50 protein-coding genes, 1 pseudogene and 1 riboswitch (1 of these 52 running past the window's edge) are annotated in these 57,671 nt (G+C 39.6%); of the genes and pseudogenes, 44 read left to right on the top strand and 7 right to left on the bottom strand.

Going from position 1 to position 57,671, the window contains the following annotated elements:
- Positions 1–28: 28 nt before the first annotated feature.
- Positions 29–1,231 (bottom strand): glucose-1-phosphate adenylyltransferase, encoded by a 1,203-nt coding sequence (locus PBAT_RS21945; protein WP_068652816.1) that lies wholly within the window; start codon positions 1,229–1,231, stop codon positions 29–31.
- 237 nt (positions 1,232–1,468) lie between these two features.
- On the opposite strand from PBAT_RS21945, the gene glgB reads away from it, so the two are divergent.
- Positions 1,469–3,397, top strand: a complete 1,929-nt coding sequence (gene glgB, locus PBAT_RS21940) for a 1,4-alpha-glucan branching protein GlgB (RefSeq protein WP_068652815.1) — start codon at positions 1,469–1,471, stop codon at positions 3,395–3,397.
- 13 nt (positions 3,398–3,410) lie between these two features.
- Complete coding sequence (glgA, locus tag PBAT_RS21935; protein WP_068652814.1) at positions 3,411–4,838, top strand: glycogen synthase GlgA; 1,428 nt, start codon at positions 3,411–3,413, stop codon at positions 4,836–4,838.
- Between the two features lie 116 nt (positions 4,839–4,954).
- Here the strand turns inward: glgA and PBAT_RS21930 are convergent, their stop codons facing one another.
- Positions 4,955–6,127: a M20 family metallopeptidase gene (locus tag PBAT_RS21930; RefSeq protein ID WP_068652813.1), complete on the bottom strand. Its 1,173-nt coding sequence runs from the start codon at positions 6,125–6,127 to the stop codon at positions 4,955–4,957.
- Between the two features lie 228 nt (positions 6,128–6,355).
- Between PBAT_RS21930 and PBAT_RS21925 the strand changes: the two genes are divergently transcribed.
- From PBAT_RS21925 to PBAT_RS21915, 3 genes are all read left to right on the top strand, one after another.
- Positions 6,356–7,810, top strand: a complete 1,455-nt coding sequence (locus PBAT_RS21925) for an ABC transporter substrate-binding protein/permease (protein WP_068652812.1) — start codon at positions 6,356–6,358, stop codon at positions 7,808–7,810.
- Positions 7,797–8,519: an amino acid ABC transporter ATP-binding protein gene (locus PBAT_RS21920; RefSeq protein ID WP_068652811.1), complete on the top strand. Its 723-nt coding sequence runs from the start codon at positions 7,797–7,799 to the stop codon at positions 8,517–8,519. The genes PBAT_RS21925 and PBAT_RS21920 overlap by 14 nt, the downstream gene beginning before the upstream one ends.
- A 143-nt stretch (positions 8,520–8,662) precedes the next feature.
- A riboswitch (cyclic di-AMP (ydaO/yuaA leader) is annotated at positions 8,663–8,839 on the top strand.
- Between the two features lie 9 nt (positions 8,840–8,848).
- Complete coding sequence (locus PBAT_RS21915) at positions 8,849–9,499, top strand: 3D domain-containing protein (protein ID WP_068652810.1); 651 nt, start codon at positions 8,849–8,851, stop codon at positions 9,497–9,499.
- Between the two features lie 78 nt (positions 9,500–9,577).
- Here PBAT_RS21915 and PBAT_RS21910 read toward each other — a convergent pair whose 3' ends face one another.
- Together PBAT_RS21910 and PBAT_RS21905 are read right to left on the bottom strand one after the other, a co-directional pair.
- Positions 9,578–11,029, bottom strand: coding sequence for a sodium:solute symporter family protein (locus tag PBAT_RS21910; RefSeq protein WP_068652809.1), 1,452 nt, complete (start codon positions 11,027–11,029; stop codon positions 9,578–9,580).
- Positions 11,026–11,226 carry a DUF3311 domain-containing protein gene (locus PBAT_RS21905; RefSeq protein ID WP_068652808.1) on the bottom strand — a complete coding sequence of 67 codons (201 nt, stop codon included), beginning with the start codon at positions 11,224–11,226 and terminating at the stop codon, positions 11,026–11,028. The genes PBAT_RS21910 and PBAT_RS21905 overlap by 4 nt, the downstream gene beginning before the upstream one ends.
- Positions 11,227–11,502: 276 nt before the next feature.
- On the opposite strand from PBAT_RS21905, the gene PBAT_RS21900 reads away from it, so the two are divergent.
- The 13 genes and pseudogenes from PBAT_RS21900 to PBAT_RS21835 all read left to right on the top strand — a co-directional run bounded on the left by PBAT_RS21900 (position 11,503) and on the right by PBAT_RS21835 (position 28,586).
- Positions 11,503–12,633, top strand: a complete 1,131-nt coding sequence (locus tag PBAT_RS21900) for a glucosaminidase domain-containing protein (protein WP_068652807.1) — start codon at positions 11,503–11,505, stop codon at positions 12,631–12,633.
- A 243-nt stretch (positions 12,634–12,876) separates the two neighbouring features.
- Positions 12,877–14,841, top strand: coding sequence for a serine hydrolase (locus PBAT_RS21895; protein WP_068652806.1), 1,965 nt, complete (start codon positions 12,877–12,879; stop codon positions 14,839–14,841).
- Between the two features lie 59 nt (positions 14,842–14,900).
- Positions 14,901–15,575: a response regulator transcription factor gene (locus PBAT_RS21890; RefSeq protein ID WP_068652805.1), complete on the top strand. Its 675-nt coding sequence runs from the start codon at positions 14,901–14,903 to the stop codon at positions 15,573–15,575.
- A complete protein-coding gene (locus tag PBAT_RS21885) occupies positions 15,572–16,924 on the top strand; it encodes a sensor histidine kinase (protein ID WP_068652804.1) in 1,353 nt (450 codons plus the stop codon). The genes PBAT_RS21890 and PBAT_RS21885 overlap by 4 nt, the downstream gene beginning before the upstream one ends.
- A 170-nt stretch (positions 16,925–17,094) precedes the next feature.
- Positions 17,095–17,691 (top strand): methyltransferase domain-containing protein, encoded by a 597-nt coding sequence (locus PBAT_RS21880; RefSeq protein ID WP_246168258.1) that lies wholly within the window; start codon positions 17,095–17,097, stop codon positions 17,689–17,691.
- A 613-nt stretch (positions 17,692–18,304) separates the two neighbouring features.
- Positions 18,305–18,538 carry an SMI1/KNR4 family protein gene (locus PBAT_RS21875; protein WP_068652803.1) on the top strand — a complete coding sequence of 78 codons (234 nt, stop codon included), beginning with the start codon at positions 18,305–18,307 and terminating at the stop codon, positions 18,536–18,538.
- 410 nt (positions 18,539–18,948) lie between these two features.
- Positions 18,949–21,039, top strand: coding sequence for a hypothetical protein (locus PBAT_RS21870; protein ID WP_068652802.1), 2,091 nt, complete (start codon positions 18,949–18,951; stop codon positions 21,037–21,039).
- 913 nt (positions 21,040–21,952) lie between these two features.
- Positions 21,953–22,336: a hypothetical protein gene (locus PBAT_RS21865; protein WP_068652801.1), complete on the top strand. Its 384-nt coding sequence runs from the start codon at positions 21,953–21,955 to the stop codon at positions 22,334–22,336.
- Positions 22,333–22,710 carry a hypothetical protein gene (locus PBAT_RS21860; RefSeq protein WP_068652800.1) on the top strand — a complete coding sequence of 126 codons (378 nt, stop codon included), beginning with the start codon at positions 22,333–22,335 and terminating at the stop codon, positions 22,708–22,710. Before PBAT_RS21865 ends, PBAT_RS21860 begins: the two co-directional genes overlap by 4 nt.
- A gap of 642 nt (positions 22,711–23,352) precedes the next feature.
- A pseudogene (locus tag PBAT_RS26095) lies at positions 23,353–24,183 on the top strand (abortive infection system antitoxin AbiGi family protein).
- A 2-nt stretch (positions 24,184–24,185) separates the two neighbouring features.
- Positions 24,186–25,373, top strand: coding sequence for an abortive infection system toxin AbiGii family protein (locus PBAT_RS21850; RefSeq protein WP_068652799.1), 1,188 nt, complete (start codon positions 24,186–24,188; stop codon positions 25,371–25,373).
- A 464-nt stretch (positions 25,374–25,837) separates the two neighbouring features.
- Entirely contained in the window at positions 25,838–26,833 is a 996-nt protein-coding gene (locus tag PBAT_RS21845; protein ID WP_068652798.1) for a hypothetical protein, read from the top strand.
- 1,183 nt (positions 26,834–28,016) lie between these two features.
- Positions 28,017–28,586 carry an SF0329 family protein gene (locus PBAT_RS21835; protein WP_068652797.1) on the top strand — a complete coding sequence of 190 codons (570 nt, stop codon included), beginning with the start codon at positions 28,017–28,019 and terminating at the stop codon, positions 28,584–28,586.
- A gap of 92 nt (positions 28,587–28,678) precedes the next feature.
- Here the strand turns inward: PBAT_RS21835 and PBAT_RS21830 are convergent, their stop codons facing one another.
- Positions 28,679–30,064 (bottom strand): MFS transporter, encoded by a 1,386-nt coding sequence (locus PBAT_RS21830; RefSeq protein ID WP_068652796.1) that lies wholly within the window; start codon positions 30,062–30,064, stop codon positions 28,679–28,681.
- A gap of 113 nt (positions 30,065–30,177) precedes the next feature.
- Here PBAT_RS21830 and PBAT_RS21825 point away from each other — a divergent pair, with 113 nt between their 5' ends.
- The 9 genes from PBAT_RS21825 to PBAT_RS26450 all read left to right on the top strand — a co-directional run bounded on the left by PBAT_RS21825 (position 30,178) and on the right by PBAT_RS26450 (position 39,852).
- On the top strand, positions 30,178–31,062 hold the full coding sequence (locus PBAT_RS21825; RefSeq protein ID WP_068652795.1) for a LysR family transcriptional regulator: 885 nt from the start codon (positions 30,178–30,180) through the stop codon (positions 31,060–31,062).
- Between the two features lie 481 nt (positions 31,063–31,543).
- Complete coding sequence (locus PBAT_RS21820; RefSeq protein ID WP_068652794.1) at positions 31,544–33,343, top strand: sensor histidine kinase; 1,800 nt, start codon at positions 31,544–31,546, stop codon at positions 33,341–33,343.
- Between the two features lie 8 nt (positions 33,344–33,351).
- Positions 33,352–34,485 (top strand): response regulator, encoded by a 1,134-nt coding sequence (locus tag PBAT_RS21815; RefSeq protein WP_068652793.1) that lies wholly within the window; start codon positions 33,352–33,354, stop codon positions 34,483–34,485.
- Positions 34,486–34,606: 121 nt separating this feature from the next.
- Positions 34,607–34,972 (top strand): LytR/AlgR family response regulator transcription factor, encoded by a 366-nt coding sequence (locus tag PBAT_RS21810; protein ID WP_068652792.1) that lies wholly within the window; start codon positions 34,607–34,609, stop codon positions 34,970–34,972.
- A 442-nt stretch (positions 34,973–35,414) separates the two neighbouring features.
- Positions 35,415–37,850, top strand: a complete 2,436-nt coding sequence (locus tag PBAT_RS21805) for an S-layer homology domain-containing protein (RefSeq protein WP_068652791.1) — start codon at positions 35,415–35,417, stop codon at positions 37,848–37,850.
- A gap of 385 nt (positions 37,851–38,235) precedes the next feature.
- Complete coding sequence (locus tag PBAT_RS25440) at positions 38,236–38,403, top strand: hypothetical protein (RefSeq protein WP_157091346.1); 168 nt, start codon at positions 38,236–38,238, stop codon at positions 38,401–38,403.
- 70 nt (positions 38,404–38,473) lie between these two features.
- Positions 38,474–39,379 carry a hemoblobin-interacting domain-containing protein gene (locus PBAT_RS21800; RefSeq protein WP_420848818.1) on the top strand — a complete coding sequence of 302 codons (906 nt, stop codon included), beginning with the start codon at positions 38,474–38,476 and terminating at the stop codon, positions 39,377–39,379.
- Positions 39,380–39,490: 111 nt separating this feature from the next.
- A complete protein-coding gene (locus PBAT_RS25435; protein ID WP_068652789.1) occupies positions 39,491–39,730 on the top strand; it encodes a hypothetical protein in 240 nt (79 codons plus the stop codon).
- Positions 39,700–39,852, top strand: coding sequence for an S-layer homology domain-containing protein (locus PBAT_RS26450; RefSeq protein ID WP_084403306.1), 153 nt, complete (start codon positions 39,700–39,702; stop codon positions 39,850–39,852). The genes PBAT_RS25435 and PBAT_RS26450 overlap by 31 nt, the downstream gene beginning before the upstream one ends.
- 99 nt (positions 39,853–39,951) lie before the next feature.
- On the opposite strand, the gene PBAT_RS21790 is transcribed toward PBAT_RS26450, so the two are convergent.
- Positions 39,952–41,034, bottom strand: coding sequence for a branched-chain amino acid aminotransferase (locus PBAT_RS21790; protein WP_068652788.1), 1,083 nt, complete (start codon positions 41,032–41,034; stop codon positions 39,952–39,954).
- Between the two features lie 146 nt (positions 41,035–41,180).
- Here PBAT_RS21790 and PBAT_RS21785 point away from each other — a divergent pair, with 146 nt between their 5' ends.
- Together PBAT_RS21785 and PBAT_RS21780 are read left to right on the top strand one after the other, a co-directional pair.
- Positions 41,181–42,074 carry a LysR family transcriptional regulator gene (locus PBAT_RS21785; protein ID WP_068652787.1) on the top strand — a complete coding sequence of 298 codons (894 nt, stop codon included), beginning with the start codon at positions 41,181–41,183 and terminating at the stop codon, positions 42,072–42,074.
- Between the two features lie 79 nt (positions 42,075–42,153).
- Positions 42,154–42,804, top strand: coding sequence for a Vat family streptogramin A O-acetyltransferase (locus PBAT_RS21780; protein ID WP_068652786.1), 651 nt, complete (start codon positions 42,154–42,156; stop codon positions 42,802–42,804).
- A gap of 99 nt (positions 42,805–42,903) precedes the next feature.
- Here the strand turns inward: PBAT_RS21780 and PBAT_RS21775 are convergent, their stop codons facing one another.
- Entirely contained in the window at positions 42,904–43,257 is a 354-nt protein-coding gene (locus PBAT_RS21775) for an MmcQ/YjbR family DNA-binding protein (protein WP_068652889.1), read from the bottom strand.
- Between the two features lie 224 nt (positions 43,258–43,481).
- Here PBAT_RS21775 and PBAT_RS21770 point away from each other — a divergent pair, with 224 nt between their 5' ends.
- The 15 genes from PBAT_RS21770 to PBAT_RS21700 all read left to right on the top strand — a co-directional run.
- Entirely contained in the window at positions 43,482–44,945 is a 1,464-nt protein-coding gene (locus PBAT_RS21770; protein WP_068652785.1) for a PstS family phosphate ABC transporter substrate-binding protein, read from the top strand.
- A 159-nt stretch (positions 44,946–45,104) separates the two neighbouring features.
- Positions 45,105–45,992 carry an AraC family transcriptional regulator gene (locus tag PBAT_RS21765; protein WP_068652784.1) on the top strand — a complete coding sequence of 296 codons (888 nt, stop codon included), beginning with the start codon at positions 45,105–45,107 and terminating at the stop codon, positions 45,990–45,992.
- 186 nt (positions 45,993–46,178) lie between these two features.
- Positions 46,179–46,964 carry a tyrosine-protein phosphatase gene (locus tag PBAT_RS21760; RefSeq protein WP_068652783.1) on the top strand — a complete coding sequence of 262 codons (786 nt, stop codon included), beginning with the start codon at positions 46,179–46,181 and terminating at the stop codon, positions 46,962–46,964.
- A gap of 787 nt (positions 46,965–47,751) precedes the next feature.
- Positions 47,752–48,072, top strand: a complete 321-nt coding sequence (locus PBAT_RS21755; protein ID WP_068652782.1) for a PX domain-containing protein — start codon at positions 47,752–47,754, stop codon at positions 48,070–48,072.
- Between the two features lie 214 nt (positions 48,073–48,286).
- Entirely contained in the window at positions 48,287–49,042 is a 756-nt protein-coding gene (locus PBAT_RS21750) for a YveK family protein (protein WP_068652781.1), read from the top strand.
- Positions 49,023–49,715 (top strand): CpsD/CapB family tyrosine-protein kinase, encoded by a 693-nt coding sequence (locus PBAT_RS21745; protein WP_068652780.1) that lies wholly within the window; start codon positions 49,023–49,025, stop codon positions 49,713–49,715. Before PBAT_RS21750 ends, PBAT_RS21745 begins: the two co-directional genes overlap by 20 nt.
- A 281-nt stretch (positions 49,716–49,996) precedes the next feature.
- Positions 49,997–50,899 (top strand): UTP--glucose-1-phosphate uridylyltransferase GalU, encoded by a 903-nt coding sequence (galU, locus tag PBAT_RS21740; protein ID WP_068652779.1) that lies wholly within the window; start codon positions 49,997–49,999, stop codon positions 50,897–50,899.
- A 2-nt stretch (positions 50,900–50,901) separates the two neighbouring features.
- The gene (locus PBAT_RS21735) at positions 50,902–51,591 is read left to right on the top strand and encodes a sugar transferase (RefSeq protein ID WP_068652778.1); all 690 of its coding nucleotides are present in this window, start codon (positions 50,902–50,904) and stop codon (positions 51,589–51,591) included.
- A gap of 20 nt (positions 51,592–51,611) precedes the next feature.
- A complete protein-coding gene (locus PBAT_RS21730) occupies positions 51,612–52,727 on the top strand; it encodes a glycosyltransferase (RefSeq protein WP_084403305.1) in 1,116 nt (371 codons plus the stop codon).
- The gene (locus PBAT_RS21725; protein ID WP_149466352.1) at positions 52,720–54,138 is read left to right on the top strand and encodes a hypothetical protein; all 1,419 of its coding nucleotides are present in this window, start codon (positions 52,720–52,722) and stop codon (positions 54,136–54,138) included. Before PBAT_RS21730 ends, PBAT_RS21725 begins: the two co-directional genes overlap by 8 nt.
- Entirely contained in the window at positions 54,135–55,304 is a 1,170-nt protein-coding gene (locus tag PBAT_RS21720) for a glycosyltransferase family 4 protein (RefSeq protein ID WP_068652775.1), read from the top strand. The genes PBAT_RS21725 and PBAT_RS21720 overlap by 4 nt, the downstream gene beginning before the upstream one ends.
- On the top strand, positions 55,305–56,426 hold the full coding sequence (locus PBAT_RS21715) for a glycosyltransferase family 4 protein (RefSeq protein WP_068652774.1): 1,122 nt from the start codon (positions 55,305–55,307) through the stop codon (positions 56,424–56,426).
- Between the two features lie 16 nt (positions 56,427–56,442).
- Positions 56,443–57,003: an LbetaH domain-containing protein gene (locus tag PBAT_RS21710; protein WP_169810157.1), complete on the top strand. Its 561-nt coding sequence runs from the start codon at positions 56,443–56,445 to the stop codon at positions 57,001–57,003.
- 53 nt (positions 57,004–57,056) lie between these two features.
- The gene (locus PBAT_RS26280; RefSeq protein WP_276326604.1) at positions 57,057–57,599 is read left to right on the top strand and encodes an acyltransferase; all 543 of its coding nucleotides are present in this window, start codon (positions 57,057–57,059) and stop codon (positions 57,597–57,599) included.
- A 30-nt stretch (positions 57,600–57,629) separates the two neighbouring features.
- A protein-coding gene (locus tag PBAT_RS21700) for a glycosyltransferase family 4 protein (RefSeq protein ID WP_068652773.1) crosses the window boundary here: on the top strand, positions 57,630–57,671 show its beginning. It continues 990 nt past the right edge of the window; only the first 42 of its 1,032 coding nucleotides appear in the window; the start codon lies at positions 57,630–57,632; the stop codon falls past the right edge of the window.

Here is a 57,671-nt window from a genome sequence, read left to right as displayed (position 1 = left end):
CGCTCTTGTTGTCATTTATTTTGATTATTTATAAACCTTGAGCGCTTAGACGTTTAGACACGTCTTGTAGAATTCGCTTAGGTTGTGTGCGCACGGTTGGTTTACGGAATACAATTTCACGTGGACCCACTACAACGACTTCTTTAGCAGATCCTTTGATGATGGAGCCATCTTTAATTACTGCACCTTCACCAATGATAGCATGTTCTATAATCACGTTACGTCCAATTTTGACATTGGGCATGATGACACTATCCTTTATTTCTGAACTTTTACCAATCTCCACGCCATTGAAGATAACTGATTTCTCAGCGATTCCATCCAACTTACATGATTCTGACATCATGCAATTAGAGGTACTTCCAACCCTATTCTTATGTTGATTATATTTCGTAATCCAGGGACGGCTGTACATAGGCCAGTTGGTCTTATGTAGATCCCATTCAACCTGATCATCTAATAAGTCCATATGAGCATCCCAAAGGCTTTCAACCGTACCAACATCTCTCCAATACCCTTTGAATCTAAAGGCGAAGAGGGAGTCATGATTGTCTAGCATTGTAGGAATGATATCCTTCCCAAAGTCATGCGAAGAGTTTAAGTTTGCTGCATCATCCATTAATATTTGTTTAAGATAAGACCATTTGAAAATGTATATTCCCATGGAGGCTAAGTTACTTTCAGGTTGTGCTGGTTTTTCTTGAAAATCAGTGATTTGTAAATTCGTATCTACACTTAGAATTCCAAATCGATTAGCATCTTCGAATGGGACTTCCATAACTGAAATGGTTGCTGTAGCATTTGTACTTTTATGCTGTTCTAACATGTCACTATAATCCATGTGATATATATGATCTCCGGAAAGAATAAGGACATGCTCTGGGTTGTTGCGATCTATATATTCAATGTTCTTGTATATCGCGTCTGCAGTACCTAAGTATTCATTACCTGTATCATAGGAAGGCAGAAGGGCAACTCCGTCGTCTCCAATGCTCTGAAGACCCCAAGCTTCTCCGTTTCCTATATGTTCATGTAATGACTTAGCTTCGTACTGTGTAAGTACACCCACGGTTCCGATTCCGGAGTTCGTGCAATTGCTTAGTGGGAAATCAATGATACGATAATGACCACCAAACGGCACCGCCGGTTTGGCCATCTCTGAGGTTAATGGTGCTAATCTTCGGCCTTCTCCACCTGCAAGCAGCATGGCAATACATTCTTTTTTATTCACGTTACGTCACTCCCTATATTATGATCACTGTTATAAATGTAAATGTGTAAAGATCGTTATAAATCTGTAAACATCGTTATTTATGTGTAAACATCTTTTAACCCACATGAAACGAGTATATTGAAAATAATCATGAATTATTACAAAATTTGATGTTAAATATCATTTATATTTTCAAGATGAGTGGAATAGGTTAATAATAAGGATGTACATACCATAATAGAGAAGGTGATTAGTATGTTGAATCAACATAATAACTCGGTCGATGCGATTTCATCGGAAGATATTTATTTATTTCACGAAGGAACTTCACATCACAGTTATCGTTTTCTTGGAGCACATCCGGTAAACGAAGATGGACAAGATGGTGTTCGGTTTACAGTATGGGCTCCTCATGCATCCCATGTGGGATTAGCAATGGATCAGAATGCTTGGAATGGATGTAATCATTCATTATATAAGATACCCGAATCTGGATTTTGGACTCGCTTTTTCGCTAACATAACCCTTGGAACTATATACAAGTACCATATCACTGGACCCGACGGTGAATCTTTCCTTAAGGCAGATCCGTATGCTTTTCAAGCTGAATTACGGCCAGCAACGGCATCCGTTGTGACAGAGTTGGAAGGATATAAATGGAATGACACGGTTTGGCGCCGAAAACTAAAGCAACCGTTCAACAAACCACTTAACATTTATGAAGTTCACTTAGGAACATGGAAGCAGAAAGAGGATGGTTCCTTGTATTCTTACCGGGAACTGGTCGACATACTCATTCCTTATGTTAAAGACATGGGATATACACATATAGAGTTTATGCCGCTTGGCGAACATCCATACGATCTTTCATGGGGATATCAAGGAACTGGTTTTTTTGCAGCAACGAGTCGGTTTGGTTCACCTCATGATTTCATGTATTTGGTGGACGAGTGTCATCAAGCAGGACTAGGAGTCATTATGGATTGGGTACCGGCTCATTTTGCTAAGGATGCTCATGGTTTACGACTGTTTGATGGTGCGCCATTATTTGAGTACAGTGATCCCTATAAGGCAGAGAAACCTGGATGGGGAACCCTTTCTTTTGATTATGGGAAACCAGAAGTTGTCTCATTTTTGATCTCAAATGCCCTATTTTGGTTAGATATGTTTCATATTGATGGATTACGAGTAGATGCTGTAACCAGTATGATTCGACTTGATTTCGAGAAAAGGGAAGATCAATACCAGAGAAATGAATTGGGTGGACTAGAGAATTTGGAGGCTATTTCTTTTTTACAACAATTGAATACTGCCATATTCCACTATCATCCACATACATTAATGATGGCTGAAGAATCGAGTGCTTGGCCTGGTGTTACAATTCCCGTTGAAGATAATGGATTAGGGTTTAATTACAAATGGAATATGGGATGGATGAACGATACGTTGGATTATATCGAGAGGTCTTTCTCGGAGCGTTCATCGAAACATCATTTACTTACGTTTCCGATCTGCTATGCGTTTTCGGAGAACTTTGCTCTTCCGTTATCACATGATGAAGTGGTTCATGGGAAGAAGTCGCTCTTGAACAAAATGCCGGGTAGCTATGAGGAAAAATTCGCCGGGCTTCGTATTTTACTAGGTTACCAAATGACGCATCCAGGTAAAAAGCTGCTATTCATGGGTGGAGAATTTGGACAATTTATTGAATGGAAAGATCAAGAGCAGTTGGACTGGCTGTTGCTCGAATATGATAAACATCGGCAGACGAAAGAGTATACCTCAGATTTGAATCATTTCTATAAGAATGAGAAGGCTTTATGGGAATTTGATCATGGGTTTGTGGGGTATCAGTGGATAAGTGCGGATGATCACTCACAGAGTGTCATTTCATATGTTCGTAAAGGGAAAAAACCATCTGATGATCTAATTATTATTATTAATTTTCAACCCATTGCACAAGAGGAATATCGAATTGGAATCATGAGAGCAGGCCGGTATCAATGTGTATTTAATAGTGATAATCCGAAATATGGTGGGGAAGGATTAAAGGTGGAATCTTCTGTTAAGACTGAAAAGACGCCTTATCACAGTCAGAAACAAAGCGTTGTACTGACTCTTCCCCCGCTGAGTATGTTAGTGTACAAGAAAGAGCCTAGACGGCCGAAATTGAATGATCAGTAAAGGAGAATAATTGATGAAAGTATTATTTGCAGCAAGCGAATCTACACCCTTTATTAAAACCGGTGGACTGGCTGACGTCATCGGTGCTTTGCCAAAAGAACTTCTAAACAGCGGCGTGGATGTGCGCGTGATTCTTCCTAAGTATCGTGGGATAGCTCAACAATATCGAGATGCGATGGAACATATTGGTGAAGTGTATATACAATTAGGATGGCGACGCCAATATTGCGGTATTGAAAGAATTATACATGAAGGAATTCCTATATACTTTATTGATAATGAATATTACTTTGGACGTGACAACGTTTATGGATATATGGATGATGGAGAAAGGTTTTCTTTTTTCAATAAGGCTATACTACAGGTTATTCGCGAATTGGATTTCCAAGCTGACGTAGTGCATTGCCATGATTGGCATACAGCAATGATTCCCTTACTGTTAGAAGCAGATTATCGTCATGATCCCTTTTATGCTAAAATGCGTACGGTATTTACGATTCATAATTTGTTATACCAAGGTGTATTTCCGTATGACATGTTGAATGATCTCATGGGGCTGGGTAATCGTTATTATTTAGGTGTAGAATATTACGGTAATGCTAGCTTTATGAAAGCAGGGATTAGTTACTCCAATCATGTTACGACGGTAAGTCCTACGTATGCTAGAGAAATTCAGACATCGCATTATGGTTATGGATTAGAGGGTCTGTTAACATCCTTAGGGGATAAATTGAGCGGGATCATCAATGGCATTGATGCTGAAAGTTATAATCCTGCGAATGATCCATACATACATTCCACTTATCAGACTAACTTAGACGAGAAACGAGAGAATAAAATAGCGTTGCAGAAAGAACTTAACCTTCCTGTCGCACCCAAAATTCCGCTGATCGCTATGGTTACTCGGTTAGTGGACTCCAAGGGTCTGGATCTGCTTGTTAGAACCTTAGATGAACTGCTACATTATGATGAAGTGCAGGTGGTTATACTGGGTACAGGGGATGCGATTTATGAACAGTGGTTCAGAGAAGCAGCGAAGCGTTATCCCAACAAACTATCGTCTCAGATCACCTTTAATGAAGGATTATCGCGCAAATGTTATGCTGCAAGTGACATCTTCCTTATGCCATCCAAATTTGAACCATGTGGGATTAGTCAGTTGTTGGCTTTACGATATGGGAGCATTCCCGTGGTTCGTGAGACGGGTGGTTTGAATGATACGGTGCATGCTTATAATGAGTTCACGGGTGAAGGAAATGGATTTACTTTCAGTGACTTTAATGCACATGATATGTTGCATACGATTCGTCGTGCGGTATCCTTCTATCATCAGCCAAAACATTGGCGCAAAGTCACGAACAATGCCTTTAGCGGTGACTATAGTTGGGGAGTATCAGCGCGAGAGTATATCGACATTTATGAACAAGTGATAGAGCAATAAGTGGAATGATTGCTGAAATCATAATGATTGATTCGGATAAAATCAAAAACGGTAGGCTAAGGAATTGATCCTTATGCCTACCGTTTTTGTGACCTTACATTTATTTATTTATTTATTTATTGCTTAGTTTGCTCGAACTCAGCTTTAATATGTGCAAGTAACTCTGGCTTGGTTATTACGTCATAAGCCGTATTAGCCAGTGCTTTGGCAGCTAGAATCATGCCATCTAAGGCTAGATCTTTCATAGCAAGATCACGGAATTGAGGGGTATGAAGCCCATGTTTCTCGTCAATGACCTTGATATAAGGGTGAATGGCTGGACAGCATAAGGATACATTACCTAGATCCATGGAACCATGATCATTACCAGTATTAATTTCTTTTGGGCTGATTCCTAATTCAACAAGATTGGATGTAAATGTATCTGAAAGATGCTCGTTCGTAATCATTTCATCGTAGGAGGTTTCATAATTTGAAATGTCTAATGTACAACCTGTCTGCATGGCAGCACCTTGTGCGATTTGTTTCACGCGTTCGGTTAGAATGTTCAATTCCTTACGTGTTGCTGCACGAACATAGAATTGAGCGGAAGCATAATCAGGAATAATGTTAGCAGCTTCACCACCATGGTTAATAACACCATGGATACGTACAGTGCTCTTCACTTGCTGACGGAAAGCATTTATACCATTGAAGGTTTGAATGACGGCATCAAGTGCATTGATACCTTCATGAGGACTTGCAGCGGCATGGGATGACTTACCATGAAATTCGAACTGGATAGCATCAATAGCAAGAGATCGTCCTGATTTCTCGTATGCATAAAATGGATGGGTCATGAGTGCGATATCACAATCATCAAAAAGACCGGCGGAAGCCATAGGAACTTTTGCACCACGTGTTTCTTCAGCTGGAGTCCCGAATACACGGATGCTACCACCAATCTCATCAATCACGGATTTCAGACCGACAGCTGCCCCTAGACTCATCATACAGATGAGGTGATGACCGCAGGCATGTCCAAGTCCTTGAAGCGCATCGTATTCACATAACAACGCTATCGTAGGACCAGACTTCTTGGAAGTATAGGTACCTATAAAAGCCGTTTCAATGCCCAGTATGGGAGCTTCTACGGTGAAACCGTGATATGTAAGTTCTTCTTTCAAGCGAGCCGAGGCAAGGAATTCTTCATTACCAAGTTCCGGATTAGCTCCGATATATAGTGATATTTCTTTAAAACGTGATGCGTTGTGATCGATTGTGTTAGAAATCATACTTTTATTACTCATATAGGCAACTCCTCTGTTTGAATGGGATGAACGAATAACAATGCTTAATAGTATACCATGAATGAATTTTAGCAGTCTATGCATTGCTTTTGTATAAATTTGTATGTTGATAAGACGCTATTAATGAATTCCTAGTGAATACCATTGCATAATAATACATTTTGACTTATGATATATCTTGTTCTAAAAATACAAATTATCAGTCACGAAGTAAGGGAGAAGAGAAAGTTGAAGAAAATATCTCGTATTATTGCGTTTCTACTGAGTGCCGTCATCTTGCTAACTACAGGTGTATTAACCGCTAGTGCTGAAGATGCAAGTTCGGCTGTGAATAAAAAACTGATTCTTGGCACAAGTGCTGAGTTTGCACCGTATGAATTTCACAAAAGAATTGATGGGAAAGATCAAATTGTTGGGTTCGATATATCTATAGCGAAAGAAATTGCGAAAGATATGGGAGCCGAATTAGTCATTGAGGATATGGGATTTGATAGCCTTCTGTCTGCTTTACAAAGCGGTAGGGTGGACATGGTTATCTCTGGCATGACACCGACAGAAGAACGTCGTCAAAGCATTGATTTCTCTGATAACTATTATATGGCACGTCAGGCTATGATCGTTAGAACAGAAGATAAAGACAAGTTCGTAACCATGAAAGATTTCGAGAACGAGAAGATTGGTGTTCAAAAAGGATCTATTCAAGAAGAAATCGGCATGACAATTCCTGGTGCACAATTAACTTCGATAGATAAACTTCCTGACATTATTTTGCAACTAAAAACAAAACGTGTTAATGCTATTATTGTCGAAGACACTGTAGGTACAGGATATTTAGACTCAGAAATCGTATTTGCAGATGCTATGCCAACGGATTCTGAATCCTATGCTGCTATAGGTGTTCAAAAGGGTAATACAGAGATTGTAAATGCTATAAATGGTACACTTGCTCGTCTGAAGAGTGAAGGTGCTATTGAACAAATGGTTAAAGATGCCAGTATTCTTGCAGCAAAAGAGGAATCTGGAAACATCTTTAATACGGCATGGGAATTTCGCGATTATTATATCAAAGGGATCGGATATACTCTTCTTTTGTCTGCATTAGGTGTATTATTTGGTTTCATTATTGGTTTATTTATAGCTTTATCGCGCATGACGAACATTCGTATCGTGAAGTGGTTAGGAACAGCGTATGTTGAGGTGTTGCGGGGCACACCAATGCTCGTACAGCTTATGATTATCCATTACGGTCTTGCCTTAACATTTGGCGTTAACTTCTCGCCGCTACAGTCCGGTATTATTACGTTATCTATTAATAGTTCAGCTTATTTAGCTGAAATCTTTAGAGCAGGAATTCAAGGTGTAGATCGAGGACAAATGGAAGCGGCTCGTTCGCTCGGTATGACACGCATAACAGCGATGCGTCATATTGTCCTACCTCAAGCTTTCAAAGCTGTACTTCCAGCGATCGGGAACGAATTTATTACGATAATTAAAGAATCATCGATCATCTCGGTTATTGGGATGGTAGATATTATGTATCAGGCAGGCGTTGTTAAGAACATCACGTACCAAGGACTTAACCCATTTATTATTGCCGCGGTAATTTATTTTGTATTAACCTTTACGTTGTCTAAGTTATTGAATGCGTTGGAAAGGAAGTTGAGTGCCAGTGATAACCGTTAAAGACTTGCATAAATCATATGGGAATATAGAAATTCTTAAGGGGATCGATTTGGACATTTCCAAAGGAGAAGTTGTCGTTGTTATAGGACCATCTGGATCTGGTAAAAGTACCTTTCTACGATGTCTGAATTTGCTTGAGCAACCGACATCAGGCGAAATTCAATTCGAAGGGCAGTCCATTACAGCTGCTAAACATGACATCAACGCAACTCGTGAAAAAATGGGTATGGTGTTTCAGAACTTCAATCTATTTCCTCATAAGACTGTGGGACAGAACATAATGATCGCACCTCTTACGGTGAAGAAGCAGTCTAAAGCGGAAGTAGAAGCTATAGCGGATAAATTGTTACAAACCGTTGGATTATCTGATAAAAAGGATGTCTTCCCGAATCAACTGTCAGGGGGACAGAAACAGCGTATCGCGATTGCACGGGCACTGGCAATGCAACCACACGTAATGTTGTTTGATGAACCGACTTCAGCGCTAGATCCTGAAATGGTAGGAGAAGTTCTTGAAGTAATGAAGAAACTAGCTCATGAAGGCATGACGATGGTGATCGTTACCCATGAGATGGGATTTGCCCGCGAAGTGGGAGATCGAATTCTGTTCATGGACGAAGGCCGTATCATGGAGCAAGGTACTCCGGAAGAAGTGTTCAATAATCCGAAGAATATACGTACAAAAGATTTCTTGAGTAAAGTGTTGTAGTAACGTACGAATATACAAAACAGACGTAAAAATGACGAATATGTCATCAATGCGTCTGTTTTTTTGTGTGAAAAATATACGAATGTGTGTTGTTAAAGGGTTATTGGAAATCTTTACATGTTTACTGGTTACAAAATTGTGATATATTTGTTGAGCCAAAACTTTCAGTGAGAAAGTGCGGGGGACGTAATAGGCGTGTATAAGAACAATAATTACCGCTTCTTCTCACCTTGGGGTGAATCGCATAGAACGATAGTGCGTAGGGTTGACTCCCAATCCGAATCCGACAGCTAACTTCGCAGGCGTTAATATAAGGAGGAACACAAACAATGAATACGAAATTTAAAAAAATTAAAATGATGGTAGCTGCAATGGGCGTTGCATTGATCGTTCAAAGTACACCAATACACGCAGATGCTGTTCATGTTGCCAAAGAAGGAGATACATTCTTCAAGTTGTCGCAACAATACGGGGTAAGCCTTGATAAGTTGATTAACGCTAATCCGAATACATCGGAGAATAACATCTATGCAGGAATTAACTTGAACATTCCAAGCGTGAAGAACACGGTATCCGCTGCATCTGTGAAATCAACAGATTCTATTCTGAGTGTGTCACCAGATCAAAAAGTGGTGGAAGCTTGGGGTAAAACATTTAACTATAGTAAAACAGTACAGGTTAAAGCTACTGCATACTCTGCTGCAGCTAGCGAGAATGGTAAATGGGGAGCCGTTGATTATTTCGGTAATCCACTTAAACTAGGAACGATCGCAGTAGATCCAAAAGTCATTCCTATGGGTACGAAAGTATTAGTTACTGGACATACTCATAATGGCCTTCCAAACGATGCCTTTGTTGCAACGGCGACTGACGCAGGATCTGCTATAAAAGGTAATCGTATTGATATATTTATCCCAGGAAGCCAGAAGAGTGTTAGTTCATTCGGATTTCAGCAAGTTAAATTGTTCATTATAAAATAGATTAAATATGAATAGACTGAGTGCCAGTAATAACTGGTTCTCGGTCTATTTTTTATTACAGTATAATAATAATGCAAGCTAACGCACAGAGAACTTTCTAACCATAAGACTTACCGTAATCATAACCAAGAAATTCACAGACAGTGCAATAATCCCAACATTCAAATCTTTCGCTGCCTGCGGTAAGGATGGAAACAAGGTACCTATCGTTGCATGACTGAGTGTAATATAGGCTACGATAGCAAGTCCGCAGATGATCCCGGCGATCGCACCATATTTATTGATCACATTGTTCTTGGTTAGACTAAAGAGAAGTGACGGAAACAACTGTGTGATCAGGCTGTATCCCATGAGAATTAATGCAGATAACGTTTCGCCGCCGTTCAATGTAAAGTAGACTGCTATAAGTGCAATCACAGGAACAAGTGATTTTGCTATTCGTACGACGTTCTGATCCGATACAGTGGGTATAAATTCTTTATAGACGTTTTTTGAGAGCAATGTTGCTACACTCATTAACAGCATGGAACCTGGTACTAATGCAGTCAACAGTCCAGCTCCGCCAATGATCCCAATAAACCATGGATCAAAGGTCTCAATCGAGAGTCGCAGTAAGGAGAGATCTGCATCTGCACCTTCCAGTCCAGGCACTTTCAATATCGCGGTAAATCCTACAAAAAAGACAAACAATAACATGAGTGTATATAATGGGCTTATAATCGCATTTTTTCGAAATACTTTCCCACTTCGCGCTGAATAGACTGCACTGAAGACTTGAGGCCACATATAAAAACCACTTACGAGTAATATAACCGTAGAGATGAACCACGAAACGCTAAGCCCCTGTTCAGGAAGCTTTAGAAACCCAGGCTTAGCTGCATGAATGGCTTCAAACATGGGTTGCAACCCTCCGTAATAATGAATAGGTAAATAAACCCCTAAGAAACCAATAATCACGATCATCAGGATATCTTTAATGACTGCGATCCAAGCGGAACCGTGTATCCCAGAGAGCATAACATAGATGGTCAGGCTAATGGCTCCCATCCACACTGCGGTAGATATGGAAATAGCGCCATAAGATGCTTCTGATACAATAATCCCTAACCCTTTTAGTTGCACAACAATGACAGGAATCATCGACACCACACCAACAAGGGCTGCAAGAACGCCCAACATGGGGCTCTTATACTTACTTACAAAGAAATCAGATTGAGACATTAGGCTATTTTTCTTAGCATATGCCCATATTTCCGGAAGCAACCAATAGGACACGACATAAGATAAGGTAATGTAAATAAGGACGTATAGAGCGGGTGCACCCTTACCATAAGCCCAACCACTGCCTCCAAGAAAGGAAAAGGTCGTATAAATTTCACCAGCCATCAACAAGAAAACGAATATAGCACCGAAACCACGTCCGCCAACGGTCCATTGTTCCAGATTCATGTCTTTCCCTTTCGTAGATCGAATCCCTAACCAAATAGACAACACTAAAAATCCTGAAATGATGAGGAGTGCAATGTTCATTCTGATTCACCTTCTCGATTGCGAGGGTCCAACTTATACATGATACCCAATATAACGGATGTTAGGACAACCCACATGGCCATCCAGAACATATAAAATGGCATTCCTAATACGTAAGGTTCTATTCTGTTAACAATGGGAAGAAACCCTAATATCCCTATGAATGGAACTAGAGATAGAACATATATAATCTTCACCAACAACCCTCCATTCTACTTAAAAGTCATAATTAAACGACATCACCTTATAGCAAAGGCAAAGTCAATATAGTATACCTTACACTATTTACATATAAAATTTAAAGTTAATAGAGCATATCTTTTATTGAAAAGTAGCTTTACTCTGAATGTATAAGTCTTTACATTCATTGATTTAGTCATACATTCAAGAAGGAAATTCCAGGTTGAACGTTGAATCTTGTTCATGGAGGATCTTTCTCTAACTGAACATCAAGATGGGCTGGGATATAAAAGATGCAAGATTATGTGTTATCTAGTGGAGAAATTGTACGATTGAAACAATATATTGAACGCAAGCATTTGGATCTTGAACCGAAGCTACGGGCATCCATATTAGCCGATGCGGTGCATCGGATTATTGAGGGGCGTCTTCCTTCTTTTCCAGATGGAGTGAAGAAGCAGTTATGCTACGAGCTTCTTAAGAAACATCGAGAGACGCTCGTTATTCAGACAGATGATGTGCTTCAGCATTGTGTGTCTTTGGATTTGAGTAACGAAGAATTGTTGTCTTCCTTAAGTGAATGGGTATCTAACAGATCGACTTTTCCTCTACAGGGAGAGATCGTCAGTGAGATACTTCTTCAATGGTCACAACAACAATCGCCTACAGTCACACTCCAAGCGTTGGAGCGGGAATGGAGTCAGGCTCAAGAGGATTTTAGTGTCTCTGAGGAGCTTGCGGTAGCTATGGAAGCCGAAGTTATTAGTGAACCTCTAGTTGTTCCTTACTGGAAAAGAGTGGGATTTAATCGAAGAATCTCGATTGCAATGGTGTGTTTTAGTACGATTGGACTCGTGATCTTATTGGTCTTTTCACTAGTTCAACATTCATCAGAACCCGCCATAAATGTAGATACGGTGAATATACAGCAGCCTACTATGAATAACACTGGAACAAATTTAGATGGTGGAATCCCTATGGAACTTAAATACGTGGTTATAGATCGGAAGCGATTACAGCAATATTTGCGAAATAGGAACTCTATGTTAGCTGAGGAACCCTATTTGTCTCAGATAATAGAAGCGAGCAAGAAATATGATATCCACCCACTATTGCTGTTTGCTATCACTGGACAAGAGCAGGGATTCGTTCCCAAAGATCATAAGCAGGTAGAAGCCATCGCAAATAATCCGTTCAATGTATTTGGGAGTTGGGAGAGTTATAACACCTCGATTGCACGGTCAGCTTCCATTGCGGCCAAGACGGTATTTAATATTAGTAGTAAGCGTCCAGGTGGAAGTCAACCGATCCAGTGGTTAAATCGAACTTATGCCGAGGACCCGGATTGGTGGAAGGGCGTCACGTGGTTCTTCAATGAACTGAAGCGAGAGGTTGAAGATGACTCTTTCGTGTGGCCAGAGTAACGATGTCACATGTTATGGTACTCATAACATGTGGCATCGTTTTTTATTTACCTAATGGACGGTGAATATATTTAAATCTCAAGTGATCCAGCTTCGTGATATGATATAAAACAACTGGAAATTTACTGAATGTCCAAGATGTAGAATGTATGCTCTAGGTTCACTCTCCGTTCACATACTTTTGATATGCTCTCCAAGTCGAGGGTTATTGATCAAAAATATGCAGAATGTTGGGGGTTTATTATGTCATCATATAAAGGTAAGTTATCTATCAAAATAATGTTATTGTTGTTACTGGTCACAGTAGTGGCGGCTTGCATAGTAGGGGCTCAGACACATTCATCAGCAGCCCCATCTGTGTCAAACACGCTATCTGCGAAACCAGAAGAAGCGGCGGATTTGAATGACGTGGCTCAACTAACGGCATTTATTGATGGTATCATGAATGTGCATATGGATAATTTCAAAATTCCAGGGGCGGTCATCTCGATTGTTAAAGATGGGAAGAGCCTGTTCTCGAAGGGATATGGCTACTCCAACATCAAAGATGGTACGTTAGTGGATCCCGAGACCAACTTGTTTCGGATTGCTTCGACAACGAAGTTATTTACTCGGACGGCAGTGATGCAATTGGTTGAGCAAGGCAAGCTCGATCTCGATACGGACGTCAACACCTATTTGAAGAAGGCGACCATACCCAACACCTATTCTCATCCCATTACAATGCGTCATCTGATGACCCATACGGCCGGGTTTGAGGAAGGGGGCGTCGGCTATCAAATCACTACGGATATGAAGAAGCTACCGGGATCGATTTCTGAGACGCTTGCCAAACATATGCCGGCAAGGGTTAGACCTCCAGGAGAGATGATCTCTTATTCCAATTATGGCGCTGCGTTGGCGGGACTTATTGTCGAGGAAGTCAGTGGTATGGCTTATAATGACTATATACAGAAGTACATCTTTGATCCGCTCGACATGAAACATGCTACGGTTCAGGAGCCTGTTCCAGCGTCTTTAGCCCCCGATGCAGTGCTCGGATATGCTCGAAAGAATGGTCAATTTGTTACGAAGCCACTTACGTTCGAGGGAGGATTTCGCCCTGCGGGATCAGGATCCGTCTCGGCGGATGATATGGCTCATTTCATGATCGCCCATCTTCAGAATGGACGTTATGGAGAGCATCAAATTCTCAAGCCAGAAACAGCCAAATTGATGCATTCACCTTCTTTCCAGTTCGATAAACGGTTACCGGCAACGGATCTTGGGTTTTTCGAGGAGAATCTGAACGGACTGCGCGCCATTACCCATGGTGGCGCCGATGAGTTATTCAATACAGAGGTATCTCTTGTACCTGATAAGCAAATCGGCATTTTTGTTTCCTATAGCGGGGGTGATGGCGGAGCAGCGGCGAGAGGGCTGTCGCAAGCTTTTTTCGATCGTTACTTTCCTGCGCAGGAAGCCATACCTCCCCAGTCTGCCATACTTGAAAGTGACTTGAAGAAATACGCCGGTTCCTATCAATTCACACGTCGAAATCATAGCGATATAGATAAGTTTTTCAATTTCCTAACTAAGATTAGCATTTCGGTTGCGGGAAACCAACTTTCCATTGGAAGCGGGGCAGAACAGCAATTATTCACTCCGATTGGACCGGATTTATTCCAGGAAGTCGCAGGCAAGCATCAGATGGGATTCCGTACCGATGCAGCAGGTAAGGTCACATACCTGTTTCTTGATGAGCTGAATCCCATGCCTCTTGAGCCTACACCTCTGATAGATCAAACCATGTTCTGGCTTCCATTGCTTGGCATCTCCGTAATTATGTTCATCAGCGTTTTGACGGGGTTTGCTTATCGCAGACGCGAAATTAAACAGATGTCGAAAGGGCAAAAGTGGGCACTTAGGTTATCGGCGACTACCTCTGCTTGGGGCTTAGCGACTATTGTCGCGACGTTCCTCGTTGTATTGAACATGGATCTAATCGTGCGACTGAGCCGCATTACGCAATCGTTACAACTTTATCTGGTTATGCCCATTATTCTGGTGGGATTAACCGTATCGTTATTGGTATTAAGCGTACTGGCTTGGAAGAATAAGTATTGGACAGTGCTGAAACGCGTGCATTATACACTCGTAGCGCTATCGGCAGTAACGGTGAGTATGTTTTTCTATCATTGGAATCTACTGGGTTGGCATTTTGGTTGAAGCAATATTGTTGCCCCTTCGGGGGCATATATGATCAATAATTGGAGGTGTACGTTCTCATGGCTACAATCCTTATCGCGGATGATGATGTACATATTCGTGAGCTGATCACCTTATTTTTACGGAATGAAGGATTCGAAATCGTGGAAGCAAGCGATGGTGCGCAAGCATTAGCAATTGTGGAAAATGATCAAATCGATCTGGTGATCCTCGACATTATGATGCCCGAATTGGACGGTTGGGAATTGTGCAAGGAGATCCGGCGCTTAGATTCAAATATCCCTCTATTGATGGTCACGGTCAAGGGGGAATCGGGGCAAAAAGTAAAGGGATTTCAACTTGGTACCGACGATTATTTAACGAAGCCGTTCGATCCGCTAGAGCTTGTTATGAGAGTGAAAGCGTTGCTGAAGCGGTATATGATTGTCTCTTCACAAACGATTCAACTGGGATCTATTGTGCTCAATCGACGTAGCTTTCAAGTGATTCGAGGAGATGACACGCTCAATCTTCCGTTGAAGGAATTCGAGCTCCTCTTCAAGTTAGCTAACCATCCCGGGCAAATCTTTACACGGGAACAGTTGATCACACATATCTGGGGAAAGAATTACGAAGGCGATGATCGAACCGTCGATGTACACATTAAGCGGCTAAGAGAAAGATTTGCCGGTGATTCGAATTCTTTTCAAATTGAAACGGCCCGTAGTCTGGGATATCGGTTAGTGATTACATGATCAGAACCTTATACGTCCGTATCATTTGCACGTTTCTAGCGATCATTATCTTCAGCCTACTGTCGTCTATCTTTATTGGGCTCTTTCTATTCCAGAAAGAAATAGACCATACAGGACAGAACGACATGATCGAAGTAGGAGAAGAGATTATTCGTCTCTATGAACAATCAAGACCCGATGATCCAGATGCCTTTATAAAGCGTATGGTGAAGGTATCCTCTTATCCGATTCAAATGTATGACTCATCTGGTAACGTAACTTTCTATGATATAGATGATACGGATAACGTCGAAATTGCGACTGCTGCGGTAAAGGAGGTGTTGCGAGGACAAGTCTATCGTTCTCCAAGTGAAGTAGAACAAACTTTCATCGGTCTTCCTTTTTCAATTGAAGGTGAGCCTTATGCCATGTTCATGCAGTATTCCTCGCAGAACGAGAATATCATAAACCGGATGATGGTGATTGTATTGTTGGTCGGTCTGTTGATTGGAAGCCTATGTATTCTCATCGCGGCACGGTATTTGGTGAAGCCCATTCAGACGTTGACGCATGCGACCAAGCGACTTGCGAAGGGCGATTTCGACGTGGAAATAAGAACGAAACGCGTGGACGAAATGGGAACATTGACTCAAAGTTTTAATGTGATGGCAGCTGAGCTTAAACAGTTGGAGCAGATGAGGCAGGATTTTGTATCTAACGTATCTCATGAAATTCAAACCCCACTCACGTCTATTTCTGGGTTCGCTTTAGCATTGAAGAATACGAATTTGGTAGCCGAGAGTGATCGAAATTATTATTTAGATATCATTATATCTGAGAGCAGTCGACTATCCAGACTCAGCGATAATTTGCTTGCGCTCGCATCCCTAGACTCCGAGCATCATCCATTCGAGGCAATGACGTATAATCTGGATGAGCAAATTAGACAAATCGTCGTAACTTGTGAGCCCCAATGGTTGGCGAAGGGCATTCAAATTGACTTAGAAATGCCTGATGCGGTCAAACTAACGGCAGATCGCGACGAGCTTAACCAGGTGTGGATGAATTTACTCGGCAATAGTATCAAGTTCACCCCTTCGGGAGGGCATATCGAAATACGAATGACCCATTCGCTGAATGAGATCCTCTTCACAATAACCGATTCGGGTATCGGAATAGCGCCAGAGCAGCTCGATTATGTGTTTGAGCGGTTTTACAAAACGGACATGTCAAGGAACCGCAATATCGGGGGTAATGGCTTAGGGCTTGCTATCGCTAAGAAAATTGTAACGCTTCATCGTGGTAGCATTGAAATGAAAAGTCAGGTAGGCGTAGGTACGACAGTGGTTGTTCATTTGCCTATTCGATAAGGAACGTATATAGCCAGCTGCCATTATTGGCGGCTGTTTCTTATTGTTCTAAGAGATGAATGATTGTGTCTTATAGGTTTAACCTATAAGATTCATTCCTATTATATATTGTACCAATATAAAATTTGACGGTAAGATGAATACACTTACATAGATGGAGGAGATGGCGTATGGACACCAATATTGCTCGCAATCGGGCTGAATTATCAGGAAAGTTAACAATCGTGTTAGATTCCAGATCGTTGACTAACTCTCACAAAAGGCTTTCAGAGATACTGAGTAAAGGTATGACGGTACTGGATGTTGGTTGTGGAACGGGATCAATTACACGTGGAATAGCTGAAATGGTAGGACCAAATGGGCGTGTGGTAGGAATGGATAGTAATCCAAATCTAATCGAAAAAGCTCGGCAAGATCATGGTGATATACCAGGATTAACATTTGAAACAGGTGACATCTATAATCTTCCTTATGAAGGACAATTTGATATTGTTACTTCGGCTCGTGTATTAGTATGGTTGTCTAATCCGCTGAAAGCTTTACACATGATGAAATCTGCCGCGAAAATAGGTGGTCGTATTGTGATTGCTGATTATAATCATGAGAAAATATCATGGGAACCACAGCCTCCCGCAAGTATGATTTCTTTTTATTATGCATATTTGAAATGGCGTTCAGATGCAGGTATGGATAATGCGATTGCCGATCAACTTCCTGCTATGTTTCGAGACTTGGGTATTGAAGAAATCAATAACCCCTCAGCATGAGGTAAGTGATCGAACAATGCCTAATTTCCAGACTCGTATTGGAATATGGGCAGATACTGCTTCAAGCAGAGGAGTACAAATGGAAAGAGACGGATACGTCACTGAGAATGACTATTTGACCGCGGAAAAGGAATATCGGGAAGATCATACAAGATGCTACATCATTAACAATGTATATGTTAGCTGTTGAGGGTGTGAGAGTTGTATAAAGGCGGACATCTTGAACTGAAATGGCAGATATGCCGTTATTTCTGTATACTCGTCACAAGTGGATACTCAATATTGATGGTTCTGAAAGAAAAGATGAGATGTGACAGTATCGCTCAAGCAAAGCAGTGATAATGTAAATGACGTGATGAGTAAGGGGAGTTCGACTCCCCTCGTCTCCATTAGAAGACCCCACGCATTGAACGGATTTTTTCTTGTTTAGAGAGTGAATTGTAGACGAGATGTCTACAACAAAATCGACATCAGTCTGTACACATGTTAAGTGGGTAATATTGATGTTACGAAATGAAAGATGAAGGTATGAAAGTATTGTTCATTGATTTAACGGAAATACGCATAACACATGTAGAGGCTGTTGTACTTTGGTTGTTAAGGATAGTGATAGTTGGGGACAAAATGGGGACGCGAGGAAGATCACGTCACAGAAAGAATTAATCTTAATTCTATGAAAATTGCTTTGATACTTACTGGAGAGTTATTGGATATGAATGCAATTACTCAAGAAGAGTTTGATGGAGGGGTTCGAGCAAGATGCCTTGTTCTGTGGCTGCATGAATCGGAAACAACGGAATACGTCGCCGATAGCTTTGCAGAATTTATTGAGAGGCTGCACAATTAAGTAAGTAATTTTTTTGGGCTGGATAGAAAGGAAGTTGGTGAAACAGAACGGAAAAAGCAAGTCTTTGTTGCATTTAAATCATACACAATGCAATGTGTATGATTAATATTAGGCGTTATAAATGTTTCTATAGAATTCGTTTGGGAATCTTTAAATTTGAAATGGAGCATATAGCAAAAAAAGTTGTACTCATTTATAATTTAGAAGCAAAAACCAATATTTTGTCAAAATGAGCATACGTGATTAAATTTACTAAAGCTTTATTATGAACTATTGCTCGTTTCATATGGAAAATTTATGTATCTATTAGGATAATTAATACAAAAATAATAAAATACACCGACTTACTCTATAAGTTTTGAATATAGAATTTGAAACGACATTTTTGCATCAGAATAAGGAGTTCTTCTATGGATATTGTTGATTTCCACAAAATAGAGTCACTAGCAAGGGATTTTCGGAATTTCTTAATTTTTATAAATGGTTACATGCAGCAGCATAGCAGTGAAGAAACAGTGCGTATATTAAAGATTTCTGGAATTGGAGTGCAAAAATATCCAAACAGTAATAAATCTGAACAATTACAGACCATAATTGGAGCTCTTCATTCACAGTACGGTAAGGACGATGAACATACAAATAAATGGATAGAGGAAGTAGAGATAATAAACAACTTATTTGTTGATTTGATACAGTTACGAGAAGCACATGGAGTAAATAAAATACAAAAGAAAAGACAAGCTGTTGGGTTTCTCATTGCACTTGAAATATTTCTTGGTTCTTTAAAAGAGTATAGTATGGGAAGACGGTTAGAGAAGATTAAGGAAGTGTATCCCTTTGTAATCTCATTGTTTGATGATAGAAGAAGAGGAAGACTAATTCCAGCAAAAGTAGATCACAATCGAGTGGCTCAAATTGCCGATTCCGTAGCTGAAAATGCAAGCTCTATATTCAAGTATTTCATATATGATGATGCTACACTTAATTTTAAGAATGCTTTGAAATACGACGAGATTAAGATTCTTCGTGAACATATGAACCTTTATGAGATTTACAATTCGATAGAAACTCTAGAAGAAAAATGGAGAATGATTGGTTTAGATATTACGATCGATAAAGATATCATTAACTTCTCTATGCTCGACGAAAAACCGTTCCAAGCCGTTTCATTGTCTTCGGCTCGCTTTCAAAACCAGCGAATGAAATGGAACTTAGACTTCCAGAATTCAGATAAAACTGAATTACATCAAAAGATTAAGATAGATAATACACTCCTCCCGACCGAAGGATTTATTAGCGAAGAGGAGGTAATGCACAGTATAAGTTTAGGGGAATTTTTACTTACAAGAGATTTAAAGATGAAGCTAAAAAATGTAGAACTTCGCGAATGGCTCCGAGCGTATTCTGTTATTAAGCGAGAAATGGAAGAGGTCATACAGAAACGATTTATTTCTAATAGAGTTGCCCCTATGCAATTAACTGATTGGTGTGATGTGAGACCTGCTTCTAACTGGTTGCAGCTTTTCATGAGTGCGGGTATTTCTGAAGCAAGTGCTGGGATCATAATAAATTGTCTAACATTTACACTGAAATCAAAGGATTTACTCGACTGTCCATTTATCCCGATCCCACCTAGGAGTGATCAAGAACCGGAAATATGTGTGATTCCATCCCTAGCCGTGATCATTGACCCAGCACTCTCAACAATTTCTAATATGGCAAGAAGTACTTCAGACATTGCCATGAAGGGTACTGGCCTGGAGAATGAAGTGCTGAAACTACTAAGATCAGCCGGTATACCCGCTGATCAAATAAAGAAAACAGTTAACGGTGAAACATACGAATGTGATACATTCTTCGTATTAGAGGATCATCTTATTTTTGTTGAATGTAAGGCTTTCGGTCAACCGTACGGAGTACGTGATTATTATCAGCTTATTCAAAATATTATTCCTCTAAGTGAAGAGGTTATTCCTAGGGCAGCAAATGATCGAAGTGCAACAGAGCAGTTAAACAGAATAGCAAAATATTATTTGAATCATTTACCTTTATTATGTGAAAAACTTGGGTTGCCAGAAATATGGAAACCAAAGTCAGTTACCCGTATCATTTTAACGACCGCTATGTTAGGTGAAAATATGTTCTCCGATGACTGTTATATCGTTGATTATTCCATTTTTTCGCGTTTTATTAAAAGAGATATGCCCTATATAAATATAGGGCCATATAGAATACTTAACGGAGATAAAAATTATGAGGGAGACATTACATTTGAGAAATTAATGAACATTATCGTTAAATCCCCTCAAATCGATATATTTAATCGAGGGATAATCCTGAATTCAGTTGAGAGGAAATTATATAGTAAAAAATTAAAATACCTTATCCATACAATACCTTTTTCAAAAATACGAATTATAGATGCATCCGTTATTAATAAAATGATTACAAGAGGTATTCTTCCTGAGGATGCTCACGAACAAATGAAAGCAGACCGTTAGAAGGAGATCAGTAATTCTATCTTCCTAAAAATGGGTAACTTTTATAAGAATTTAAGGTATATCATTCCAACATTAATAATTAAAATGAAGCACGCTTTTCCCGTAAGGGGTTCGCGTGCTTCTTGCGGTTAACATTACCGAAAGTAGGAGGCTGGTAATGAAACTTGCAATTTCTGAAAAGTGAGACCAAATTACGAAAATAGCCGCCGCGACTTTTAGTAATAAATGCGAGAAGTATGGATATATTTGGGTAATGCTCATGCATGGAGTTTCCTAGGGCGCATACATTACTTTGGTAGCCAGCGATGTGTTTGGATTAAAAGAACCGGAAGAGCACAACCAAAGTATGAGATATGTGAAAAATATTTTATATGAACAAATGTTCACTGACTGGGTGATGACAAGACGATGTGGTTTAATAAATGTATAATGCAATTTCTAGTTCCGATGGAATATTAAGACCATATCTATTAAGAGTCGTTTGTGTGTTAAGTGTCTTCTATAATTAAATTGTAGTATGATGCTTCGCCGCGGCACCTAGTTGATTCTATCATTTAAATAAGATCTGACAGTAGATAGAGTTCCGATCTCAAACCAGCTTTAAATCAAGTTTTAAGGATATAGAACAATCATAATCAGTACACAGTTCATCAGGGCGATGTGAATCAGGCATGGGAAAAATTCAAACAGAAATGAAGAAGTTAGAATTATAGCGTTTTTAATATGAAAAAAATTATTTGCCTGCGGTCAGATGGAAGAAGTCTTGAATGAAGTCTGATTCTTATCGCGATATGATGACTCAATGCAAGTGGTAGAACAGAAAGCTGAGTTAAATGTTGATACGTCGATTTTTGTTACACTAGTTATATAAGTTTGATAAAAGTTGACTATTCAAAATTGTAGGAGGAATTGAATGAAAACAAAATTTCTTGAATTAATCTCTTCGATTTTAGAATGTAAATTAGATAATGACATCTTTAATAACCAAGATCAAATTATAGGGAAGATCAATCAATACAATGATTTTTTTAGACTCAGATCGCAGAACAAAAAGTTTAGAGATTATGACGGCGAAGTCTTGGTGGCACCTGTTCCATTTACAAGCACAGGATCAAATAGTAAAATCGCAATTGTTGGACTAAATCCAAAATTTGATGATGGTGAAGCTGCTGATGAAAAGCTAAATGCCGGTATAAATTGGAAAGATTATTCGGATTTTTATACCTCAGCACGTACAGTTCATTATGTAATGGATGTACGTGGATCAAGATACTATAATAATAAATTAAACTATTGAATGCTCTAAGTACAAAAAAGGTACAGGGTATTAAGGAAATAAGACAAATATACAACTTTAAGAGCGAGTATTCTATCTTCGCTGAATTAACTAGTAAAAACCCAGTTCTTTTAACGGAGTTCATTCCCTTTTATTCAAAAGAGTTCAATCTAAGCAATTCTGATATTGAAAGAGCATATTTCTCATTACCTGGATTTAAGCGATATTTTGACGGTATTATTAATCTTATTGAGGAATCAACAGGAGAGCAGGGTATTGAGGGTATTATCATAATGGACGGGGTGAACCCCTCAAAATTATTTGAGGAAAAGTTCAAAAATGAAATAGAAAATTTGTATAGTGAATCTTATAAAGGCAGATTTGCATACAGTTAACAATTGGCGAAACAAAAAAGTACTATTTACTGGTGGAGTTATCTTCGGCATGAGTACGCCATTTAATTCTCATGAATTTATTTATAATATGATTGATAGAGTGTATGAATATTGTCCTGATTTTGTAATGGAGTGAATAGTCATTTGCGGGCTGTAATAGATGACGTTTAACATATACCAGATATAATTGTGCATCTGACTCATGTTTAAGTCTACCTTCAGCACACAACACATGTAGAGTGCTTAATATTAATGGTTCTTAATGAATTGATGAGATGTGACAGTATGGCTCAAGCAAAGCAGTGATAATATAAATGACGTGATGAGGCGAGGGAAGTTAGACTCCCCTCGCCTCATTTAGAGAAACCCGCTCACTGAGCGGGTTTTTCATGTTTAGGGAGTGAATTGCAGACAATCTGTAGACATCAAATAACTGAGGCTCAATTTTTTTGGTCTATGTTATAAACTTCGTATCTACGGGCACTTTGATATAATTGGGGGTGAATAGTATTGCAAATAGTGGTAAAGAAGAGTTGCAAATAGATTTCTTATTAACAGATCGAATAATAAGCATAGTTATATTAATATGGTACTATGAGATTGGATAGTGAAAGTTAGAGGAGGGTTATTCAATTGATTAATATGAAAGAAATCGAAGTGATTCAGCTTGAGGACGACAGCCAGCTAAAGACTGAAGTAATCTTTGCTAGACCAGAGCAAAGTGCAAATGTACTGTTTAATTTTATGAGTAAGTTAGATTACTTAAAAACTATCCTATTAAATAAGGCTGTTATTCCAAGATACTACGAAGAGACCGTTGAGTATCTGGATATTGAAGGATTGAAAAGAATTGCTTTTCCAATGACTTGTTTTTGCGATATTCATCTGAATAAGCTAGTGCCTCACATGGAGTTTTATGGGTCATTTGGAATAGGTTTAAATAAAGAATGGGGAATTAATGAAGGGATACAACCCATACATTACATCAATAACTTTTCCTACCTTAGGAATGACTTCTCGTCTATTTTTTCTAATTCTTTAAGTACATCTGATGAAGAACGGGAATATATTCAGAGTTATAATAACTATTTACTAATCAACTTAGTATTTATGAAACCTTTAGATGGAATAATGCTAAGAAATGAAAAGTAAATAAAAAGGAATTTTCATGATGAACGAGAATGGAGATATGTACCTGATTTTAATAGAGTAGAAACGGAACTGCCTTTTATCATCCCTCAAGAGCAATTAAACCCTAAAGCGTATGCCTCCTATTCTAACGGTATTTGGCATCGTCAAGAATTTTGGTTACATTTTGATTACAGCGTTATAAAATATTTAATTGTTGAAGGTGACAAAGATAGGGTAGATCTTATTTCTTTTATAAAAAGTGATATTGAAGCAAGCGAAAATGAAAAGCTTTTACTCATATCAAAAGTATTAGTATTTAATGAGTTAAGAGAGGATTGGTGATTATGATGTTTTTAAATTTTGATAAAGCATTCAGAAAAAATAATCATAAATTACCTATACCGTCTGAGGTTATTGCTTCTTTGACCGAGAGTCTGCCTCCAAATTTTATATACGTAAATGCTGGTGAGGGTGCTTGTGTCGTGTCAACCAACTCCCAGAAGATGGACATGAGTTTAAATGTTGAGCTACCTGAGGACTTTAAGCCGCAATCAATGCTTGAATTAATGGAATTTATGTACCGAGCACAACGTGAATTGCGAATTTTACCAGATAAAGAAGGATTTATTACTATCAATGGTTCAAAGTTCTTGCCGAACGAATTGATTGTATTTCCATTAGGTGGAAAAGTACTTGAAAGTGAACTCTATATTAAACCACAACCATTTCAACCCCCGTTTAATGTAACGCTAGAAGGTGGAGGAATACCAAAGGAAATTTTGATGCAGAGGCATCCTTACGCGGATATGGGAAAAAGCTTATTTAAGTCCATAGGAAATAGTATTATCGATATTTCATACATATTTGACGAGGTGGATAATAGCTTGAAATTCACATTCAATATTAGTATAGAGAAGTTCCACAGTGTATGTGAAATAGTTGAGAGCTTAAAATTTTATAATGCATGTATCAATGGGGATATAATACTTGCTGGCATGGACTTTTCAAGCCACTTCAGCCCCAAAGAAGATAAAGAAATATTGGAGACAATAGAATTCTGGGAGAAAATAAATACTTTAGAAAAGGTTCTAAAAGTTGATTTTTATCTTGAATTTCCAATAACTAACGAAGATGCTCTATGGGTTGAAAAGCTATTTAAATCTTTTGTTGAAAATATGGCTTATAAGCAATACGCGAAGGTGGATAATATTGTTACAGTAGCTCCTGATGGGATAGATAAAGATAGCATTGTAAAACCTGAGGGAATTATGTTTTCTATGATCCAAAGAAGTGAATTAAACATTTGGAATACAAATATAGAGTTATTTGATGTTGTAGGATTATTTGATCTTAAAGTAACAGATGTTATCTTACTAAATGATGAAAAGATGGAGTACGAGTTAATTGTAGAGCCTATTGAAGGCAAAAAGGTCTACACATCCATCAGGAGTTTTTTAAATAAAGTGGATGCTGATGCTTTTCTAGGTGAGCTTAAAGAGTTGCAGAATGCAGAATTACTTGTTGAGTTCTAAGTGCGTAAGGTAAAGCTTATTAGAACGATATAGAGGCTCGAATTACTAATTAATAGTAACTAGACGAAGTATATAACATTCGTTAATATCAGGATGAACTGGTAGAAAAATTGAAAAGTGAGTTTACAGTAGATAAGCTGAAATTGATTCTGTAAATGTTATATATATCGAATCACTGGAATGTGGTGGAGAAGCAGTATATGTATCTTGAAGGATTGAAAGTTAGGATGTAGATGTGTAGCATCTTCATAATTTTCTATTGAATTGAGCAAAGAATAGGTGGAGTTAATCGTTTTTCTATGACTAGTTTAATGATAATGGGTTGAATGTTTAAAGTAGGAGTCCTTTTTTATAATGATTCAATTGAACATGTGAATACTATCAAATAATATTGTGTTAATATTGGAAAGATGGACTTATTTATGTTCTTTAGATTTTAAAAGATTCATATGTGGAGGTATTTCATGGGAGGAAGTCGGTTTTGGGAGTTTTATTTGGTGCGTTATTTACTTGGTACTATTTTTGGAATAGTTATACTATTCTTTTTAGTAATAAATTATAACGAAAAGATTACAAATTCATTTTTCTTCAATGTAGTTAGTGAAGGAAAAACAGATGAACAAAAACCAAATATAAAAGATAGCATTGAAAATCTGTTGTTTGATACAACATTTAGTATGAAAAAGAGCGATGCGGATGATATTTTGAATATACTGGGTAGTGATCATACTTCTTCTGTGATGGAAGATAAAAATGAAAATAAGGACGTTAAAATAACACAGACTGGATTTACCTTATTGCCGGCAATTATAATAGCAGTAGCTGGTTTTCTATATATGTATTTTTCAAGTATGATCATACTGGTTCTTCATGGTATAAGATCGGTATTTTTTTGCAATAGTTTTGATGAATCGAGAAAAAAAGTAAATACTTTTATAATAAGATTTTTGATCTCTGCTATAGTACTTTGTATACTAGTTTCTATTTTTTCTAAGGGTAATTCTGAAGGTTCGAGACATATCTTTAGTGTTTTAATAGTTCTTTCCATAATAGTGGTATTGATAGGGGAAGCCACATCTATTCAGAAATTTTATCAAAAATTAAGCTCATTTAGATCCTTGAGTGGTGAGAGTGAAATTTCTAAATCGAATAAAACTGAAGTGATGGAAATTATAGATAAGAACACATCTAAGAACACATCTAAAAATACATCTACAAGTCACATGGAGCAATTGAAGGAAAATAAAGAGTACGTAGAATCTTATAGACATTTACGCGAACACGGTAATGCATTTGGTATTATTGTATGTGAAGTATTATTTGCAATCTGGCTTATTACGTGGGATTTTTCTTTTTGGGCTATTTTTTATTGGTGTCTATTTGGATTTACATCATGGATATTAGGTACATATTTAGAGACAAGTATGGTTTCTATAACAGACAAATCCCAGAAAAAGTAAACTTGATGGAGATTCCGACTTATTATTCTTTGGATCCTAAGAAATTCAAAAGTTTATTCGAGTCAACTCTTGAAACAAATAATGAAACATATGATAGTTTCTCAATAAATGTAAAATTGAAAAAAGCACACCCACATTTACTAAATTATTAAATACATGATAATTGTAGTCTATATCGCTACATTTTGGGTACTGTAATACCCCATAGTGGGAGTCCGAGTATGGTTAGTTACACATCATAAATAGTTCAACAATGACCCCTAAATATCTTCATATTTTTATATTGCTAATATATTTGAACATATCTCAACTGGGACAGCGCATCGCTTGCAACGATAAGGACAGGAGTGCGATTCCCCTTGGCCACCAACACGTTAAACACAAACGGCAGAAAGGCCGTTTTTTTGTATGTTTTGATTTTGTTGGATCATACCATATATGCGGAGTGCATAGTAAGGCTTGAATGAAAAGTCACAGCCAATTAGACTGTATCTTAGTGTTGTGGAAGAGGGTTGAAAAGGTTATCAAATATGTTTAGGAGGTATCCTAAATGACAAAACAACTTCTTTAAGAAAAATACTGATAAGTACATTATTCTTGCTCTTACTATTTTTATTAGTGTTCAATGTATATCAACACAAAACACTTACTTCTGAAAGAAAAAACAATATAGATATGGTTGAATATTATATTAGAGAACTTGAAGTAACCCATACTAACGTCTTCGCTATGGCTGGTAGTACAGAAATTTTGGAGTACATTAAAGATCCAGTTCATTTAAGCGAAATGAGGGTATTCAAATTTCCGAATTCAATTATTTAGCGGTGTCAAAATATAAACAGTTCCTTCCCGACGGTAGTATATTAACAATGCATTTAATATTATATGGATATCTATCGGAGCTTCGAGCATATTAAGCTTTTCTTGAAAGTAATGACAACATACCTTATGAAGATATTAACCAGATTGCGACAGATATGATTGATTTACAGACGATTTCAAGTTTGCTATTTGAAAAATATAAAAATAATGATTTTCAAGTGTATCAATTTCTAAAGTTGTTTTAGAAACGGAAGGGTGCTTGTATTTAGCATTTAGTATGATTGATGTGTTGGTTATTGTATTATGGAGGATAGAACGACTGCCACAATAGGTATTTGTAATATACAACATAGGAGGATATATGTCCTGGAGCAAATTGAAGCAACAGCTAGAAAGCTTTCTCAGTCCTGCGTTAAAAGGAAGGTTCGAATACACTTCAACCAGTTACCGTTATTTACCTGATAAAGCGGGAATTTGTTATATTTCCGTAGATAAAAGGAACATACTCAATATGAGAGATACAACGACCTTAATCAGATGGTATCAGACGGATCTAGAAATTAAGAATGATTCAGATATCCAAATTCCGATCAAGAATGATGACATTGAAGCGGTCAGACAAGATACTAAGGGGACCGTTCCGGAGGATCGCCTAATAGTAATTGCTAGAAGTAGAAAAATATCAGAGTATGCAAAAGAGATTTTGTCAGCACAGTCATCATTATGTAAATCTAACTTTAACGTGGTAGCTACTAAGTATTTATCTACTTCTATAGAGGATAGCTTAGAGAGCAATGATATTTTATTAAATATTCTAGCTTTGGTGGACAGACGAGTTGGAAAAAAGAGAATTTTAAACATGAGAGAGACGATGAAGTTAAAGCATCCCATTGTGCAGTATTTTTATGAATTACGACTTAATACGTTGTGAAAATAAATAACGCATTCACCTCCCAAACGGGAGGTTTTTGGTGCACAATGATTCATACCACACCATGGTTTTTAGCTTTAAACTTGTTGAACCTAGGAATCCTGCAATTGCCCTGATTCCAGGCGCCGCCGACTCATGAATACCAAAGACAATGCAATAACTGTGAGGATAATCCCAAGCAATTGAAATCCCTCGAAGCTGAACTCGCCTCCCATTACGATACCTATCAATAATGAAGAGAGAATGGTTCCAAGGTATCTTGATGTATTAAATAATCCTGATGCTACACCGATTATTTCTTTTGGAGAACTTTGGAACAAGGCTGCTTGCATACCTACATTGTTCAACCCGTTGCTAATACCGAATGCAGCCAGAGCCAAACATACGCTGATAACCGGTGAAGTTTGGTTCAACGTCACGAGCCACACGGACCCAAATGTCATCAGAATTGCAGACACTAGCAGTGCCGGTCTGGGTCCTGACTTATCGATCCAGCGTCCTGCTATTGGTGAAGTAACTAGCGAGCACAAGCCTAAACTTAACATGAGAATCCCTGTTTGGAACTCGCTGACATGACGTACCATTTGCAAATAGGATGGAATCCCAAAAAAGAGAGAGTAATAAAGTACGTTCACAAGCATGAATTCCACATTAACCCAAGTCATCGCTGGATATTTGGCGAATGTGCGTAAAGGAATAAAGGGTGCTGTCGCTTTTAACTCATGTCTTATGAAAACCGCAAGTAACACGAGGCCTACCAACAAGGCAATGACATTTCCTAATGAGATATGCCCAGATGATTTTGCTGAGAGTAATCCTAGGAGCAGGGCAACAAGCCCAGTTGTGAAGAGTAGGATTCCTAACACATCAATCAAATCAAACCATTTACGATAGGACAGACCCAGTGCAACGGATGTTGACGGTTCATCCTTAGGAATATTTCTCCAAGATAATAGAAAGCTCACCACAACGAATGGAATATTGACGAAAAAGATAGCAGGCCAGCCCCACCAGTGAATGATGACTCCTCCAATAAAGGGGCCTATTGCTGCGGCTCCGGATAGGAATATGGATAAAACGGATATCGCAGTCGCTTGTTTCTCCGTAATATGAATTCGCACTAGGGCCATTCCAACCGCAACCATCATGCTTGTTCCGATGGCTTGCACAATGCGGAACACAATGAGCCACCCAAAGGTTGGTGATAATGGAGCTAATAATGATGCAATGAAGGCTACAACAAGCCCGGTAAGAAATATCTTCCTACGACCGAATAAATCGCTAGCCTTTCCCATGACAGGTTGAGCGATAGCACTTGCAATGTAGAAAGAAAAAATAATCCAAGAAACACCTGTGAAGTCAAGTTGGAACACATTTTTCAGACTTAGAATAGCAACAGAAACCATTGAAGAATTTAATGGGTTCAATAGTATCCCAAGACCCACTGAAATCATTAACCACCTGCTGTGAACACTCATTTTTATCCCCCCAAAAATCTTATTAATGTCATCGTACATGAAATCAATTATTCATTCCAACGCATTACATGTTATAATCTCATTGACTTGAGGGAATGAATGGAGGGCACGAAATGGAACTTCTTCAATTGCAATATTTTCTCACGGTAGCTCGTTTGGAACATATGACCGAAGCTGCACGAAATCTGCACGTTACTCAATCATCACTAAGCAAAACGATACAACGCTTGGAGGAGGATCTAGGGGTCCCTTTATTCGATCGAATTGGGAGGAATCTACGATTGAACGAGTTCGGAAGTAGCTTCCTACGCCGTGCAGAAAGGGCTTTGTTTGAATTGGAACAGGGTAAGCAAGAGCTTAGTGATTTATCCAGTCCGGAACATAGCACACTCGAATTAGCAGTGACCACCGCAAGCGTGCTTCCGAATATCCTTAGAGAGTTTCGGAAAAAGCGGCCCCATATCCAATTTCATGTGCAAATGCTGACCACGCAGGAAATGGTTACGCTTCTTCATAGAGGTGAAGTCGATTACTGCTTGTCCTCACCTCCTATACAAGGGGATGATATTGAATGCCAAATCGTGTTCATCGACCCAATCCTTGTAGCTGTTCCGGAGGGGCATCGGCTGGCAGACCGAAGCAGTGTATCATTGGCAGAACTAAGGGATGAATGGTTTGTCGGTGTAAAGAGAGGTTATGGTACTCGCGATTTAGTGGACTCTGTATGTGAATCGGTTGGATTTGTACCTAAATATGTGTATGAGGGAAATGAACCTGCAAGGTTAAGCTCTCTTGTAGAAGCAGAAATTGGCATAGCCTTCATACCAAGTACAGCAAAGAATGCACGGGAACGTATCAAATATCTTCGAGTGGAGAATCAAGAATTGGTACGGGAGATCGCTTTGTTATGGCATAGGAGTCGGTACATTTCGCGGGCTGCACTGGAATTTCGTGAGGTGGTTGTAGAATGTTTTGGGGCGTTATCTAAACAGTTGTAACAGTACATAGATCGGTTTAAAAAAAGAATCCTTCAGTAATTAATGAAGGATTCTTCGGCGTTTTCTAAGCAAAGAGGACACCAGAAATAATATATGATGTAAAAAGCAGATGTAGGAACAATCAGAAAAACAACGGATACGATAGTTCGAAAAGATAAGAACATCTTAAAGTTTAAAAACCAATAGTAAACATTAACATAACCAAAAAGAGTCCCCGCCTCCTACTTGAAAGACATAACTAGTAAAGAAAAAAATATCGAATTTTATAGAATGGTGGTAAAGTAAGTGATTAGTAGAACTTACATAAAAAAAGTGATAGAACGAATTTGATCATTTTAAAGGTTTTTTGGCTACAACTTGCGTCTTTAGCAACTCAGGAATAGCCCTTTTTTCGGTTCGCAATCAAGTGTCATTTTTTTGAGTAGACAGCCTTATCGTGGAACAAGAATAACAAAATATGATAAGTGGAGCTAGTTTAAGAATGAATTACAACCTGTATTTATCAGTTCTCCTAATAATCGCTACCTGCGGCACCTTAAGTATGGTCGTTCTCTCATGGAAAAGAAGAGAGCTTCCAATTGCAATTAGTTACGGATTGGGTATGTTGGCTGGCGCATTTTACACCTTCGGATATGCTTTTGAGATTGTTAGCCCTACTTTGGATCTAGTTCGTGTCTGGCTTCGCGTAGAATATATTGGGATACCCTTTGGTTCTATGATCTGGATTATTATGGTATTGCAATATACAGGCCGTCAAGCGTTTATACGCAAATGGGTTGTTGCATTGCTGATGGTCATTCCCATTACTACGCTTGTGGCTCATTATACGAATGAGTCGCATCATTTATTTTATAAGAGTATGACGATGGATAGTTCAGAGAACTTCCCGCTGGTTTCCTTGATTAAAGGACCATTGTATTGGGTACATGTGACGAATTCATATACCCTATTTATAATAGGTATGGGGTTATTGATCCAAATGTATCGTAGAGCGACACCTCGGATGAAGAAGCAAATTGCATTTATGATCATAGGCTCCTGTGGACCCTATGGTGGTACATTTATCTATTTAAGCGGTGTTACCAACCTATCTATTGATTTCACGCCATTTGGATTTCTTTTCTCAGGTGTGTGCTATATGTGGGGGATTTATCAGTTTAATATGCTGAGGATGGCTCCCTTTGCTATGCAAAAGGTATTTGAATCGATGCAGGATGCGGTCATTGTACTGGATCTGGATCATTGCATTGCCGGTTTTAATCAGTCGGCAAGTCAAGCAATTGAAGGTTTAAATCGTAATCATGTGATCGGGCAGCCTGCGGTACAGATCTTCTCCTTGTACCCCAAGCTTGTGGAGAGGCTTGTTCAGCAAGGACCAACCTCGGATAACAAAATACAAATTACTGGAAAAGTGGATGCGAAATTCTATAATGTTCATTTATCGCTTATTAGCGACAACAAGCAAAAAATCGTTGGTAAAATGCTTTTGTTAAGTGATGTAACGGAACAAGTTCACAACGAGGAAGCACTGCTATATAAATCAAGACAGTTGGCAGAGCTGAATACATTCAAGGATAAGATGTTTAATGTAGTCGCCCATGATATCCGCGATCCTCTTGCCGTGCTCATCAACCTGATGGAGTTAATGGAGGAAGAGATGAAGACTTGTGGTGAGAGTCATGATGAAATCGTCCATGAAATGGGGCATCAAATTCAGAATACATTTACATTAGTAGAAAGCTTACTAGAATGGTTTCAGAGTCAGAGGGGCGGCATGGTGTTTAACCCGGTTATAAGGGATTTAGCACATACGGTTCAGATGAATATACGATTGATACAAGTTCGCAGCGCGGGCAAAAATATTAATATTATATCCGAAATATCGGATAGTCTCTATGTGTTTGCAGATAAAGAAATGCTAGATTTAATTATCCGTAATCTTCTATCTAATGCGATCAAATTTACGGAATATGGCGGTAGCATTCGATTAAAAGCCGAGCATGCGGAGGGCAAAATAATAGTCTCTGTAAGTGATACAGGATTAGGCATACCGGTCGACCAAGCCGAATCCTTATTACAGGAAGCCTACCCAGTCTCATCTTTGGGAACAGCTGGAGAACGAGGTGTCGGGCTGGGACTCACCCTATGCAAGGAATTTGTTCGCTTAAACGGAGGAGAAATTTGGTTAGACAGTGCGCTTTCGCATGGTAGCACCTTCTATTTCTCCCTTCCGGCACCTCCAGTAGCAACGGATCAATCTGAACATCAGGATGGAAGGTGAGAAGTCGTATGAAGGTTGTTATTATCGATGACGAGAAGGGCATGCATATCATTATGAAGCGAATGCTTGGCAAAGTGGATGATGTCGAGATCGTGGGGGTCTTCCAGGAAACGTCGTCGGCCTATACGTTTCTCATGACCCAAGACGTGGATTTGATCTTTATGGATGTTAATATGCCTAAGGAAAGTGGACTTGAGTTCGCTGGGCGGTTAAGAGAAATCGGCAGACAAATGAAAATCGTGTTCGTTACCTCACATAAAGAGTATTCACTTCCTGCATTTGATGTATATGCATTTGATTACATAGTAAAGCCCGTTAATCAAGATAGGCTGTATCATACTGTGAAGCGGGCGCTTTCCGAAATGCCGTCAGCTAAAGATTCGGTGGAACAGGATTTGTCCTCTAAGCGAGTCCTATTTAGTTGTCTAGGCGGTATGGAGATTCGAAGTACTCAGAACGTGTTGGTCAAATGGAAGACTAGCAAAAGTGCCGAGCTTTTTGGCTATTTGTTAATACATAAAGGTAGACATGTGTCCCGAGCGAGAATTATTGAAGATATGTTTGGCGAAATGCCTCTAAAGAACGGTGAAACCTACCTTAACACAACAGTCTATCAGCTTCGTAAATTGTTGGATAATTATGGGCTCAAGGAAATCCTACATTCCAGCAGTAGCTATTATGCATTAGATCATAGCCAGGTCGATGTCGATTTCATTAGTTTTGAAGAAGGCTGCAAGCGGATGGCTGTAGTGGATGATACCTGTATCGAACAGGCACTTGCGCTTGAAAAGCGTTACACCGGGGATTTATTCGGCGATCGTGTTTACCCTTGGGCTCGGAGTGAGGTCGAACACCTATCGTTAATATATACATCCTTTACCCAGCGGTTATGTGAGGCTCTATTAATCAGAGGTGATACGCAAACCGCAATCCGACTATTAATGAAGCTGATCACCCGTAACGAGCTAGAAGAAGGAACAATGATGCTATATCTGAGGGCCTTGGCTCTGACGAAAAATAAAGAAGCATTGAACCGACAATATATTCAATTCGAGGAAACATTCTATAGAGAGCTTGGAATAACTCCATCTCTCGAAGTATCTGCATTATATAGGCATCTGATGTCAGAGCTGGACGTATAGAATACGCTTAGATGAAGAGCCCTTCATATGAAGGGCTCTTTTTGGTACCAAAGTTTGTCATTCTGCTGTCATTGGGGCTGGTTATACTTTAGTTCTTGCAGCAGTTGAGGAGGGATATAATTTGAAGGTCGTCATTATCGATGATGAGTTGGCCATGCATTTAATCATGAGACGAATGCTCGCTAAGGTAGATGAGATCGAGATTGTGGGAAGCTTCCAGGAGACTACGACTGCATACTCATATTTGGAGAATCATGAGGTGGACTTAGTATTTCTAGATATAAGGATGCAACGAGAGAATGGTATCGAGTTTGCCAAGCGATTAAGAGGGAGCCACAGACGAGTGAAGCTAGTATTTGTCACGTCCTATAAAGAATATGCATCGGCTGCATTCGAAGTGAATGCCTATGATTACATCGTGAAGCCCGTTGAGCAGGGCAGACTTCACAGAACTGTGTTAAGAGTACTTTCCGAAGCGGGGACTTGACCAATGGCTCCTTGGACTATTTTGCCGAAGTTTGTCATTCTGTTGTCATTGGGGTTTGTTATGCTTGTCTTAGTTACGAATAGTATGAAAATTTTGAAGGGGGAAATGGTGTACAAAGTGTTTATAAGAAAGGAATTTCCATCATCTTAGTGATGTTGATGGTAGTAGGTGGATTGAATGGGTTGTTTGCTGCGGTTGGCTTCGATGTGCAGCAGCATGCTGAAAAATAAAGATTATAGTATTACGAGGTATATCTAAAATTTTACACCTCCCCCCAAAATCGGGGATATGTTATTTGTAGATGCAGTGTTAGTATGAAAAAACTTTTCAAGGCGGAAGGTAGTGGATGCGACAAAATTTTTAAATGGAACATCTCGTATGTTAACGCATGCTTTAACTACAGCATAGCGACAATATAAATAGATTCAGCGGAGGTAACTACATGATAAGAAATGGTTCAAAGCGTTTAGTATCAGTTTTCATGGCACTTATTTTAGTTTTTTCAATGTTTGGCAGTTTGGTTTCAGCGGACGGAGGTGCACCAACACCTGCTTTGACAAACGTAATTAATTATATTAACTTTGGCCCATACGCAGGTAAGATTGTAAACTACAGTGATAATACTGGTACTGTAGATTTCTATCTACCGCCTGGTACTAATTTGGGGCAAACACCCTATTATATTAATCTTGGCATTTCAGATGGGTCCTCGATTTCTTATAATAATGGGGTCAAGGACTGGCCAGTCCCTGGGTCATATCCCTGGTATGTTTACAATCCTAACATATTCAAAGTAGCCTCTGGGGATGGGACATACCGGAATTACACGTTAAAGGGGTATGCTTCAGAATTACCTACTTCAAATGATCTCACGAGTTTCAGTATTAATGGGATTGTTGGGAAAATTAATAATGATACCGATAGTGTTGAGGTTACTGTCCCATACGGTACAGACTTAACCAACATTAAGCCTCAATTCAGTCACAACGGATTTTACGCTGAGATTAATGGGGTTGCTCAGAAATCTAATGTTGATGCTGTTGATTTTTCTTCGCCCGTACTTTATAAAATACACAGTGTATCCGATGCGAGTACTCACGATTACTTGGTGACTGTCAACGTACTTCCCCATATGACGCTAACTTTAACCACGGACAAGGCTTCCTACAAACCTGGAGAGCCTGTTGTAGTTACTGTATCAGCTAGTGGTACTAACAATATCAACGAAAATGGCGTCAATAGGATTAAAACCACTTTGGAGTTCAATCCAACTGAGTTCTCTGTGGAGTCTTACATAGACGAGGATGATGAGTATACAGAGGGGTACTACAAACCGCTTGTAGCTACAAAAGATGCGTATATGAATACTCCATATATACTTAAAAGGTCATCGCCTAGTGAGAAGTATTTAATCTTAGACTTACATTCAGATATTCCTTTTAAGGATGGACCTATATATCAAGTAACTTTAGATTCTCTAGATACTTTAGGTAGTTATGTTGCTCCGCTAAGCATCTATATTGGTAATGTTTCCGCAGGTGGTGATTATATACAGGGGTCACCTATTATTGTTAATACCTTGGTTAATGTAGTGGCACCGAGTTCGGAGAAGCAGATAACCCAATTTTCATTGCTAGGAAATGAGGGGTCAATTAATCAGGATGATAGCACGGTAGATGTACGGGTACCTTTTGATACCGACTTAGATGATGTAGCATCACAATTCACTGTTTCTGCTGGTGCATCTGTCAAGGTAGGAACAATTGAACAAGTTTCAGGCACTACACCTAATAATTTCACGAGTTCAGTTACCTACACTGTTTACGCAGAAGATAAATCGTACCAAGATTACTTGGTTAGTGTAAGTCGTGCAGCAGTCATACCGACACCAAACTCATCGAAGGATTTAGGCACTTTCTCCATTCTGAATAAATCTGGGATTATCAATCAGACTGCTAAAACAGTAGATGTACTAGTACCTGCTGATGCAGATTTAACTGCATTAGCATCGCACTTCACTACTACAGGAGCATCTGTTAAGGTAGGAGATATTACACAGGAGTCTGATGTAACATTGAATAACTTTACACATCCTGTTACCTACACAGTTTACGCCGAAGATGAATCGTACCAAGATTACAAAGTTACTGTTAATCTTGCACCACCAGTGGTTGTTACTCCTCCAACTAGTAACCCATCACCGGGTCCGGGTTCAACGACTACTGTAACACCTACACCTACACCAGCACCAACGGCAATGCCTAAGCCATTCTACAACGAGAAGGTAAATATCGATGTAATCAAGGCTCTATTAGAAAAATCGAAATCTGCACCAGCAGTAACATTTAAGGATGTACCTGCAAATGCTCCAAATGCTAAAGCAATCGAGTTAGCAACCAAGCTTGGGATCATTAAGGGGAATACGGATGGCTCATTTCATGCTAATGCTACGATAACTAGGGCAGAATTTGCGACTATGTTAGTAAGAGCGCTTGGATTAACATCTGAAGGTGATTCCAGCTTTAAGGACATCAAAGGTCATTGGGCGTCAGGTACATTAGCAACGTTAAAAGCAAGTGGTATAATCAACGGTTACGTGGATGGAACGTTCAAACCGAATCAGACCATCACAAGAGCGGAAATCGTGGCTATGTTATCAAAAGTAATGCACACTACTTTAGTGAAGAATGAAAAGTTCAATGATGTGTCGGGTAACTGGGCAGAGGCAGAGATTGCTGCGTTATCCGATATGGGGATCATAAAAGGTTCAGCCGATGGTTCCTTCAAACCGAATGCGAATGCTACGAGATCCGAGTCCTTAGTTATGATTCTGCGGATGTTGAACGCAAGTCTTGGCGATTTACTAGATATAGAGTAGTAATCACATATCCGTTAGGTGCTGGTTAAACAGTACCTAACCTCAGATTATCGAGAAACCCCCGTCTTTGTATAAAGACGTGGTTTCTCTTTTTTTAAAGCCAATTCAGGCCCTAAGAAAGGGTGTCAGCTCTATGGCCCACCTCCAGGTGTATAGCAATCCTCTTCATATTCTGGGTACAGTACTCAGTATCGCTTGTTGTGTCATATTTCGAATTCCTCGTAAACGGAAATCCTTGTTTATGCGAGCCTACATCAAGATCTCTTTCAGACGCATCCCCCATTTGGGGGATATTTTTGTTGATGATTTAAACGTATAATAGCGACACAACGGCATAAATCGACAATCGGACACTAAATCAATTATTGATGAGGTCAGGAATCATTTGGGTAGGAATTTATTCCGAGCTGACAGCAGATATTGGTATGTTTCAAGGAAACAGTTTAACAATAACGGTTACACAGCGATCACGGTTACCTCTATTAATAATATTAGTGTAAATGTAGGAAATACATTTGCTGTTCGTATAGCTAAAGATCCAACAAGTGAATGAATAAAGACGATATCATACAAATAACACCGACTGTTATAAAAGAGGGAAGGAAAATAACATAGCGTGAGGCATTGATATTACGTTCACGGACGACTCAGGATCGAGTGGAGCGATTACAGAAGTGAAAGACGGAGCCGCTCTGCTCGTTGCAGAAATGAATACACAGTCGATGGAGGGGATCACCATAAAAGGCGGTGTGCTAACACCAGGTAATCATACTATCAATCTAACGGCAACCAATTATTATGATGTAGTGGTAAACCAATCAATGGGCCATGTGTATACAGGAGAAGGAGAAGGTTCACTAAGTCATCCTTATCTGATTGCAACCGCTGCTCAGCTCAATGAGGTCAGGTATCATTTAGAAGTGGGAAATCATTACAAACTAACAGTGGATATTGATTTGAACGGCTATGCAGATTGTGATGGATGGATACCGATAGGTGATATTAATAATAAATTTCAAGGAAACATGGATGGCAACGGTTTTATAATCACGAATCTAACGATTAATAGAGCAAATAGTGGATGTATTGGACTTTTCGGTTATACAGGTAGTAGAAGTTCAATTTCTAATTTGTCTTTGGAAAATATCGATGTGAATGGTTATTATGATGTAGGCGGCTTGGTTGGCAATAACAATGGAACAATCAATAACAGTTACACCATGGGGACTTCGAGTGGAGCGTATTGCAACATAGGAGGCTTGGTTGGTAACAACAATGGACTCATCAGCAACAGCTACAGCACTGGAAATATGAGTGGCATGTTTTATACAGGTGGATTGGTAGGGCTTAACGCTGGACTAATCAGTTGCAGCTACGCCATAGGAAATGTGGAAGGAACATCAAAAGTTGGTGGATTGGTTGGTTCCAACGATCAAGGAATAATCAACAACAGCTTCTACGACACAGAAGCAACAGGTCAGTCAGATAAGATACAGAAAAAGGTGAAGGCAAGACAACTGAAGAAATGAAGTTGTAAAGCACTTATGAATGTTGGGAGAACTTTTCTAACACATGGTCAATAGATCCGCTGATTAATAATGAATATCCCCATTTGAGAGATTTCTAACTCTATGTGACCTATGACGGCAACGGCAATAGCAATAATTCAGCCTCCACATTCATTAAAGTTAAAGGATGTACCTGCAAGTGCTCCAAATGCTAAAGCCATCGATTTAGCAGCTAATCCTCACAAGAGAGGAAATCGTGGCTATGCTTGCAAAAGTAATAAACATTCCTTTATGAAAAATGATAAGATCAAGGATGTTTCGGGTAACTGGGCAGAGGTGAGATGGATACGTTATCTGATAGGGGGATTATAAAAGGTTCAGCCGACGGGTCATTCAGACCGAATGCGAATGCTACGAGATCCGTGTCAAAGTCTTGGTTATTCACTAGACATAGAGTAGCTAACAGATATCACGCATACGGTAGGTACTGGTAAACAGTATCTACCGTATTTTTGTATTCCTTTTTAATGCTCATCTTCTATTATTCGAAAAATGGTAACTCGACTCATCTGGAGTAATTAATATGGGTACAGTTACCGCATATTAACTTCAGTCATCCAATGAAATAAGTCTGGATCTGAGCCATTTTGTATGCCTGTTAAAGTCTGATAAAGTTTGTTTGACAGTTCGCCTGTCTGACCATTCTGGATAACCAGATTTTGTCCATGCCAATGCAGTTCGCCAATCGGAGAAATGACTGCCGCCGTACCCGTTCCGAATGCTTCTTCCAATGTTCCTTCCCGGCTAGCCTCATACACTTTCTGAATCGAAATATCTCCCGAGACTACTGGGATGTTCCAGTGCTGCAATAATTGCAGGATGGAATCTCGCGTTATCCCATCCAAGATGCTGCCTTTTAGCGCTGGCGTATAGACGATCCCCTTGATTTTGAAAAACACATTCATGCTGCCCACTTCTTCGATATATTTGTGATGCACGCCATCCAGCCATAATACTTGAGCATAACCATTGTGCTTGGCATCCTCCTGTGCCATGAGGCTTGCTGCGTAATTGGCCGCTGTCTTGGCTTCGCCCATGCCCCCGATGACAGCGCGAACAGACGTTGATTCCACAAAGATTTTCACAGGGTTCAAGCCCTCCGCGTAATAGGGACCAACAGGCGACATGATGATAATAAACTGAAAATGTGAGGATGGCGATGCGATCAACTCAGGCTGAGTCGCGATCACAAAAGGGCGAATGTACAGGGAGGTTCCCGACCCACTTGGAATCCATTCTTGATCAATGGAGATCAGTTGTTTCAGTGCATCGAGCGCGAAGCTCTCGTTGATCAGAGGAATGCTGAGTCGCTCGTTCGAACGGTTTAATCGTTGCATATTTTTTTGCGGCCTAAATAGTAAAATTCGTCTATCCTCGGTTTTGTAGGCTTTCAATCCTTCAAAAACAGTTTGCCCATAATGAAATACTTTGGCAGCGGGATCCATAACAAGCGGTTGATAAGGAACAATCCTTGCATGATGCCAGCCTATCTCTGTCGTATAATCCATCATAAACATATGATCCGTAAAATGAATCCCAAATCCAAGTTGATCCTGTGCCGGTTTTGTTTTCTTGGCTTCTCTCCGCTCTATGTGTATATCCAAATGCTGTTCCATCCTGATCATCTCTCCTTCGTTCCTTAATAATGTGTGGAATATTAATACATTTAATAATTGAATCCTACCATGTCATCAAATATACTTGAAATATCTATTAAATTTGCTTTACATACCTTTTGGGTATGGTTAATGGAGGAAAAGTTATGGATATACGTCAGTTGAAATATTTTTTGATGGTAGCTGAAGAAGGGCAAATTACTCGTGCTGCCAAGCGGCTTCATATGGAGCAACCACCTCTGAGCCGACAAATGCAAATGATAGAACAGGAGTTGGGGGTGAGGTTGTTTGATCGCAACCGCTCGGGATTAAAGCTGACGGAAGCGGGTGAGTTGCTTAGGCAAAAGGCTGAGTCGCTGCTGTTGCAATTGGATGAAGTGACCAGGGAAGTGAAAGAGATTGAAGAAGGTGTGCGGGGCGTTCTTTCGATTGGTTCGGTCGTATCGTGTATTTCTCTTTTACCAACGCATATCGGGCGGTTTAGGGAGGAGTATCCGCAGGTAACGTTTAAAATATCGGAAGGGGACCATTACCAATTAGGTGAGCAGCTTGAGAAGAGAATGATTGAACTCGTTATCGCCAGGTTGCCGTTCGAAGCGCAGACATCAACTTATCAGTATGACATCTTACCGTTGTCTTCGGACCCATTTGTGGTAGTCATTCCAAGCTCATGGGTGTCCTACTCCGGTAAACGGTCGATCAGCATGCAACAATTAGCGAGTTTTCCCTTTCTCACGTTAAAGACGGATCGCACAACACGGATGCATGAGCAAGTCATGGATGCATGCCGACTGCATGGATTTGAACCGGACGTCATTTGCGAATGTTCCAGCGTAGCCATTATTATGTCACTCATCGCTGAAGGGATCGGGGCTACAGTTTTTCCGAAATCGGTCATGTCTTCTTTTCCGGCTACGGTTGTGAAGATGCTTGATATAGAAGATGCAGACTTTCAGTCGGATGTAGGTATTATTTGGTTGAAGGATCGCTATTTATCAAAAAGCGCACAACATTTCATCGATCTGTTCCGAATGGATTAACCATTTAACTATAAGATTGCTTTATATTGATGATTCGATAGGGTAAGGTTAGATAACGTATTTGAGAGGAAGTGTTAGTATGACGATAGCTCCAGATAAAACTAAGCTTTATCCAAATGAGAATATCAAAAGTGTTTGTTACATTCGGAATTTGCCGAGCAGATCAAACGTTGAGATTGGTGATTATACATATTACAGCGACAATACCAAGTCCCCTGAGCGTTTCTATGATAATATCCAACATCATTACGAGTTCTTAGGTGATAAGTTGGTGATTGGAAAGTTCTGCGCGATCGCTGAAGGGGTAACGTTTATTATGAACGGTGCTAATCATCGGATGGATGGATTAACCACGTATCCTTTCTATATTTTTGCCGGAGGGTGGGAAAAGGTCACGCCTACAATCGAACAGTTACCTTTCAAAGGTGATACTTTGATTGGCAATGATGTTTGGCTGGGACAGAATGTTACGATTATGGCGGGAGTAACCATTGGTGACGGTGCAATTGTTGCTACGAACTCAACGGTTATAAGAAATGTTGAACCCTACACTATTGTCGGTGGTAATCCTGCAAATGTTATTAAAAAGCGTTTCAGTGATGAGATGATTAAATTATTGTCAGAACTTCAATGGTGGAACTGGGATGAGAAGAAGATATTTGAAAACCTTGAGCAATTAGTTTCGGTTAATAATATTGGCTCATTAAAGAAGCTGTTGAATGAGGATTAATATGATTTTAAAGTGAATATAAGGCGATATTGGCTCTGTTCTAATATTTAGTGGAGAAAATAGTAAAGAGGGGCTCACGCCCCTCTTTTTCATGGATTTTTATTGCATAATGGCTTCTTTCTCTGATTTCTTTAATCCTTTAAACACCAAATCGTAGGAGTGATCAATCATATTGAATAATTCCAGATCTGAAATAGTACCATCGATTATGATGGTGTTCCAGTGGTTTTTATTCAAGTGATATCCGGGCGTAATCGAAGCGTATTGTTGTCTTAAGCTTTCTGCTATAAAAGGATCGCATTTCAGACTGATTTTAAGTTGATTGTTATGTTCGTTAATCAATGCAAACATTTTTGAGACGACTTTTACGACAAGAACATCGTCACCGAAGGGATAATCCTCTAGGCTTCCCTTTTTTGATAAACAAAAATTGGATAATGATTTTATGTCCATGATCATCTAGTTCTCCTTCTAGTAATATATCTCTTAATTTTACAGTGACTAAATGAACTTAATCAAGTAACACTTCCAAAGGTAATTATACTTGTTAGATAGATAACGAGCGGGATTATTTTTATGTTAATATATGATTTAACTGGGAAATGTCAGAATTTATAGCGTGATGATATATTCGTTCATGGGAAGCATTGTCACAACATTACAAAGGAGTGGTTTAGATGGGATATATCTTTCGGATATTGCTATTGCACTGTGGTGTAAATCCATTTGTTTTCTCGATTATGACATTGGTATTGATGGACGGAAAATTGAATTTGACTATCCTTGTTGTTGTGACGATGCTCGTAAGTGGAATAGCAACCGGGGTATTAGCCGCATGGGATAGACATCTTCCGCAGCGTTTTGGGAAACGATATTGGCCAGTTGTCTTTCCACTTAGTTATACCGTTATGCTATGGGCTATTTGTATGTTAGTTAGTGGAGGGTTCTATGGAAGTTCCGCATGGTCGGTGTATTCTTTCTTGCAAATACCATTTCTCCCTATTAGTTTTATGGCATCTTTCCAAGGGGTTGGAATTCTGTACGCTATTGCACCTATTTCATATTATTCAGCCTTTTTAATTGGTTTTTTCATTAAAGAAAGAACACGTCAGCCGTTAATCGTAATTCAGCGTAAACAGCTGATCTTGGTATCTATCGTTGTGATATTAACATTCAGTATTGGGAGTTTCGTACAATGGCAGCGAAGCCAAACCGTTCTTCCATCCTATGGATTTAAGTATGGTGGAGGGTATTCAAGTACTGACTTATGGCCATATGATGTGATCAATCCTAGCAACCGATTGCCGCGAATCGCAGAACAAGTCACTTTCAATATAGAAGATCCCAAAGACATGCTTGTCTTGGATGGAGCGGAAGCGGCTTTCCCGGTTTACTCTGCTTTTGCTCAGGCAACATATCCGAAGGAAGGTTTAATGGATGACGCTAAGGGTGAATTCGTTAGCTTTACCAACACCATTAATGCATACGAACGGTTGTTGAAAGGAGAGGTTGATATATATTTTGGGGCAGAACCGTCCGTCAATCAGCTGCAAATGGCACAAGCTAGTGGTCATGAACTGGTTATGACACCTATTGGGAAGGAAGCATTCGTGTTCTTTGTGAATAATAACAATCCGATCAAGGGTTTGACGGTACAAGAGATTAAGGATATATATTCGGGTAAGACCCGATTCTGGAAGGAAATTGGGGGCAGAAATAAGAAGATCATCGCTTTTCAACGTCCTTCAAATTCGGGAAGTCAGACTCTTTTGGAAAAAATCATGGCAGACACCCCTATAATCAAACCTCTGAAAGAAGAAGTGCCAAGGGGGATGGGGGGAATACTTGAGCAAGTGGCTGATTATCGAAATTATGAAGATTCGATTGGGTTTTCATTTCGTTTCTTCGCAACTGGGATGAATCAAAGCAAGGGTATCAAATTACTTGCCATTAATGATGTAGAACCCAATGCTGTTAATATTTCAGATGGAAGTTACCCATTTACCGCCAAATTATATGCAATCACATTGAAGATGGAGAAGCCTAAGCCGATGATCACTCCTTTTCTAGAATGGATGCAAGGACCTCAAGGGCAACAATTGGTGGAGAAAGTGGGATATGTGAGATTGCAATCACCATAATGGATAAGTAACTAATTCGTGAGAGTGATTGCTTTGATCTGTTCTGTTCGTATTCGCGCACACGATGTTCATACGGAGGAAGCCTAGCAGCAACAAGCAAGAATTGCACGGCAACGTCAAGCTACACACCTTATGATATTGATGAAAGGAGGGGGATAAATGGATTGGTTCGAACGGATGAATCGAGCGTTAGATTACATTGAAGCTCATCTCGATGGAGAAATAGACAATCAACAAGCGGCACAGTTGGCTTTATGTTCTGTGTATCATTTTCAAAAAATGTTCTCGATGATAATGGATGCTTCGCTCGCAGAATATATTCGACGTCGGCGATTAACCATGGCTGCCTTCGATATTCAGCATAGCCAACATAAAATTATTGATATTGCATTGAAATACGGTTATGAGTCGCCTGAAGCATTCGCGCGTGCCTTCCAAGCGCTTCATGGATTGACTCCGACCTCGGCGCGTGGGGAAGGGGTCATGCTGAAGGCGTATCCCCGGCTCTCTTTTCAAATATCAATTCGAGGAGATGTAGCTATGGATTATCGAATTATTAAAAAAGAAGCATTTGCAGTGTATGGCATCGATCGTGTGTTCATGGCGGATCAAGGAGAACATCTTATAGACATACCCCAATTCTGGATCGACAGCATGCAGGATGGAAGCCTTGAGAAGCTCTCTGTTTCAGCACAAAAAGAGCCAGAAGACGAACTTAGTCTGATTAATGCCGTATGTTGGAGCAATGATGGTAAGATGGATAGTTCTTTTCGATATATGCTGTTCACCTATATGGCAGATCATTGTAATGCGGAAGGATATACGATGTTGGATGTTCCAGCGTCCACTTGGGCTATCTTTAGAACTAGAGAACACTCGCAGGAAGAGACAAGTGTGGTCATTCAAGAATTAATTAAGAGAATCTATACAGAGTGGCTGCCTACAGCATCATATAACCATGTCGATGAATACGAGCTGGAATTGTATTATGGACAGGATGCACAATGTTATTCTGAAGTATGGATACGAGTCATACCAAAGCTATAAATCGTGTATCCATGAACGAGTTAAGATAAACTCAGAACTAGGGTTCTAGGAAGGCTCCTTGTGAGAATGACAACAGTAGACCAAGATGATCATCTTGGTCTACTGTTTTTATTTAGGCCGTATGATAGAATAAGCAGAAGCTTACCTTTGGTAAGTTGAATATATCTTCTGGGAAGTGAAAACAAGATGATTGATATTCATACACATATACTGCCTGGGATCGATGATGGAGCTGCAGATTGGAATGATACTTTAAATATGGCTAGGGCAGCTGTTGCAGAGGGTATAACGACGTTGATTGCAACACCTCATCATGCGAATGGGAGATATAATAATGCAGCAGTCGAAGTGTTAGAGTACACCCATCATATTAACGAAAAGTTGATAGAGGAAGGGGTACCTATTACAATTCATTCTGGGCAGGAAATTCGGTGGCATCATGATTGGCTTGAGTCTTGGTTTAGAAAAGAATTGCTTCCACTAGCGAATTCAAGTTATGTGTTGCTAGAGTTGCCGTCCACTCGAATACCTACCGAAATATATGAATTGCTTCATGAGCTAAATATATTGAAATTAAAGGTCATTATTGCTCATCCTGAACGGAATGCGGAAATAATGAAACATCCGGAACGTTTGGCCGAACTGATCGAGAGAGGCGCTTTTGCACAGGTTACAACGCATTCATTACTTGGTGGTTTTGGTAGACGAATTGAGAAAATGGCTTGGTTTCTTTGCAAAAGTGGTCTCATTCATATCGTCTCGTCAGATGCCCATGATATGGAACGTAGAGGATTTCGACTTCGCGAAGCTTACGAGGTAATAGGTGAACGCATGGGGAAACAGTGGGAAAATTATTTTTTAAATAATTCAGCGTGTGTTTTAGATGACAGTCCTTTTGGGAGTAAACCTGTCGAAGCTGAGGCTTCTTCGTGGGGCGTATTGCATCGGTTAGGTTCCTATTTCCGAAATTAATAGCTTGGTTGTAGGTCGATGTTCACCCCTTTAAAGTACTAAATTGGGAACAGAGTAACGAGTTTGGGGTTATCGGGTGAGTATTACTGAAGTTGGAAATTTAGCCTGATTTCTTATGAATAGTCCTGATTTGTGATTTACATACTTCAAAAGAACATGAAAATGCATACATTATATGGTTTGTAACCCAAGTATATCCGTGATTTTAGGGATTCGCTTGGGTGTTTTTTTGTTTTATAAGATATTAAAGCGCTTACAAAAATCTATTTTTGATAAATGAACTGTTGCAAAACATGTCGAAAATTGTTTTTGTCCTGTTTTTGTAGGACGCTAGTCTATAGTCCCTAATTCGGTATGAAATTAGCTTGAATTTCTACATTCATCCAAGTTCAGACCTGTCAAATTTGTAGAAGAAATCCTTATCTAAAAAGGGCGGAAGAGCATTTCTAGTGTTATAACAATGAAACTGATAATCTAAACCTTACTAAATCACATAATGCGTATTTATTTTAAAAAATGAGCCGTTTTAGTACCTGAAAATGAAAATGATGTTAGATTATCTACATAAATTAGGAACCCGTGACCATGTCTTTATTCCCTCAAGAAATATTAGGATCTATGGCATACTATTAATCACGGAGTAAGAAAAACTGGCATCATCCTTACAAAAGTTGTTTATAAAGTTGTGATAATTCGGGTTCGTGACATCAAGATGGGTCGAACAGAATAGTGAATCTCCATTATTCAATCTAAATGAACGCATAACTTGACGAATGGAGGAAGTCAGATGAATATTTCGCATCGGGAGCAGAAGCGAGAAAAGCTAAAGAAATTTTTGAAAATACTATCCGAAGATCCTTCGCTATTAAATCAAGATGGGTTCAATGAATTGAGATCGTTATCTGAGATTCTTATGATCTCGGGGTACCGGCCAGGGGATGAACCTGTTGATATGGCTAGCGTGTTATCACTGTTGTTGAGGAAATTGGGCCATAATGCCGGTTCAGCAGATATGATGGAATACATGATAAATGGCGGAACAGTTGAGGATTTCATGAATTTAGAGGTCGTCGAAATGAATAAGAGTCTTACGGAAAGATATCTATAGGAACTATACACGCCCAAAAGGTCGCGAAATGAATAATCTAGATAAATATTAATTCGTAAAGAATGATTATCTGTAGAGCATCATGCTACTACGGGTAACTTATATATAAAAGGTCGCGTTTTGAATAATATAATTTAATATATATTCGAAATGAATATAAAAAATGTCGAAGCTGTCAAGGAATTCAGACTTAACTAGTAACGGAGGTAGCAATTTGGAACTTAAACAATATTGGTTAATCGTCAAAAGAAGGATTTTATTGATCGCGTTGATTATCTCGGTAAGTTGCCAAACGATCGGCATTTACTCCTATTATTTAATCACACCACAATATGAAGCTTCGGCTAAATTAATTGTCAATCAGTATAAGGATAGTAGTTCGTTGCTGCCGAGTATAGATCTCGGATCTATAAATTCAACGATTGGCCTTATCAAAACCTATAAAGAAATTATCAGAACGCCACGCATGATGAAGATTGTTGTCAAAGAATATCCTAATCTTGGTATTACATATGGTGAGCTCATTGGAAAGGTAAGCGTAAGTTCAGTGAATGAAACGCAAGTCATGTCCATCTCTGTCCGGGACGACTCCTATGAGCAGGCAGCCAATATAGCAAACGCTGTAGCTGTTGTATTTCAAAAAACAATTCCTGAACTGATGAAGGTGGACAATGTTTCTGTGTTGGACAAAGCCGATCCAAAGGAAAAGCGTGGTCCGATAGCCCCAAATCCTAAGATGAATATTGCCGTTGCCTTCATGTTGGCATTGATGTTCGGGATAGGTCTTTCCTTTCTGTTAGATTATTTGGATGACACGCTCAAGACGGAGGAAGATATCGATTTGGTATTAGGGGTTCCAGTATTGACTGCTATTCCGAGGTTTAAAGATAGTGATATCAATGATCGGGGCAATAAATTTCCGCTAAAACCAACAGCTGGGGGGGATACCAATGTCTCGCTTGATTCCTAAAAAACTAATTACCGAAAGTTACCCGAAATCTCCAATTTCCGAAGGATATCGGATGCTTCGGACAAACATCGAATTCTCGACGATAGATTACAAGCTGCAAGTTATTATGGTCACCTCATCCAAACCAAGTGAAGGAAAGAGTACGACTAGCGCCAATATGGCAGTTGCATTTGCTCAATCCAATAAACGTGTACTGCTCATCGATGCGGATTTAAGGAAACCATCACAGCATCATTTATTTGGTACATCTAATCGGGTCGGCTTAACGACTATTTTATTTAAACAGAAGGAACTAAGCGAAGTAATCCAACCGACTAATACGGAGAACCTATGGATTATTCATGCAGGACCTACGCCACCCAATCCATCAGAGCTACTGTCATCCAAACAAATGGCTACACTGCTATCGACAGTAAGGGGAATGTACGATGTGATCATTATCGATACCCCGCCGATCTTGTCCGTAACAGACGCGCAAATTGTTGCTACTCAAAGCGATGGTGTCGTACTCGTTGTTGACTCGGGGAAAGTGAAAAAAGATGTTGCACTTAAAGCAAAAGCTTCTCTTGAGCACGTAAACGCCAAGATTCTCGGTGTCGTTCTCAACAATATTAACCGAAATCATTCAGATTCCTATTCTTATTATTATTACGGAGAAAAAAACGACGCTTAGTCTAATGACTCCAATATAAGAAGTGTTGAATAGGAAGGTAATGTCTCCTGCACCTCTATCACCGGAGGCACTCGGTCACACTGTGGGTCAATAGACCTTAGACGTTCATCGTCAAGGGTGTGATGTGAGGAAGGGTTTAATGCCCTAGATTTAATGTTAAGGATAGCTCCATTTCATGTTCAAAAGTTCGAGCTATGCCTTCTCTAACAAAGATGGCATAGCTCGCATTTTTAGCATCTCGTGTACAATGCGAATAAAAAAATAGGATAGGGTGAATTCAAATGAAAAAAGTGACAAAAGCCATTATCCCCGCCGCTGGACTCGGCACACGTTTTTTACCAGCAACTAAAGCGATGCCTAAAGAGATGCTTCCCATTGTCGATAAGCCAACCATCCAGTATATCGTGGAGGAAGCTATTGAATCTGGCGTTGAAGACATCATCGTGGTAACAGGTAAAGGGAAACGGGCGATAGAAGACCATTTTGATATCGCATTCGAGCTAGAACATATTTTACAAGAAAAGGGAAAGCTCGAAATCTTGGAGAAGGTTCGGAAATCTTCAAATGTTAATCTTCATTATATTAGGCAAAAAGAGGCCAAAGGTCTTGGACATGCTGTATGGTGTGCTCGTAATTTTATCGGAAACGAACCATTCGCTGTTCTACTTGGTGATGATATCGTCGAAGCAGATGTTCCATGTACGAGACAGCTGATCGAGCAGTACGAACGTACCGGACGTTCGGTCATTGGTGTTCAGACGGTAGGCGCGGATCAGACACATCGTTACGGTATCGTAGATCCAGGTGAAAGAATAGATAATCTGTATCAAGTTAATCGTTTTGTGGAGAAGCCACCTCAGGGACAAGCTCCTTCCAATCTAGCTATTATGGGCAGATATGTCCTGACACCTGATATATTTGAATATTTGGGAAGACATGAGCTTGGCGCAGGCGGAGAAATCCAACTTACGGATGCGATTCAGCGGCTAAACGAGGATAAAGGTGTTTATGCCTATGATTTCCAAGGGACTCGTTATGATGTGGGAGAGAAGCTCGGTTTTATTATGACTACACTTGACTTCGCTCTGCGGAACAATGAACTTCGATACCAGCTTATGGCTGGAATTGAGGAAATGATGAAGCGTGAGCTTGGCAAAGAATTAATTGCGGGAAGGATGAATTAAGGATGAGATATTCACAATATCGGGAAGAAGCAGTCATTGGCATTTCGGATTACTATTCGAATACACGGGCTAAGGAAGAAAGGTTCAACCTCTATTTAGTGTTTAAGCGTACCCTTGATATCTTTGGTTCACTTGCTGGATTGATTCTATTAAGTCCGTTGCTTGCCTTAGTCGCTATCCTCATTAAATTAGAGGATCCATCAGGGTCGGTCATTTTCTATCAGACAAGAGTGGGCAAGAATGAGAGACTATTTCGGATGTATAAGCTCCGTTCTATGTATACCAATGCTGAAGATAAGTTAAAAGATCTACTTGATCAGAACGAGATTAGTGGTGCTATGTTCAAAATGAGAGACGACCCACGCGTAACCAAAGTTGGGAAGTTTATTCGGAAAACAAGTATTGATGAGCTTCCGCAATTATTTAATGTGCTCCGAGGCGAAATGTCCTTGGTAGGGCCCAGACCACCTCTTACTAGAGAAGTTGCGGTATATACGAAGCATGATAAGAAACGTTTAGCCGTCACACCAGGTTGTACAGGATTATGGCAGGTTAGTGGTAGAAACAATCTGGATTTCAAACAAATGGTTGAGCTCGACATCGCTTATATTGAGAAAAAATGCATTATATTCGATATTCGAATTATGTTGAGAACGGTAAAGGCTATGGTTGGATCCAAGGACGCATTTTAACTTAGAGATGGAGGGTAATTATGGTTAAGGTCCTTCATATTTCAGAGTTTACTAAGGGTGGTATTGAAACCCATCTTAATGAAGTATTACAGTACCAATCGGTGAATCATGATATTTATCTCATGGCATCCGAGCAGAACTCAAACCGTCATTCATTACAAATTAGCCCTGATCGCTTACATTTGTACCCTTATAAAAGGAGCCCTAAATACTTCTTTAAAGCGATGCGATCGATTCATAAGAAGATGAAAGAGATTAATCCAGATATTGTACATATCCATGGAACGTTCGCAGGTTTTTTCCTGCGGACATTACTTTTTTTCAAGAGGAAACGACCTGTAGTCATTTATTGTGCACATGGTTGGGCTTTTCTTATGGACACGCAGTCGTGGAAAAAAAGGATATTCGCAGGCATAGAGAAATTGTTATCGCTACGTACAGATTTCATCATTAACATATCAAAGCATGAATACCAGATGTCGATGAACTACGGTTTGTCTTCTAAGAAGTCAGTGGTTGTGTATAACGGAGTATCAGATGCTCCACCTTCGAATGCAGTACCTTTCGATGTACAGAAGGATAAGATTAATCTACTTTATGTAGGTCGCTTCGACCGGCAAAAAGGTTTTGACTTGCTGCTCGAGGTGTTTAACGAGAATCCATTCGCGGATGTTAATCTCTATTTAGTAGGCGATACCGTATTGAAGGAATTCGAATACGCTTATCCAAGCAATGCAGTCAAAATCGGCTGGGTGGACAATTCGGAAATCGATCGTTATATGAAAGCATGCGATGCTGTGATCGTTCCTTCACGTTGGGAAGGCTTCGGTATCGTTGCGATCGAGGCTTTACGGAATAAGAAGCCTGTTATAGCAAGTAATCGTGGTGCACTTCCGGAGATTATTCAACATGGAGTCAATGGATATATCTTTGATTTCGATAACAAGGTACAGCTGGTCAACATTATTCATGGGCTAAGTAAGGAGAAGCTTGAACGGATGGGAGAGATCGGTGAGAAGATCTTTTATGAGAAATTCCATTCAGATAAAATGAACCAGCAGATCGTAAGACTATATGAGGATGCCTTGAAGAAACAAGGTGGTCGATATTCTGTAATTGTCAAAAAATATGTCTAGATTTACGGGGATGAAAGAGATGATGAACGTAAGCTTACATAGCAATCATACGTTAAATGACGAAATAGCTGGAAAGAAGCCAGGTAAGGAAAGTTTCTTTTTGGCTCTTTATCTCAGTATCTTGCTGGTGCTGACCGTCTATCAGGATTTCCCTCTTGTTAATACGATAGGTGAGATAGGCAGATCTCCTGTTATATTGCTGCTTCCTCTCTTTATATTTTGTGAGATTGCGATGCTGTCTAAATATAAGAAGTTGATGGTGGTATCAAAATTACAGAAGTACTTGTTCGCGTTTATTGTTTATTTAACTTTTGTAAGTTTGGGATACATTCTCGTTCAATTCATGCAGGGGAGTTACAGCTTCTGGTCTGAGAGCCTGCTTGGCAAAGGGATCAAGGTCTTAATTTATTTCGCATTAATTCTGCTGTATATCAGGCATATGCAGCTCGTGTTCTCAAAAATAAAAAGCTTTAAACTCCTGTATGGTTGTTTCCTTACGGTGATGAGTCTCTTGTTAGTGATTATGATTGTGGAATTGGTTACCATGCCCAATGCATTAACGTTCTTGCATTCGAGTAGCAATCCCTATTGGAGGGTGAGACTACTTACTTCGGAAAGCAGTACGACGGGGTCCATTATCGTCGTGTATTCTTCGATACTGGTGTATTTGAGTAGATACTTAAATCGCTTCGCAAGGATTCTATCTAACGTATATACAGCTGGATTTTTTCTGTTCTATCTGTCCGTTACAGGATCAAAGGGGTTCCTAATCGTATGTTTATTGACGTTAGTCGTGACGATAATTAAATTTCTTGATTTCAGAAAAAAGAGGAATTTCATTGTCCTTATTGGTGTTGTCTTAGTCATGTATATGTTTATTGCGTATTTCTCAGCAGGGTTGATCAGCTCGTTTAGTAACGATATGGAGAACTATACCTCGTCATATACGAGGATGGGAACGATAATCATCGCTATTATTACGGTCTTTCACCATCCGCTGGGGGTAGGTACCGGAGCCTATTTAATGTATTTCGATGACTATTTGAACGACTCGATCACCTTCATGTCTCATTTCTATTACAATATTTTTGGGATCAGCCAGATTAATACGGGAGAGTTGCTTCAATACTCGAACTCGGATAAAAATTTGGGTGTCAAATCGGGATTCTTCCAATGGTTTATGTTTGGCGGGATATTCTCAGTTGTTTTCTTTTATCTGGTAGCCAAAAATTTGATTGTGAAAGTGAAATCGAGCATCATTTTGTTTTTGGCACTTGTTTGCATGCTATTCTCGTTGCTATTTGTGGCACTTGAGATTAAATATGAGATTTGGCTGTTGTTCGCATTTATCAGTACTTTTCTAGGGAAGAACGAAATAAACCAATCCAATATGTCGGGGGTTTCTAAATGAAAATGCTTGTTGTGTGCAGTGATTTTCCTTATCCCGCCGATCATGGCGGCAGGGTCGATACGTGGGGCCGCATTAAGGTGTTAGCCGAACTTGGATGGACGATCCATCTCGTCGTTTGCGGGAAACAAATGCCAACACCTTCGGATATGAAAGTGGTATACCGCTATGTTGAAGATATAAAGCTGTGTGATCGGAGAAGTAAGCTTACGGATATGTTACATGTGGTTCCCATGCAGGTACAATCGCGTAACGAGTTAAGACACGTGAACATCGACGAGGATTATGACTATGTATTGCTGGAAGGAGACTATGTCTATCCCATCCTAAATAATCCGCTAGTTAAACACGCGAACGTTATTTTACGAGTTCATAATGATGAAGCGGTATACTTCAAGGCGTTAGCTAGAAGTACCCATAATGTCATTCATAAGTTGTATTATCACATGGAGAGCAGCAAGTTCACGATATTACAGAAGAAGATGCGGAAGAAGGTTGATAAGTACTTATTTATTTCGAATAATGAATTTGAAATCTTCCATAGACTTCATCCTACAACCCATAGCTTGTTTTTACCGCCTCCGATCACCAAGGAAACCTTTCTTGAGAGTACATTTGAGAGTAAACATGTTGTATTTATCGGATCACTCTTCATGCCAAATAATAGAGAAGCAATTGTGTGGTATCTGGAGCATATTCATCCTTTGATGTTGAAAGAGCCAGATTACAAATTTATTGTGGCAGGGAATAGTAGGAAGCAAAGCTTGAGTTGGCTCGATTCTTACGATTTGACGAATGTCATCGTACATGACACACCAGAGAGTCTGGACGATATTTACAAACAGGGTTATCTATTTGTTAATCCGATGCGAAACGGAGCGGGTGTGAAATTAAAGACGATCGAAGCCATTCAGAATGGATTGCCAGTCATCTCAACTTCCATCGGATACGAGGGTACTGGGCTTGTGGATAACGAGCACATTATGGTCGCGGATAGTCCCGAGGAGTTCTATGGCAGAATTAAGCTATTGTTCGATCATCCCGAAAGAGCGAGAACACTACTAGAGTCATCGCAGGGATTCATACGCACCCACTACGATCATAAAGAGGTATTGAAGGGTTACATAAATTCGTTGAATACAAGCTATCAAATGAAGCAGGTGCTATGAATGGATAAAGGAAAAATCAATGTCATGTTTGTGACCCATGCAGATAAAAAAGGGGGGGCCGAACAAAGTCTCATTCATTTGATCAATTACTTGGATACTTCGCTATACCGAATCCATCTATTGAGTCCTGGAAATGCCGATTATTTAAGTGAGATTAGAACGGAGTACAAGCACTTTCCTCTTCGTCTGAATAGCATTAAGAAGAAATTAGGCTTCGGTTATTTGGAGACGGTATTTCGAATCAAATCATATGTGACTAGTAATCACATTGAAATTGTACATGCCAATGGTTGGAGAGCGCCCTGGTATACGGCGCCACTTAAATTTCTAACCAAGTGCAAATTGGTATGGCATCATCGAGATCACACGCATTTACGCATGTTTAATCGGGTATTACCAAGGTTCTTCGATCAGGTCATATGTATTTCGCAATTTGTAGCCGACTCCATCGTGGGTAAGAACAAGACGATCATCTATAACGGCGTCGATACAGACCTTGGGTTAACGATAAAGAGTCGAAGATTTATGGAGGATGATACGCTTGTTATTGGAACATTTGGAAGGATCGTAGAGTGGAAGAGATATCATCTTATGATTGAGGCTGTCAAGAAACTGGCTGATAACAATAAATATAACTGGAAGCTGCTGATTGTAGGTGACACCTCTGTCGATGGATCGGATGGTTATTTCAATGACATGATCCAGAAGGTTATCGAGTACGGTTTGGAAGATAACGTTATATTCTATGGATACAGCAAGAAACCACTTGAGCTCATGAAGGAATGTGATCTGACTATTAACTTCTCGCTAAATGAACCATTTGGAAGAGTCATTATTGAATCCATGCTTGTACAAACGCCCGTCATCGTTGCAGATTCTGGTGGAGCTCCGGAAATCATTCATCTGACAAAGGGTGGTTTCATCGTGAAAGATGGAGATGTTGAAGAACTCTATCAGACGATTCAGCTTGTTTACGATAAGCGGGTTAACTATCAAGAACTATCAAGCCAAGGGTATACAAGTGTAATGAATGATTTCAACATGAACACGATTGCCCGCAAGGTGGAGAACACCTACCAGTTGTTATTGGCTAATCCGATGAAGTCAGAAGCGGTGGGATGAGGGAATGAGTATCACAATGAAGCAATTCAGTATAGGTAAATTGTTAGCGGTGTTGAAGGGAGCTGTAATCCTTCCGTTCAAGACTAGCTCCGTGGGACGGTTAAGTAGGATATCAGGTCGTCTAACTGTGAAAAATAAGGGTGAATTCGTGGTTGGACGGAATGTGTCCTTTCATGCGAAACCTTTTCAGTCTTCGATTTCTGTTAATAAGCGAGCTACGTTGTGGGTGGGGGATAATGTATTCTTCAACTATGGCATAGATATCGGATGTACGAAATCGATTCGGATTGGGAGCAATACCATCATCGGCCCAATGGTTAATATGATCGATTCGAACTTTCATCCGGTGGATGCGGATGATCGTTCTCAGAGTAGAGATATCATCATTTCGGATAATGTCTGGATTGGTAGAGGAGCCCTTATCTTGCCTGGTGTAACGATCGGAAGTAATACCGTGATCGCAGCAGGTAGTGTCGTTACACGTGATATTCCAGCCAATGTGTTGGCGGGGGGTACACCTGCTAAAGTCATTCGTGAGATTCGTGTTCCGAATGAATGGATCCGCAGATATAACTAATGGGTCAGCGGAGAATAGGTGCAGTAGCGAGTAGAGTTAGGGAGGGTCTTCACTTGAATGTAAGTCAGGTTAGGCATGTTATAAAGAAGATTAACCGCCTATTAAGAGGTCATTTGTTTGCGCTTAGGGTGACGAAAAGCGGCTCTATGCTTCAAGTGGCTGGTTCTCATATCATATCGAAATGTAGCCATTCGAAATTAATGCTAGGGAGTAGAGTCATGCTCTACGATCAAGTTAATTTCTATCTAGATGCCCCAGGTGCAGAGATTGTGATCGGTGATGGTACATATATTAATCGTCGGACAGAGATCATGGCGAAGGATTCGGTTACGATCGGTATGGGTTGTGCGATCTCATGGGACGTTGTTATTACAGACACCGATTATCATCAGATAGAGGGGACGATATCGACGAAGCCCATTGTGATTGGTGATAAGGTATGGATTGGCTGTAAATCAATGATATTAAAAGGCGTACACATTGGTCATGGAGCCGTAATTGCAGCGGGTTCAGTTGTAACAAAGGATGTGGAGCCCTATACACTTGTAGCAGGGATACCGGCCAAGGTGATAAAAAGGGATGTCCGGTGGAATTGATATTCTAGCAAGTCTAGGGAGAGTAAAGCGATGAAAGTATGGATGTGGCCGAAATCGAGCGAATTGAACTTT

This window comes from Paenibacillus antarcticus (assembly GCF_001637225.1).
Classification (GTDB): domain Bacteria; phylum Bacillota; class Bacilli; order Paenibacillales; family Paenibacillaceae; genus Paenibacillus_AQ; species Paenibacillus_AQ antarcticus.
Note: the sequence above shows the minus strand (reverse complement) of the source record. Positions and strands in the feature narration are given on the sequence as shown.

Bases quoted from the DNA above. Each gene is read 5' to 3' on its own strand.
- PBAT_RS21720 (WP_068652775.1), top strand. From the start codon at position 54,135: ATGAAAATGCTTGTTGTGTGCAGTGATTTTCCTTATCCCGCCGATCAT.
- PBAT_RS21880 (WP_246168258.1), top strand. From the start codon at position 17,095: ATGGACACCAATATTGCTCGCAATCGGGCTGAATTATCAGGAAAGTTA.
- PBAT_RS21850 (WP_068652799.1), top strand. From the start codon at position 24,186: ATGATGTTTTTAAATTTTGATAAAGCATTCAGAAAAAATAATCATAAA.
- glgA (WP_068652814.1), top strand. From the start codon at position 3,411: ATGAAAGTATTATTTGCAGCAAGCGAATCTACACCCTTTATTAAAACC.
- PBAT_RS21790 (WP_068652788.1), bottom strand. From the start codon at position 41,034: ATGGAACAGCATTTGGATATACACATAGAGCGGAGAGAAGCCAAGAAA.
- PBAT_RS21865 (WP_068652801.1), top strand. From the start codon at position 21,953: ATGAAAACAAAATTTCTTGAATTAATCTCTTCGATTTTAGAATGTAAA.
- galU (WP_068652779.1), top strand. From the start codon at position 49,997: ATGAAAAAAGTGACAAAAGCCATTATCCCCGCCGCTGGACTCGGCACA.
- PBAT_RS21785 (WP_068652787.1), top strand. From the start codon at position 41,181: ATGGATATACGTCAGTTGAAATATTTTTTGATGGTAGCTGAAGAAGGG.
- PBAT_RS21825 (WP_068652795.1), top strand. From the start codon at position 30,178: ATGGAACTTCTTCAATTGCAATATTTTCTCACGGTAGCTCGTTTGGAA.
- PBAT_RS21745 (WP_068652780.1), top strand. From the start codon at position 49,023: ATGTCTCGCTTGATTCCTAAAAAACTAATTACCGAAAGTTACCCGAAA.
- PBAT_RS21735 (WP_068652778.1), top strand. From the start codon at position 50,902: ATGAGATATTCACAATATCGGGAAGAAGCAGTCATTGGCATTTCGGAT.
- PBAT_RS21835 (WP_068652797.1), top strand. From the start codon at position 28,017: ATGTCCTGGAGCAAATTGAAGCAACAGCTAGAAAGCTTTCTCAGTCCT.
- PBAT_RS21730 (WP_084403305.1), top strand. From the start codon at position 51,612: ATGGTTAAGGTCCTTCATATTTCAGAGTTTACTAAGGGTGGTATTGAA.
- PBAT_RS21910 (WP_068652809.1), bottom strand. From the start codon at position 11,029: ATGAACATTGCACTCCTCATCATTTCAGGATTTTTAGTGTTGTCTATT.
- PBAT_RS21775 (WP_068652889.1), bottom strand. From the start codon at position 43,257: ATGGACATAAAATCATTATCCAATTTTTGTTTATCAAAAAAGGGAAGC.
- PBAT_RS21805 (WP_068652791.1), top strand. From the start codon at position 35,415: ATGATAAGAAATGGTTCAAAGCGTTTAGTATCAGTTTTCATGGCACTT.
- PBAT_RS21725 (WP_149466352.1), top strand. From the start codon at position 52,720: ATGTCTAGATTTACGGGGATGAAAGAGATGATGAACGTAAGCTTACAT.
- PBAT_RS21900 (WP_068652807.1), top strand. From the start codon at position 11,503: ATGCAAGATTATGTGTTATCTAGTGGAGAAATTGTACGATTGAAACAA.
- PBAT_RS21915 (WP_068652810.1), top strand. From the start codon at position 8,849: ATGAATACGAAATTTAAAAAAATTAAAATGATGGTAGCTGCAATGGGC.
- PBAT_RS21755 (WP_068652782.1), top strand. From the start codon at position 47,752: ATGAATATTTCGCATCGGGAGCAGAAGCGAGAAAAGCTAAAGAAATTT.
- PBAT_RS21930 (WP_068652813.1), bottom strand. From the start codon at position 6,127: ATGAGTAATAAAAGTATGATTTCTAACACAATCGATCACAACGCATCA.
- PBAT_RS21820 (WP_068652794.1), top strand. From the start codon at position 31,544: ATGAATTACAACCTGTATTTATCAGTTCTCCTAATAATCGCTACCTGC.
- PBAT_RS21895 (WP_068652806.1), top strand. From the start codon at position 12,877: ATGTCATCATATAAAGGTAAGTTATCTATCAAAATAATGTTATTGTTG.
- PBAT_RS21890 (WP_068652805.1), top strand. From the start codon at position 14,901: ATGGCTACAATCCTTATCGCGGATGATGATGTACATATTCGTGAGCTG.
- PBAT_RS21765 (WP_068652784.1), top strand. From the start codon at position 45,105: ATGGATTGGTTCGAACGGATGAATCGAGCGTTAGATTACATTGAAGCT.
- PBAT_RS21815 (WP_068652793.1), top strand. From the start codon at position 33,352: ATGAAGGTTGTTATTATCGATGACGAGAAGGGCATGCATATCATTATG.
- PBAT_RS21710 (WP_169810157.1), top strand. From the start codon at position 56,443: ATGAAGCAATTCAGTATAGGTAAATTGTTAGCGGTGTTGAAGGGAGCT.
- PBAT_RS21770 (WP_068652785.1), top strand. From the start codon at position 43,482: ATGGGATATATCTTTCGGATATTGCTATTGCACTGTGGTGTAAATCCA.
- PBAT_RS25435 (WP_068652789.1), top strand. From the start codon at position 39,491: ATGACGGCAACGGCAATAGCAATAATTCAGCCTCCACATTCATTAAAG.
- PBAT_RS21760 (WP_068652783.1), top strand. From the start codon at position 46,179: ATGATTGATATTCATACACATATACTGCCTGGGATCGATGATGGAGCT.
- PBAT_RS21845 (WP_068652798.1), top strand. From the start codon at position 25,838: ATGGGAGGAAGTCGGTTTTGGGAGTTTTATTTGGTGCGTTATTTACTT.
- PBAT_RS21870 (WP_068652802.1), top strand. From the start codon at position 18,949: ATGGATATTGTTGATTTCCACAAAATAGAGTCACTAGCAAGGGATTTT.
- glgB (WP_068652815.1), top strand. From the start codon at position 1,469: ATGTTGAATCAACATAATAACTCGGTCGATGCGATTTCATCGGAAGAT.
- PBAT_RS21780 (WP_068652786.1), top strand. From the start codon at position 42,154: ATGACGATAGCTCCAGATAAAACTAAGCTTTATCCAAATGAGAATATC.
- PBAT_RS21715 (WP_068652774.1), top strand. From the start codon at position 55,305: ATGGATAAAGGAAAAATCAATGTCATGTTTGTGACCCATGCAGATAAA.
- PBAT_RS21885 (WP_068652804.1), top strand. From the start codon at position 15,572: ATGATCAGAACCTTATACGTCCGTATCATTTGCACGTTTCTAGCGATC.
- PBAT_RS21830 (WP_068652796.1), bottom strand. From the start codon at position 30,064: ATGAGTGTTCACAGCAGGTGGTTAATGATTTCAGTGGGTCTTGGGATA.
- PBAT_RS26450 (WP_084403306.1), top strand. From the start codon at position 39,700: ATGGATACGTTATCTGATAGGGGGATTATAAAAGGTTCAGCCGACGGG.